The following is a 42,060-nucleotide window of genomic DNA, read 5'->3' as shown; positions in this document are numbered from 1 at the left end:
GCATTGGGCATTGGGCATTGGGCATTGGGCATTGGGCATTGGGCATTGGGCATTGAGCATTGGGCATTGGTTATTCTCGTTGTCCCTGTAAAGTTCTGATCTAAGGAAGCGCATTCTCCATACCCTATTCCCCATGCCCTATTCCCCATTCCCAATACCTTTGAGCAGAAGATTCATTGTGCGGCGCATGTATGCTTCTACTGGCTCAGTTGTGGGTTTGAAGATCAGTGCATAATATAGTGATCCGCTTACAAGGTCGATAATTAAGTCTACATCTGCATTATTGTGAATTTCGCCTCTAGACTTGGCACGCTCAAGTATTTTAGAAAAGGCTTCACGTCTGAGTTTCGTATATTTTGTCCAGTAAACCTCGGCAAATTGAGGATTGCTAGACGCTGTACTAACAATCAGCGCAAGTGTCTGACGACCAAGGGGACTATCTATTTTTTTGGCGGCATTCTTAATCAGGATATCCATGTCTCCCCAAAAGCTGCCGGTATCGGGGATCGCTAAATCATCTCTGAGACTTTCTATCGCGTCTGCAACTAGTTCTTCTTTGGAAGTGTAACGCCGATAAATAGTTGTTTTACCAACTCCAGCACGAGAAGCGATCGCTTCTATACTCATGCTTTCATATCCTACCTCTGCAAGCAAATCCAAAGTTGCTTGCAGAATAGCTTGGTCGGCATGGATGCTGCGTGGGCGTCCAGAGGTGCTGTTGATTTGCTTACTCATAAAATATCATCCCCAAGCAATATCTTCTTGGCCATTTGCTTCTACTTTTGGGCATAGAACATAGCTTTTGGAAAAGGAAATAAGCCTCATAACCCAATTCTCATGCACTAAAACAGCAGCAATGACCATCCATCTTTAGCATAGGTATTTCTGCCGCTTTTCATAGAAAACTCTCTTGACCGTTTTTATATGATACGCTACCGTAGCGTATATATACAATACTTAATTTTAGCTTTGGCATTGCTTGACATCTCCCAAATATTATTTGTGCTAAATAATGGCTACCAACATTAAAGGTTCTAGTTTTGACGAATTTGGTTATGTCCACGGGCCATTGAAGTGGGCGATCGCTTTTACGGCTTCTCTGGGTGCGATACTAGAAGTAATTGATACTAGTATTGTTAACGTTGCCCTGACAGATATACAGGCTAGTTTGGGTGCAACTGTTAGTGAAGTCGGCTGGGTGGTAACTGGATATGCGATCGCAAATGTCGTCTTAATTCCCTTATCTGCATGGCTGGGAGATTACTTTGGACGCAAAACCTACTTTATCTTCTCGTTGATTGGCTTTACCCTGGCCTCGGTTTTATGCGGTTTGGCATTTAATTTGCCGATGCTAGTTTTTTCTCGAATTCTTCAAGGTTTGTGTGGTGGCGGGTTGCTAGCTAAAGCCCAAGCGATTTTGTTCGAGACTTTTCCACCTGCTGAACAGGGTTTAGCACAAGCAGTTTTTGGGGTAGGTGTAATTGCTGGCCCAGCCATCGGCCCGACTTTAGGGGGATTTTTGGTAGATGGTTTGGGCTGGCGGTGGATTTTCTTTGTGAATATTCCCTTCGGGATCGTTGCAGTGGCGATGTCAGTGGTATTTTTGCCCAAAGACAAAGATAAGAGTGAGACACAAAGCCAAGCCGTCGATTGGTTCGGGATTGGGTTTTTAGTTATCGCTATTGGCTGTATGCAAACTTTGTTAGAGGAAGGAGAGAAAGATGACTGGTTTTCCTCCAGTTTTATTACCACATTAGCGATCGCTAGTTTTATCGGCTTGGGATTGTTTATTTGGTACGAATTGCGAATAGCCCATCCTGCTGTGGATTTGAGAGTTTTGCGTCACCGTTCTTTAGCTGCGGGAAGCGTTCTCTCAGCAGTGGTGGGTATGGGGCTTTATGGCACGCTCTTTGCTGTGCCGATATTTGCTCAAAGTGTACTGCACTTTACGGCAACGCAGACAGGACTATTGTTAGCGCCTGGTGCTTTAGCATCTGCGATCGTGATGGTTTTATTAGGTAAACTGTCTAGTAAAATTGATGCCCGATTTTTAATTGCAATGGGCGCTGTGGGATCGTCTGGAGTTATGTTTCAACTCGCAGCAATTACTCCACAAACTGGCATAGATGATTTATTTTGGCCATTGGTATGGCGTGGGGCTTTTACTGTGTTAATGTTTCTGCCTTTGAGTTTGGCAGTTTTAGGCCCGCTACCCAAACAGGATATTTCTGCTGGCTCTGGTTTCTACAACCTCACCCGACAACTGGGTGGTAGCATTGGCATTGCTTTACTCACCACTTTGCTTGACCGACGAGAAGCTTTTCATCGAGCCATCCTGTTAGCAAAACTTAGTCCTTATGACCCAGAGACGAGTCAGCGCCTCGACTTACTCAACGGGGCACTCCAAGGTCAAGGCATGGATGCAACAACATCTCAACAGCAAGCATTAGCTTTATTAAGTCAAATAGTAGATACTCAAGCTGCGGTTTTGTCTTACGCAGATTGCTTTCGAGTGGTAGGGGTAGGGTTTCTTTGCTCGTTACCTCTGTTGTTATTTCTGGGTAAAGGCGGTGCAGGAGCGAAAGCGCCAGTTGGTCACTAGTACGTCGTCAAGCTAGTTTTGAGGGTTTGTAGTAAGCACTTTAGTGCTTGGGAAACTAAGGACTAAAGTCCTTACTACGAACTTCCTTACCCATCAATTTAAACTTGACAGACTACTAGGGGTAAGGTAAATAGCGATCGCATCCCTATTCTAAATTCTCTGACTGCAAAACTGCGTAATAATACGGCTTCAGAATTATTCTCTACCGCAAGTGATAGCAGAAAATTAATACACACTGATTGATCTAAATGAAAAAAGTAAAAGTCCCACTCAGTTTTGAGCGGGACTATATGAAGTCTTATTACTAAAATGAGAAATCTTGATCTTAGAAAAAGTTCATTATTGTAATAACCCCAACGCTGGTTAACATCATTAAAGCGCCCATAATTATAGACTGGCCTAATGGATTGCTGAATTTTGCGTTGTTCATTTAAGTAAAATCCCTTTTATTAATAGTTTCTTAACCATATCAAAATCAGTATAAATATCTATAAAAGTATTATAAAACTTAAATTACCTTAAGATTTCTTAGTAAATAATTCATTTATGCTTATGTAATAATTTTTACTGGGCATTGGGCATTAGGAGTGCTGTTAACGGATAGCTAGGATTTAGCCCGTGCTGAGTGCTGAGTTAGGAGTTAGGGGTTTTGTTTGCCCCCTTGTCTCCCCCACTCCCCATTCTCCATTCTCAAAATGTAGTAATTTCCACACAAAATCATTACCTTATTTCCGAGCGGAATACGCGTCTTAATGAAGTAAGATCGATCTTAATCAAGGTAAAAATATTTTGAATAGAAGATTATCATGACAGTCTCCACGGCATCTAGAAACCAAGCGATCGCTTTTGACTTAGACAAATTAAACGAGCAATTTGAAAGTGCCACACCCAAAGACATACTGGCATGGTCTATAGAGAATATCCCAACGGGACTGGTGCAAACAAGCGCCTTTAACGTGGATGACATGATAATTACCCATATTCTTTACACTGAACTGAAGCATCCGGTTCCTGTGATCTTTCTTGACACCTTGCACCACTTCCCTGAAAGCCTAGAATTGGTAGACAAAGCCATACAAATCTACAACCTGGATTTGCAAACTTTCAAAACTCCAGATGTAGACACCCGCGAAGCCTTTGAAGCCAAATACGGCGATAAACTCTGGGACAAAGATATTGCCAAATTCCACCACATTACAAAAATTGAACCACTACTACGGGGTCTAGACGAACTCAACAGCGTCGCTTGGATTACCGGACGCCGCCGTGACCAAGCAGTAACCCGTGCGAATATGCCCATATTTGAATTTGATGGTAAAGGTCGGCTGAAAGTAAATCCCATAGCTACTTGGACACGTCAAGACAGCTGGGTTTACGTAGCTGAACATGGAGTCATCTACAACCCCCTCCACGACCAAGGTTATCCCAGCATCGGCGACCAACCCATCACCACCAAAGTAGGCGAAGGCGAAGACGAACGCGCCGGACGCTGGCGGGGAAGTGATAAAACAGAATGCGGAATTCATATTTAGTCATTGGTCATTTGTCATTTGTCATTAGTATTAGACAAAGGACAAATGACTAAGAACAAAGGACAAATATGATTAAAATTCTCCATCTCTCCGATATCCACATGGGAAGCGGTTTTTCCCACGGACGAATTAATCCGGCGACGGGAGTAAATACACGATTGGAGGATTTTGTCAATACTCTATCTATATGTATTGACCGAGCGCTGACAGATGTAGTTGATATGGTGATATTTGGTGGCGATGCTTTCCCGGATGCTACACCACCGCCTTATGTACAGCAAGCTTTTGCCAGCCAATTTCGCCGTCTCATGGATGCCAATATTCCCACAGTGCTGTTGGTAGGCAACCACGACCAACACTCCCAAGGACAGGGAGGCGCGAGTTTAAATATTTACCGCACTTTGGGAGTGCCAGGGTTTGTTGTTGGTGATACATTAACTACTCACTGTATCGAAACCCGTAATGGCAAAGTGCAAGTAATTACTCTACCTTGGCTAACTCGTTCGACTTTGATGACTCGCCAAGAGACTGAAGGTTTGTCTTTGGCGGAAGTCAACCAACTATTAACGGAACGTCTGCGAGTTGTTCTAGAAGGGGAAATTCGCCGTCTTGACCCCGATGTGCCAACTATCCTTCTGGCTCACTTAATGTCTGACAATGCTACCTTGGGCGCAGAACGATTTTTGGCAGTTGGTAAAGGCTTTACTCTACCCCTATCTTTGCTGACGCGACCTTGTTTTGATTATGTAGCGTTAGGACACGTCCACCGCCACCAAAATCTGAATAAATCCAACAATCCGCCGGTGATTTATCCAGGGAGTATTGAACGGGTAGATTTTAGTGAAGAAAAAGAAGACAAAGGCTATGTAATGTTGGAACTGGAACGGGGGAAGGTTGAATGGGAATTTTGTCCCTTAACAGTTCGGACTTTCCGCACCATTGAGGTGGATATCTCGAAAGCAGATGATCCGCAGGCGGTGTTAATGAAAGCGATCGCTAAATATAATATTGAAGATGCTGTAGTGCGGCTAATTTACAAACTCCGCTCTGAACAGATGGATTTAATTGACAGTTCCTCTCTACATACTGCTTTAAGTCCCGCTCATACCTATACCATTCAAGCAGAATTAGTGAGTCAATTAGCCAGGCCCCGCATTCCTGAATTGAGTGCAAGTAGCAGCATCGACCCAATGGAAGCGTTAAAAACTTACTTGAACAATCGCGAAGACCTCAAAGACATCGCAACCTCAATGATGGATGCAGCTCAGAAGTTGCTAGCAGATGAAGTGGAAGTTTGGCTGGAAGCAGCAACTAATGAGTAGGATAAAATAATTTGTAATTAATAATTATTATGGAATAACGTAGACGCTTCTCTACCAGACGCTACGCGTAGCTTGCTTCCCGAAGGGTACGGCTTGCCGCAGGCTACCCCAGAGGCGCGGAGGGCACGGAGAAATCAGAGTTTTAGAGGTATTTTGTGTAAGCCCTATTTTCTACTCTCCAAAATCTATGACGCAAACAATCCAAGCAAAGGTCATCGACTTACGCTATTTAATTGATAACTTTGGTATTCAGTTAGTTTTAGATGACTCATTCTTCCACGAATGGCAAGAATATTTACCAGAAATTAATGATTTAGATAAACAACTTTTAGATAAGGTAAAAACGGGTTATTTTAATCTTCTGAATTATCCACCTTTACTAGAAGATGTAGTTAGAATGGCTGTTGTAGACCCATTACTTTTTATTGGGGATTTTTATCTAGCTCCGTTTTATGTAAAATCAGAAGAATCTATAGATATTGCTGTGCCAGATGAAGATGTAATCATCAAAGGTAGAATAGATACCTTAGTTTTGAAAGAGCAATTCTGGGTGATGATTATTGAGTCTAAAAGAGCTTCCTTTTCAGTGGAACAAGGAGTCGCACAAATTCTTGCTTATCTGTTAGGAAATATGTATACCGATAAACCTAGTTTTGGTATGATTGCCACAGGAAGCGAGTTTATTTTCGTCAAATTAGTGAAAGGAAATCCACCGCGTTATGCTTTATCAAAGGGTTTTTTGATGCGAAACCCTGGAAATGAATTGTACGACGTACTACGTATATTGAAATGCCTGACTCAGTTGGTGAGTACTTAATTTTTTTTATTGCTTAATTATATATTCTTATAAAAGGGGCGATGTGCGACACCAGGCGATACGCGTCTACGCTACATCATTTACCATTAAGTAATGAAAAATGTCTGATATTTAAATAGTAGTGATTACAGGAGTAAGCATACAATGAAAATTAGAGGAATCAAACGAGGTCAAACTATTGAATTATTAGAGCAAATTCACAGTATTCCTGATGGGGCAGAAATAATCGTTAATCTAGAACTTGCTTCTACTGAACCTGTTGTAGAAAAACCAGACTTAACAGAGGAAGAAAGGCTAGCAAAATTGAATAAATTATTTGGAGTTTGGCAAGACCAAGCAGAGTTAATAGATATCTTTGCTGAAATAGACCAGCAGCGTCACATTTATGAAGGAAGGGTGATAGACTCAATAGATAAATAGAAGAAAGACTAATGTATCTTCTAGATACTAACATTTGCATTTCATTGCTTAACGGTAATCCCAAAGCAGTAGCTATATTTAATCGCTATTTCACTCAATGCTATCTATCTACAATAGTAGTTTCAGAACTTTACAAAGGTGTTTACTGTTCTAAACAAGTTGAGAAAAATTTAGAAACATTAGCACAACTAACTGAACTATTACCCATTGAGCCATTTGATATAGATGCTGCCAGAGAATTTGGTAAAATCCAAAGTGAATTGAGGCAAATTGGTAGACCAACAGGAGAAGTAGATGCACTAATTGCTGCTGTTGTCCGTTCTCGTAATGATATTTTGGTTACGAACAATATCAAAGATTTTGAAAATATACCTAATTTGCTATTAGAGAATTGGTTAGAGTAGCAAAAAGGCTATATGAGTATTTCTACAAGTAAGCGATCGCCTGATTATATATTCTCACAGGATGCGCGATCGCTCTTTCAATAATGAGAGAATATACCATCTATAAATTTAGGGAAGTTCATGATGAAGCGAGAATTTAATGTAATCATCGAACGAGATGCAGATGGCTACTTTCTTGCTTCTGTCCCAAATCTTCCTGGTTGTCATACGCAAGCTAAAACTTTTAATACTCGTAATAAGCGCGATCGCTAAATATGATATTAAAATTACTGTAGTGCGGCTACTTTGTTTTACAAACAGCTTGACGGCTAAAAAAAGTCGAGTTTTCACTACTGTTTTGTATTACTAATGACATATTTTTTAGCAAATATTATGTATGCATCTGGATTGTTGCGCTTGCCATCAGAAAAACCCGTTTTTTGAAATGCCTTGGTAAATCAGATTTCTTTGCTACTTTTTGATCGCAAAATTGCTCACTAAGTAAAAAAAAATAATCCAGATGATAAATATTATTCTATATACCCTATAATTTTCATAATCACGGTATCCATGTAGAAATACCGTAGATTTAGGGGTGATTCCAATGAGCAAGTCGCAACAACCAACACAATTAAGTAAATTTCTAAGTGAAGGGATACAGGCTTATGTCATAAAAGCTTTGCAGAGTCTACAACTCCGGTATCAACACGCAATTAAAAGTTGGTTGAATGGACGCAGTGTACAAAGCTTTGTGAGTCTGTTTTTAATAAGTATTTTTTTGAGTATAGCAGTTGCCTCCTGTTCGGGAAGCAGTTCAGCTAGCAAAAATGATGTTAATTTAAAACTCGTTTCATTCTCTGTCACCAAAGCCGCTCATGACCAGATAATTCCCAAATTTATCGAAAAGTGGAAGCAGGAACACAACCAAAATGTCACATTTGAGCAAAGTTATGGCGGTTCTGTCGCTCAAGCGGCTGCTGTGATTGACGGTTCGCAAGAAGCAGACATAGTACACTTGGCACTTCCCCTCGATGTTAGCAAAATTCAGCAAGCAGGTTTGATTAAATCAGGTTGGGAAACTAAAGCACCGAGAAGTGGTATTGTGAGTAGATCGGTTGCTGCGATCGTTACTCGCGAAGGCAACCCGAAAGGCATCCAGACTTGGGCTGACTTGGCAAAAGATGGCGTGAAAGTGATTGCCGCTAACCCAAAAACTTCTGGTATTGCTATCTGGGAATTTTTGGCTTTTTGGGGTTCGGTAACTCTAACAGGTGGTGATGAAGCAACAGCGCTAGATTATGTCACCAAAGTTTATAAGAATACCCCGACTCTAACGAAAGATGCCCGTGAGGCTAGCGATTTATTCTTCCAAAAAGGTGAGGGAGATGTCTTAATCAACTACGAAAATGAGGTGATTTTGGCGGGGAAAAATGGGACTAAGCTACCTTATGTTGTCCCCCAAGTAAATATTTCCATTGACAATCCTGTAGCGATAGTTGATAAAAACGTCGATAAACACAGTACAAGAGAAGTTGCACAAGCATTTGTTGATTTTCTTTACTCCACAGAAGCTCAACGGGAATTTGCCAAATTACAATATCGTCCTGTTAACCCTAGCGTTACCCAAGAAGTAGCATCACAATATCCGCCAATTAAAACTTTATTCACATCTCAAGATTTAGGTGGTTGGGATATTATTCAGAGCAAGTTTTTTGGAAATGGGGCAATATTTGACAAAATTCAAGCTGCGAACAAAGCATGATAAAAGAGATATCATGCTGCATTCTCTACATTTTGCAGCTAGCCAAGCATAAGTAATTATCAGCCACTTTATCTCAATGGATAATTTATGAGCTTTTGTAACCGATTTCAAAATAGCTTTTTCTTAACATCTTTAATGCTTCTTGCCAGCAGTATTACTGCTTGTAACAGCGGACAAGAATTGAAAAGTCAAGTAAGTATTGATGGTGCTGCTGTAGGTTTTCCTGTTTCTTTAGCAGTTGCAGAAGAATATAGCAGAAGCAAATCTGAAGCTAAAGTTAGTGTTGCCTCAAGTGGTACTGGAGGTGGTTTCAGTAAATTTTGTAATGGCGATATTGATATAGCTGGTGCTTCTCGTACCATTCGAGATGAAGAAATCAAAAAATGTAAAAGTAAGAATATTGAATTTGTCGAGTTACCTGTAGCTTTAGATGGTATCGCTGTAATTGCTAACCGTAAAAATAACTTCGCCAAATGTCTAACTATTAAGGAACTGGGCAAAATTTGGGGTGCAAAATCAGACGGTAAAATCTTGACTTGGAATCAAGTTAATCCCAAATTCCCTAACGAAAAACTGAAGCTGTATGCTCCAGCTTCTGATACTGGAACCTTTGATTATATGACTCAAGCTGTAACTGGCAAAGCCAAGAATGGCCGTACAGATTACACCCCTAGTCACAATCAAAATCTCCTAGTACAAGGTGTTTCAGGTGATGTATCAGCCTTGGGTTATGTTGGGATATCTTACTACATTCAAAACCAAGATAAACTCAATTTAGTTGCTGTAGAAAGTCCTACGGGAAAGTGTGAAAAGCCAGTTCCTGTAGATAATGTCATCAAAAATATCTACACACCTTTGTCTCGTCCTCTATTTCTCTATGTCAGTAAAAAATCCTTAGATACCAAGCCAGCAGTTAAAGAATTTGTAGATTTTTATCTAGAAAATTCTTGGAAGTGGGTAGATAGTGTTGGTTATGTGGCACTACCTGATGAAGCTTATGTCAAGGTCAAACAAAAATTTGCTACTGGTGAAACAGGGACAAAATTCAAAAAAGCAAAACCAGGTGAACCAATCACAAACTTTATTTAAATAAAGTTCCAGTCATTGTAGTCTGAATGTAGTTAAAAAATAATTGTTTATGCAAAATCTCAATTCTCAAAACGATCCTTATCTACTTTCCAGACAATCATTGGATAAAAATCCATCTGAAGATATCTCTGAAAAGATTGTTGGGGTAATTTTATTCGCTTGTGCTTTAGTTTCGGTTTTAACTACTTTTGGAATTGTCGTAATTATCTTTCAAGAGACATTTGGTTTTTTCCAAGAAGTTTCCTTTGCTCAATTCTTTCTTGATACGAAATGGACGCCTTTATTTGCAGATAGACATTTTGGCGTTTGGCCGTTGATTAATGGCACTTTCTTAACGACAGGTATTGCGATGGCAGTTGCTATTCCTTTGGGGTTATCTTCTGCTATTTATTTAAGTGAGTATGCTCAACCAAAAGTAGCAGCAGTTTTACGTCCAGCAGTGGAACTTTTAGCGGGAATACCAACAGTAGTATATGGTTACTTTGCGCTATTGTTTGTCACACCTTTGCTACGAAATTTTATCCCTCTGGAAATATTCAACGCCTTGAGTGCAGGTTTAATGATGGGAGTAATGATTACTCCTACTGTTGGTTCTATCAGCTTAGATGCTATTAAAGCAGTTCCCCGCTCTTTACGAGAAGGCTCTTATGCTTTAGGTATCACTAAACTGGAAACAATTTTTAAAGTAGTTCTACCAGCCGCGCTTTCTGGAATCATCGCCTCAATTATATTGGGTATTTCTCGCGCTGTGGGTGAAACAATGACTGTTCTCATTGCCGCTGGATTACAGCCAAAGCTGACTGTTAATTTTGCGGAATCAATAGAAACAATGACAGCTTACATGGCACAAATTTCTGGAGGAGATAGTCCGCGTGGTAGTCTAAATTTCAAAACCTTATATGCTGTAGGTGCTGTTCTGTTTCTAATCACCCTAGTTTTGAATATTGTTAGTTACTGGATTGCAAATCGCTTTAAAGAAAAATACGATTAATTAAGTATGGCTACAAGTTATCAACCAAATAGTTCTCTAGATTCTACGGTAGAATTTACCGATAATGTTGACAGTAGGGAGACATTAGGGAAAGTATTTGAAGTAATTTTTTTGTTAGGATTGCTGATTGGTTTATTTATCCTAGCATTGCTACTTTTTGATATTTTGAAAGACGGATTAGGTAGATTTTTGTCACCCGGCTTTCTCACCGAAACTCCTTCTCGTTTTGCTGACCAAGGTGGCATTCGTCCTGCAATTATCAGTAGCGTACTTTTGGGAACTGTTGTGATTTTTGTTACTGTTCCTATTGGTGTCGGAGCAGCTTTATATCTAGAAGAGTATGCACCTAAAGCTTGGTGGACAGCGATTATTGAGATTAATATCAGTAATCTGGCAGGTGTACCTTCTATTGTTTATGGATTGCTGGGTTTAGGAGTTTTCAATTATTTACTTGGGTTTGGCCCCGCTTTGATTTCTGGTGCATTGACTTTATCTTTGTTGTCTTTGCCAGTAATTATTGTCACATCTAGAGAAGCAATTCGCGCCGTCCCAGATTCTCTGAGAAATGCTTCTTATGGATTAGGTGTTACCAAATGGCGAACTATCAGCAGTCATGTCATACCTTATGCTATTCCCGGTATTTTGACAGGGGTGATTATCTCTGTATCTCGTGCCATTGGTGATGCAGCATCTCTAATTGTTGTCGGTGCTGTGGGTTTTCTCACTTTTGACCCCGGTTTGTTCCAGAGATTTATGGCATTACCCATTCAAATTTACAGTTACATCACTCGTCCTGAACCGGGTTTTGCTGGTGCAGCAGCAGCGACAATTATTGCTTTGTTGCTCTTGATTTTAGCTTTAAATGGTGTTGCAATTTATATCCGGCAACGCTTCTCAATACGTTAGATAATTAAATATCTAATTGGATACATTCACAGATTATTTGGAGAACAGCCACATGACTTATAGCAATAGTAGAAGTAAATCAGATAGTGCCACAATTGAACAAGGTAATAGCGTCTTCAATGTTGAAGGTGTGAAGGTCTTCTATGGAGGATTCCTAGCACTTTTAGATGTTTATCTAAAGATTCCTGATAAACAAATTATTGCTTTTATTGGGCCTTCAGGATGCGGTAAAAGTACATTACTGCGTTGCTTCAACCGTATGAATGATTTAATTCCTGGTGCTAAGGTTGAGGGTAGACTGAATTATCGCGATCGCAACATTTACGATCCTAAGATAAATTCTGTAAAATTGCGCCGCCAAGTCGGAATGGTTTTTCAAAGACCGAATCCTTTCCCGAAGTCAATCTACGAAAATATTTCCTTTGGCCCCCGTGCTAATGGTTATAAAGGTAACATCGATGAATTGGTGGAAGATTCTCTCAGACGCGCTGCTATCTGGGATGAAGTGAAAGACAAACTCAAAGAGAAGGGTACTGCATTATCTGGCGGACAACAACAACGGCTTTGCATTGCGCGTGCGATCGCCATGAAGCCAGATGTATTATTAATGGATGAACCATGTTCTGCTCTCGACCCAATTTCTAGCCGCCAAGTAGAAGAACTCTGCTTAGAACTCAAGGAGCAATACACCATTATTATGGTGACACACAATATGCAACAAGCTTCAAGAGTCGCAGATTTCACGGCTTTCTTCAATACAGAAATTGACGAGCATGGCAAACGTCGCGGAAAATTAGTTGAGTTTAATCCGACAGTGCAAATGTTTAGTTCTCCTCAAACCAAAGAAGCTGAGGATTATATCAGTGGACGCTTCGGTTAAAGAGTTTGTCCTAAGTATTTAGGATAATAGATAACCTTGTACAATAAGGTAAAACTTTGTACAGGGTTTTGTTTTGTGATACCAGACTCACTAAAATAGCGGCACTACAGACTCAATCTATAATGCGTAGAAGAGTCACCCTATGCTGCATAACGCTCAAAAAATTTTGTTTGAGTTTTATCTCAACCCGCGATTAGTCTATTTCTCCGACATCCCGTAGCACTGCATCAATAAGGCTAGGTCGGATATAAATTCCATTGGTGCGTAACTGCTCAATATATACTTTAAGCTCAACAATCAAGCCTACTTTTTTCGCCTTACGCAAAATGCCAAGAGTACCTATCCGGCGAATTCCTAAGCGTTCTGCAACCCTTCGTGCTTGAGCATCATCCAAAAGTACTGTACTATCTGGAGTGGATTGAGCCAAGGCTATAGCTTCAGCTTCTCCACGATCAACTAGGATTGATAATGGTTCTAATATCAGGGCTTCAGGGGCTTGAATTTCCAACCAAGTTAACTGACTGACGGCTTGTGCACCAGGTAAACCTACACCTTGGATTGTTACTTCATCCCATACGGCTGTGAGAAGTAATATTCGCTGATAAAATTGGGGTAAAATTTCCAGTTGCGCGATAATTGCCAAGGAAATGAGGGGGCTGCTATCGGCAACGATGACAGAGTTAATCATCGCGCAATTCGTCGGCGATTTGGTCATCATCTAAGTTGATAACAGGGATTTGCAAACGTCCTAGTTCGTACATGAACTGCGGTTTGTTCATGCTGCAAAAGGCGGCGGCTTTACCAAGCGATAGTCTGCGTAGCTCAAATAGTTTGACTGCGAGCAAAAATGTGAGTTCTGCTTCTAAGGCTTGGGGTGATTTACCGGAGGTAATAAGTAAGTCATCGGGATAATGAAGGGATAGGATGTGCATGATTCACTTCTGTGTTCCTGATTCCTAATTCTGTCTTGATTATGGCTTACACCAGTCCAACTAGCATAACGAAGTGATCGCATCCAGTAGTGACTCAACAACAACTCGACGACTGGCTAAATCACGATTAAATCGCTTATCGAAGAATGGTGACTTTGCATTAGCTTAATTCTGGAAAATATGCTGAGGCTTAATAGTACTAAATTGAAGTAATATTTCAGTTTAGTACTTATACTGTGTATTATGTTTAAGCCTCTGTCATTTGCTTTAGTTGCAGCTACCATTCTAGTTGCATCAATCAATAATCCCAGTGCTACCTTAGCTCGAACTTGTGCCTCTAAGTGTGGGTCGCACCCAATTCAGTTTACACCTGGGCAACACATCCGAGTTGAAATTATAAATAGCACACCTAATCTAATAAAAATTCAAAAACCCTCTGGGACTGATGCAATATCCTTGAGTCCAGGGCAGAAATTAAATTTAGAACAAATAGAGGGTACTGAGCCAAATACATCTTTGATATTTTGGAGCGAAAAAGGTTTATCACTACAAGCAATTGTCTCTAAACTTAACTTTGGCACATTGCGGCTAGAACTCCGTCCAACTTGGCGCTCTCCAGGCGATCGCTCTTTGTATATTACGGATGATGGTAGGATAAACGTGTTTTAGATAGCAAATAATGTTATTAGTTATGAGTTAAGAAACAACTTTCAATTCAACACTCATAACTGAAAACTCCTAACTTTTATTGTGCTAGACCGACCTGTATCTGAACTATCAAAGCCTCGCCGACGCTTACCCGATCAACGTTGGCAAATTTATCCACAAAAACCAGAATTTGCCCAAAATCTGGCGGTTTTGACAAATATTTCACCGATTGTCAGCCAGTTGTTGATTAATCGGGGTATGGAAACACCAGAACAGGTACAAGCCTTTTTAGATCCAGAGTCTTTAGTTTTGCCTTCGCCTTTGGAAGATTTCCCAGATTTGGCGATTAGTTTAGAGTTGTTGGAAAATGCGATCGCTTCTCAAACAAAAATTGCTATTTGTGGTGATTATGATGCTGATGGGATGACTAGCACTGCTCTACTTTTGCGTAGTCTCCGCACTTTAGGCGCACAAGTAGATTATGCTATCCCCAGCCGGATGCACGAAGGCTATGGTATTAATAAACGCATAGTTGAAGAATTTCACCGCGAAGGTGTGGGATTAATTCTCACTGTAGATAATGGTATCTCTGCATTTGAACCAGTTGCGAGAGCTAGAGAACTTGGTCTTGCAGTGATTATCACCGATCATCATGATATACCCCAAAAATTACCGCCAGCTAACGCTATCCTCAACCCCAAACTAATAGCTGAATCTTCACCTTATCGGGGTGTTGCTGGTGTTGGTGTTGCCTACATTTTGGCAGTGTCTCTAGCACAACAACTAGGCCAGACTAAGGGCTTGATTCAGCCAATGCTAGCACTGTTTACGCTGGGAACGATCGCAGATTTAGCCCCCTTAACTGGTGTAAATCGCCGTTGGGTAAAACGTGGTTTACAACATTTACCCAAATCCCACTTACCTGGAATACAGGCGTTGATTCAGGTAGGTGGAGTACAGGCGAGAGATGAAGGAGCAGGGGAGCAGGGGAGCAGGGGAGCAGGGGAGCAGGGGAGAAAATCTCCAATCCAAAATCCAAAATCCCTCAAGCCTGAAGATATCGGGTTTCGTCTGGGGCCGCGAATTAATGCTATCGGTAGGATTGGTAATCCCCAGACTGTGATTGAATTGCTGACTACAGATGATATGGGAGTAGCGCTGGAAAGAGCAATGCAGTGCGAACAAATCAACGCTTCTCGCCAGGAAATGTGTCAGCAAATTGAACAAGAAGCGATCGCTTATGTAGAAGCAGAATTTGTTACATCTCTACAACGAGATCGTGTATTAATTGTTGTTCAACCTAATTGGCATCACGGCGTTATTGGCATCGTCGCCTCCCGCTTGGTGGAACGTTACGGTGTTCCCGTGTTTATCGGGACTTATGAAGATGAGGAACATATACGCGGTTCAGCACGCTCAATTCCAGAGTTTCATGTGTTTGAAGCTTTGGAATATTGTCACGATTTACTAGGCAAATTTGGTGGACACAAAGCAGCCGGGGGATTCTCTCTACCAGCAGAGAATTTACAGGTGTTGCGATCGCGTTTGATTGAGTTTGCTAACCAGTGTCTTGAACCCCAACATCTCAAGCCTCTGCTCAAAATTGATGCTGAAGTCAACCTCAATCATCTAAATCAGCAGCTTTATCAACAGCTTAATGCTCTACATCCCTGCGGTATGGACAACCCCGATCCAGTTTTCTGGACACCTAATGTCCAAGTGGTTGAGCAAAAAATTGTTGGGAAGGGTCATATTAAACTCACAATCGCCCAAACTGTCGATAATCAGGAGTATAAAATCAAAGCGATCGCTTGGCGTTGGGGCGACTATTTCCGTTTACCACCGCGAGTAGATGTTGCTTACAAACTGCGAGAAAATTACTTTAACGGTAACACTAGTATCGAACTAGAGTTAATCGGTGTCAGGTTGCCAATTAAGCTTCAACAATTTTTTGCTTCTTCACCTATCCAGTCAAGCACCACCTTTGAGTACAACCAGCGACAATATACTTGTGGTTTCTATAAAAACGGTATTGAAGCAGAATTAAGAATTAAAAATTCTGAAGGCAAAGTCTTAGCCATGCAGCCAGGACATATAATTGGTTTGCTGGGTACTAATCGTCAAAACGCCAAAGAAGTCGATCTCTCTCAACCACAGTATGACAATATTATCCAAGCTGCCCTTCATGCGTTATCAGTATTGAGTGCTGAGTTATGAGTTTTAAATTCCAAAATTTTCTTCTACTCAACACTCAGCACTCAGCACTGTTAAAGGTTGCCGTTGCGAAATGCCAGCACAAAGATTACTGCTGGGCCAGCAATCACAATTAGCGCCACGGACAGCAATTGGAAAATAACTTCCCAATTGATACTGGTAAAAGCGTTAAACAATCCAGATAAAGCATCAAACATTTTTCTTCTTCTCCTCTCAATTGTCTTAAAAAATTCAATAACTTAATTACAAAACCCGCAATCGATCATATCTGGCTATGGCCTGTAAGATTTAATTTACTTAACAAAATTATAAGAAAAGACATAAAAACGTAAAATAGGGGCATTGGGCATTGTCTATTCTCCCTATTCCCTATTCCCCACTCCCTACTCCCCCAATCCAAAATGTCAACTTGGCAATGTGTAAAGCAATGTGGAGCCTGCTGTAATCTCGACCCAGCAGAGCGTCCAGACTTAGAAGAGTATCTCTCACCACCAGAACTAGAACTCTACCTCAGCATGGTAGGCGAAGGGGGATGGTGCGTTAATTTCGACCATACCACGCGAGAATGTCGCATCTACTCCAATCGCCCTCGCTTCTGCCGTGTGGAATCAGAAGTGTTTCAAGATATGTATGGGGTTGAACCAGAAGAAGTCAACGATTTTGCTATTGACTGCTGTCGCCAGCAAATAGAAGGAGTTTATGGCGATCGCAGTTTAGAAATATTACGCTTTGACAAAGCTGTTGGCCTTTGACACCCAACCCTCCTTTTTTTGTGTGAGGTTGCAATTTATGACAAAAATCTGAGAAAATGATAGAAATATGAAAAGACTCTAGCAACCAAAACTACTGCTTGTGAAACTTGACTCTGTACCTTTGGAGATTTCTGGCATATCTCACACTGAGATCGAGCTAGAACTGAAAGATAGCAATGATATTAACTTAGCTCCCGCGATCGTTCCGTCAGTTCAGCCTGTAATTGCCGATAGTCCTCAAAAGCAGCAATCAGTGCTAGTAGTTTTTGGTACGACTTTTGTAACCATTTTTCTAGCAGAAATTGGAGATAAAACTCAGCTATCCACTCTGTTAATGAGCGCACAATCTCATTCGCCGTGGGTGGTATTTATCGGATCTGCGGCGGCCCTAATAACCACCAGCTTATTAGGTGTACTTTTAGGTAGTTGGATAGCCAACCGACTCAGCCCAAAAACTGTAGAAAAATCAGCCGGCGTAATGTTGTTGGTAATTTCCCTAATGCTATTTTGGGATGTATTTAATAGTCATTAGTCATTAGTCATTAGAAAAATTCCCCACTGCCCCTTAATTATATGGATTGGCATCTTTTAGGACTGAGCTTTATTACGGTTTTTTTATCAGAATTGGGTGACAAAAGTCAGCTAGCGGCGATCGCACTTTCAGGGCGTTCTAATTCTCCACGTGCAGTATTTTTTGGTGCAGCAGGCGCATTGCTGTTAACAAGCCTGTTGGGATCGTTAGCAGGGGGTGCAGTAGCGGAATTGTTACCTACACGTGTGTTAAAAGCGATCGCGGCTGTAGGATTTGCCATTCTTGCTGCACGCCTGCTGTTATTTAACAATGAACCATCGGCAGATTCTGAGCAAACACCTTAGAGAAGAATTCAGAATTCAGAATCCAGAAATCAGAATTATCCTTCGTCGGCTATTAAAGTTTTTAACCAGTATCACTTAGTTAATTCGACCCTTTAACAAGCTCAGGGCATCGCAAGCTCAGTAACCACCGGACTCGAATTAATACTGAATTCTGACTCCTAAGTTCTAAATTATCATTTACAAAAGTTCCCAGGCAGTTCCTTTGTAGCCGTATTGAAAAATTTCTGGATGCAAAATTTCAGCCAAAATTTCTAGAGAATCTACCAGTCGCGGCCCTGGACGATTGAAGTAAGAATTGCCATCAGTAATGTAGACTCTACCAGCTGCGGTAGCGTGTAGTTTTTCCCACTCTGGACGTTGAGTTAATAAATTGGCTTCTTTGCGAGTACGATTTAAATCAAAGCCACAAGGCATAAAAACAATTACATCAGGATTAGTTGTTACTAGTGTTTCCCACGGCAAGATCGGAGAAGGCTGACCTGTAGCGCAAAATAGAGACTGTCCTCCTGCTAAGTTAACTAATTCAGGAATCCAATTAGCGGCGACCATCAAAGGATCAGTCCACTCGATACAGGCGACGGTAGGCAGTTCATCTAAAGAAAGTCCTTGGATTTTTTGCTGACAGATTTTGACGCGAGCTTCTAAATTTTCTAAGACTTTTACCGAGTCTACACCAAAGATATTGCCGACTCGCTCAATGTCAGCCCAAACATCCGGGAGAATATTGGGTTGTAAAGAAATAATCTGAGGTTTACTGTCAATCAGTGTAGCAACTGCCTTTTCAACATCGTGTAAGCTAACAGCACAAACATCGCACTGGTCTTGAGTGAGAATATGAGTAGGCTGCAATTGCTCTAAAACATCTGTTTTGATTTCATAAATACTAAGAGCAGATTGCAATAAATTGTTCACTTCGTCGTGAATTTGGCTGCTGGAGGCATCACTGTTTAAACGTGCTTGGGTACAAATGGGGCGATTGAGGATTTCTGGAGGGTAATCGCATTCGTGCGATCGCCCCACAATAGCATTAACCAACCCTAGTGCCGCTAAAATCTCTGTTCCACCGGGGATCAGGGAAACAATTCTTACATCACTATCTGTCATCGCTCCACCTCCGTAAAAGCTGCCATTACCTTAAGTTTGGCAGAATTTGAGCCATTAGGTATCTTTCTCTAGGAGAATCAAGAGTATTTTGCTAGTCAGTACTCAGCAAGAAATTCTACTGGGGATTGGGTATTGAGAAGAATCTTTACCACTCCCCAGTTTCAAATTAAAAATACTATACTACTTATACTACTTGATAGTAGAATTACTTAATAGTGAAATTACTTCAAATGCTAATTATCCCCTGGCAAAAATTAATAGTATGAAGTAACAGAATTAATCAGCAAAATCTAGCTTATAACTAATTAGCCAGAATTATAAAATTTAATTAGAAAAATTATACTTTCCGGTTATGAAAAACCAGATCAAGTAATTGTAGTTATACAAAGATAGTTCTACTTTTTCCGTAGAATTGCAAGTCCAAATTATTTCTTCTTGAGGGCAACTAATGCAGGTGGTGTCAGCTAGAAATATTACAGACCACAACCAGGCCCAAGAGGCTTTACGAATCAGAGAAAATAGTCGGCGAAAACAAAGCCAGACGCTGGTGCAACTAGCAAGAAGCAAGACATTTCAGCAAGGTAATCTCAATGCCGTGTTGAGGGAAATCACAGAAACCGCTGCTCAGACGCTGTTAGTAGAGCGAGTGGGAGTATGGTTATATAATGAAGAACGTTCAAAAATTGAATGCGTTAATTTGTATGATGTCAGAACTAAGGAGCATACTTTTGGTAACTCGCTTTTAAAAACAAATTTTCCTGCTTATTTCCAAGCTTTAGAAGAGGAGCGTACTATTGCCGCAGATGATGCCAGAAACGATCCCAGAACCCAAGAATTATCACAGTCTTATCTTTCAGTTTTGGGCATCACATCTATACTAGATGCACCAATTTGGCTAGAGGGTCATTTGGTAGGCGTAGTGTGTCACGAACACATAGGCGAAGGTCGCCAATGGACTTTAGAAGAAGAGAGTTTTGCTGGCTCAATTGCAGATTTTATAACGCTGGCTATAGAAGCGAACGAGCGAAACGTCGTACAGGAAGCACTGCGACAGAGTGAGGCGCAATTTCGGGCGATTTTTGAGCGTTCCTCTATCGGCATTGGCCTGATAGATATGAAAGGGCAGATAGTCGATACTAATCTGGCACTGTGCGAGATTTTAGGATATAGCCGAGAAGAGTTATACAGCAAGCGCTTTACAGATTACATTTCCATAGAAAGGGAGGATTTAAAACTTTACAAACGACTAATGTCAGGAATTAGAACAGACTTAAAGAGAACTTCGAGGGATGTTTTACAACCCTCCACCCATCAGAAACAGCTTGTTGAAAGACATCGTATTGAGATAGAAAGACGCTGCCAGCATCAAAGTGGTAGCTTAGTTTGGACTCATATCTCTGTTTCTGTTATACCAGGCAGCAATGGTGAACCTGAGTTTTTTCTAGCGATGATTGAGGATATTACTGAACGTAAGCAAACAGAGTTGAAACTACGCGCCTCTCAAGAAGCAGCAGAAGCTGCCAGTCGAGCAAAAAGTGAATTTTTAGCAACCATGAGCCATGAGTTGCGGACACCTCTCAATGCGATTATGGGTTTGTCACAGTTACTGCAACAAGAAATAGTTGGCTCTCTCAATGAAAAACAGAACGAATATGTAAGTTCTATATATAGTAGTGGTGAACATCTGCTGGCAGTAATTAACGATATCCTTGACTTATCTAAGGTAGAAGCTGGTAAAGAGGAACTGTTACTATCATCTTTGTCAGTGGCAGATATATGTAATTATGCCATCTGGACAGTGCGCGATCGCGCCTCAGAAAAGGGATTGCAACTCACACATGAAATTGACCGAGAAGCTGATATTTGTATTGCTGATGAGCGGCGCATCAAGCAAATGCTACTCAACTTGCTCACCAATGCCATTAAATTTACCCCAGCAGGTGAAGTATCGCTGGTAGTCAAAAAAGTGCCACAAGGGATAACGTTTACAGTTTCAGATACTGGCATTGGTATAGACTCAAGTCAGTTTCAATTTCTATTTGAACCGTTTAAGCAGCTTGACAGTCGATTAAATCGGCAGTATGAAGGCACTGGTTTGGGTTTAGCCTTGACGCGGAAATTAGCGCGTTTACATGGTGGAGATGTGACCTTTACATCAACTGTAGGAAAGGGCAGTCAGTTCACTCTGTTTCTACCAAATCCAGAGCATTCGGGAAATGAGGAAGATGAGACAAATGAGATAGACGAGACAGAAGAGGAAGCAAATTTTACCTCGTCCTCATCTTCTTCAAACATCCCCACAAATCAAACTATTTTGCTTGTAGAAGAAGATGAAAACATAGCAACAGTGTTGCAAGATTATCTCCACACAATTGGCTACAAAGTTAAGTGGATAGATAATGGTAACGATTTTTTGAAACAGGTACAAAGCTTCCAACCAGATTTAGTTTTTTTTGATTCCCAGTTAGTAAAGGATGTTCATATCTGGAATTTGCTGAATATCCTTAGAAAAGCGCCTTATCGCCAACATTTGCCGATTGTAATGATGACCTTTAGCGAACCTTTAGAGGAGGAAATTGCCATGATGCCAGGTAGTGTTAATGACTACCTTGTAAAGCCAGTTCGGATAGTCCAGCTAGAGTCAATCCTAATGAAATATTTTAGTTAATTGCTCATAAAAATACATTTTTATGAAAAAATATACATAGACAATATTTTTACTTTAACTGTGAAAATCTTTTTCTCATTTTCACATGGAGAATATTGGCTTCTTCAAATATTTCTCCTTCCTCTACAAAATCGAGTTTTTTGTATAAATCTTTTACATATTCTTGAGCATGAATCACTACTTCTGGAATATTTTGGTTAGCTATCACCTGTAGGGCATTTTCCATAATTTTCTTACCAATACCTTGCCCTCTAACTGTCGATAAAACAGCTAACCTTTCTATTTTGGCAGTTTTATCATCTAAATATCTGATTCTGGCAGTACCCACAACTTCCACATTTAAATAGGCAATTAGATGATCGGATATTTCATCTTTGCCATCAAATTCTAAAGTGGGATCTACCCCTTGTTCTTCTTGAAAAACTGATTTTCTAATTGCTTTAATTGCCGGAAAATCTTTAGGTAATTCAGCAACTTTTATAACTAAATTACTCATGAAACTCTCTCTGAGGTTACTACCTATTGTAGTTTAACGTGAGTTTGATGCACCTTTCCCTGCTTTGAACGAAAGTGCAAGCCTGTCCCTCTCGTAGTCGGAGCTACAGTGTATACACAAGTCCTTCTGACCCCCTCTAACTCCCCCTTGGTAAGCAGGGCTGTTTCATTACCTAAGTTTGATCAACTTACACTTGAGCAGGTAATATCTATCTCTTCTTATAACTTTATTCTCGAAGCTCTTTTCTATGCAGCTTCACATTAAATTGGTATTAGAAGGGTGAGGTTTGAAACCCAAATTTTCTATAACCAACTTTTTCCCCGACTTTTGCAACCTATCACATAAAACTGCCGACTTCAGCCGACTGACAAAAGCAAGTGCGATCGCTTAGGCTATTGGGCATAGAGATAAAAACTTAAGTATAAAAATATGCTTAACACCCTCAGCCCAATCACAGAAGACTTAGCAGGTAAAAGCTATCCTAGCCCTCATTATTTACAAACACAGCGCCGCATTCGTTCACTCATAGACAGATATATTGCAGTCGAAAAACTACACGATCGCTTACAAGATTTACCGATACAGTTTGCCAATCCCCAACCCCGTCCTTGGAAACTCATCGACTGGCAAACAATTAACCGCAATCAAATTATCGGCTTAGACGCAGAGGTATTTTTATCTATATTGATAGGTGCGATGCATACAGAAGCCCCCATTCGCGGCTATACCCAAACCAGTCGCCAGTATTTGGAAAAATTGCATCCTCAAATGGCTCGGTTTGTTGGTGGAACTGTCCGTGAAGATGGCGAACTGCTGGAACTTGGTTTGTGGGAAAAGGAAGAACGTCAGCACACACCTGCATTAATCAAAGTCTACACCCAATTAACAGGCGAGAAAATTACCCCAAAACTTCGGACTGTTAGAAGCTATCTTCCCACAGATGACGCTTACGAAGACTTATATCGCCACGGCTTACATCGCATTGCCACAGAATACGGTGCTACCTGTCTTTATATTTGGTTGATGGCTCATACTACTGGCGCACTCCAGGATGTTCTAGAGGAATTAGCACAGGATGAAATCAATCACATGACCAAATTCTGGGGGTTTGGAGTCTGGGCTTTCCCTGATACTGGATTGATGCGAATTGGACGCACGCTAATCAAAACGCGATCGCAAAACTATCAGCGTAACAACCTCATGCGTACTCTCCGCCGCATGATGGGTACCCTCAACTGGAATGCTTGGTCATTAACCAACAAAGCAACTCTCCTCTTCACCTTCACCTATACAATGCGTCGTTTGTGGAGTTGGAACAATAGCCTCACACCAGACTATCTACAAGATTTATTTGAAACTACTCATCAGTAAAAACGAAGGACAAATGACAAATGACCAATAACAAATCAAAATTACCCACAGATTTAAACCCTCAAAAAATCCCCCAACATATTGCCGTTATCATGGATGGTAACGGCCGATGGGCAACCAGTCGAGGATTACCGCGCATTGCTGGACATCGCCAAGGAGCAAGTACGCTCAAAGAACTATTGCGTTGCTGCAAAGATTGGGGAGTCAAAGCATTGACAGCCTATGCTTTCTCAACAGAAAATTGGCAGCGTCCCATTGAAGAAGTGGATTTTCTGATGCATTTGTTTGAGCGATTACTACACCGCGAGTTGGCTCAAATGCATCAAGAAGGTGTACGAATCTCCTTTATTGGAGATTTATCGGCTTTACCCAAGTCTCTACAGATGGAAATGGAACGTTCAATGGCGGAGACGTTGAACAATCAAGCAATCCACTTTACTGTTGCAGTCAATTATGGTAGCCGCAACGAAATTACCAGAGTTTGTCGTCAAGTAGCTCAACTCGTGGAACAAGGCGAACTCAGCGCGGAACAAGTGAATGAAGGTCTTGTAGAACAATACCTCTACACAGCAGATACTCCAGAACCCGATTTGCTGATTCGTACCAGCGGTGAGATGCGATTGAGCAATTTTCTCTTATGGCAAATGGCCTATACAGAGATGTATTTTACGGATATTCTTTGGCCAGATTTTAATAGAGAAGCATTTTATCAGGCTTTGTTGAGCTACCAAAATCGCGATCGCCGTTTTGGTCAAGTTAAAGTTTCAATTTCAGCATAGTGTACCAAACACCAGACATCGCCTCAAAATTAAACCGCACAGTTGTTGCCATGAGCGATAAAGTAAAAGCACCCATATTACCACGATGGTATATGAGCGCTCACAAATAAAACATTATTGAGGATAATCTATCTGCTATGACAGACCGAAGTAACTATAAGAATAGCAGGCACTGGGTAAATAAACTGCAAGGGTAGTTACAAATGTTTTGTTAAAAATATTACTTACCGTCAATATGATGCTTGATTTAGGCAAAATCCAATTGATTGCGAAATCATATTCTCCCCAAGAACTCTTCGCTGCTTTGGTTTGGCAGCGTCGGTTCAATGAGTTTGATGGGGAAGAGGTAATTACTGACCTTTCCAACCACAGAAATTTATGGTCAAGCTTTCTGTTCACAAAACCAATCTTTGCACCAGATGAAAACGGTTTAAGCTTTGGTGGTATGGTCGATACCCTACTTGCAATGGCAAACTATCGTCCCATGCCTGAAACCAGCATCATCCATTTCATTGCTTATCCTGCCGATACGTTATACATCCTTACAGAGAACCAAGACATAAAAGTGTCTGAGCTTTTAGACTTGGGCAAAAAATGGCGAGCTGATTCAGTAGAGGTAAGTGATGGCTCGAATGAAGACTACGGTTTGCGGCTTAAGCGTCGGCTGAGAACTAGATTGGAAGGGGGGCTATGGGGTGAAGATGTTCACCAGGATTGTGATGCGGCCATTGTTACCTATTGGTGGGATTAAATTCTTGAAAGTTCTTTCCACCGTTTTCCTCCTGATCTTACCTACACCCAAATCGATGAGCGATCGCAGTCTCTTAATTTTTTTGAATAAATTATTCTTTGGTAGGTATTGAGCCAAAGATTTCGGCTCAATACCTATATTCTTTATCACAAAATCAGACTTATTTAATTATTATTTTGTCAATATAGCAATCCAATTTTAGATTTGAACAGAGAAAATTTGGAAGTCTTATGAATCAGGCATCCTACAGAGCTTACTGTTCAAAAACCATTCACTCTTTGCTATCGTAACTATAAAAACTATCAATATATTTTTTTGTTAATTCTTTCCAAAAATAGTATTTACTATAATTTAATACTTGCGATATAAGCTGATGTTCTGGTAAGTCAATTCAGAAAAAATTCTGATATCCAAAATTTAAAGTTAACAAGACTTTCTTGCTAAATTTACTTTAAATTTACTTATCAATCAATTTTAAAATCGCAATTAATTTTTCCACTATCTTATCGGTGTTGGGAGTTATGATGGCAAAATATCTACTAGCTTCTGCTAGTGGGATGGGGTTTTTATGTTTAATTGCCGGGTTATCACCTGTGCAAGCCCTTCCTAGTTTAGAAATTGCAGATAAAAACGTAGCTGTTAATGAAGATAATGGCAGATATCAAAAAAATGATTCTCATCAAAGCAATTTAGCAAATAATATCTCCAGTCAATTGCTGATAGCTAATGATAGTCAAAAAAAATTATCCTCAATCAATCAACAGCAAAAAAATCAAGATTTAGGAGTAGATTCTGCTGTTAACTTTTGGCAGCCAATTACAGCAAAATCTGCAAGTTCATCTCTATCCTCAGACAAACTTGCACAAGTAACATCCGTATCCCAATTGTCTGATGTACAACCGAATGATTGGGCTTTTCAGGCACTCCAATCTTTAGTTGAGCGCTATGGTTGTATCGCAGGTTATCCCAATCAAACCTATCGTGGTAATCGGGCGATGACTCGCTATGAATTTGCTGCTGGCTTAAATGCTTGTTTAGACCGAATCAACGAACTGATTGCGACTGCAACTGGTGATTTGGTCAAGAAAGAAGATTTAGCCACGTTGCAGAAACTACAAGAACAATTTGCGGCGGAATTGGCAACATTGCGAGGTCGAGTAGATGCTGTAGAAGCTCGCACAGCAGAACTAGAAGCAAATCAGTTTTCTACTACAACTAAACTTAATGGAGAGGTAATTATTGCTGGTGTTGGTGCTAGCGGTGGCGCTCCTAATGACAGTGACCCGAACATCATCCTAGTCAATAGAGTGCGATTAAATCTCACCACTAGCTTTACTGGTAAAGATTCATTAATTACTGGATTACAAGCTTATAACTTTTTGGGTGGAGCCGATGGACAAGGTAGCTTACAACAAAGTTTAGGATTAGCTTCGCCGCTTTTAAGTGCAAGTAGCGCTCGTACCAGTTTTGAGCCGCAATTTCCGGGGTTAAATGTCAATACTTTGTCGAGTGTTGGCGCAAACAGTGTTCAGCTTTACAAATTGCTGTATATCTTTCCCGTTGCTAATAAATTAACCTTGTTTGCGGGAACTGCGGCGGAAACATCAGATGCTTTCCCAGCAATTACGCCTTTTTATGGTGAAGGACAAGAGTCAATTTCTCGTTTTGCCGGCTTGAATCCTGTGGTACGGATTTCTGGTGGGACTTCGGGTACTGGTTTAGCATCGGCGGCGGGATTTATTTTTAATATTTCGCCAAATTTGGATTTAAGAGCTTTATATGGCAATCCAAATGCCAATTTAACCCAAAAATCTGCTACTGAGGCAGTACCAGGAGTTTCTACTACACCTTTGGGAGCAGGTTTATTTAGTGGTAGTAGTGTTATCGCCACACAGTTAACCTTCAAGCCAAGTCCCGCTCTGGATATTGGTTTAAACTATGCCCACAGTTATCATGAAATCAATATTTTGGGTACAGGATTAATTAGTGGTGATATCGGTGCTTTAGCAGGGGTTGCAGTTGGAACACCGGTCACACTCAACTCTGTTGGGGGTACGCTAACATGGCGATTGTCTCCCAAGATAGCCTTATCTGGCTACGGTGCAGCACTATTTGTTGATGCTGCTTCAAATAGCGTGAATGCTTCCACCACCTTTACAAGTTGGATGGCGGGAGTTCACTTCAGAGATTTATTCAAGCCAGGTAACACTGCCGGGATTCTTTTTGGTCAGCCGCTTTTCCGTACTGATACTGGTGGTTCTGCTCAACTTACCCCCACAGGCGACAATCGGGTGACTCCTTACCATTTAGAAGCCTATTACCGCCTTCAAGTTACCGATAATATCAGCATTACCCCTGGTGCGTTTGTTCTCTTTAATCCAGAAGGTAACAGCAACAATGACACTACAACAGTAGGTGTACTTCGGACTACTTTTACCTTTTAAGAGATTGGGAGTAGGGAGTCAAAATCCCCCAAGAAATTGGGGGATACAGATAACCTAATTATTTCTTTTGCCTGATTTACCAGTTTGATTTGAAAGTTGGTGCTTTTGTATAACTCGCTCAATCTGGCAAGTCACCGCATCTATTCTATGTTTAACCTTATCAAAATCAATATTTACCCAAATATAGGCTTTATCAGGTCTTTGATGCTTATGATTCATATATTGTTTTACTTGTCAATAGATTTTGTTATATCTATACAATATAGTCTTCTTAATTTCTAAACTACTTTCTCTAGATATATAAGTAAATATGCTTAACATTTACTTAAGGTTTTATGAATCAAAAGCCCTCACCCTAGATCCCTCTTCCAAGCTTGGGAAAGGGACTTTGAAATTAGCTCTATTGAAAGAGACGCGATATTTCGCGCCTCTAAGAACTAAAATCAAAATTCTAAGTGTTAGCTTAAATCTTTGTTTGTAGATATTGCACCAACTGCGGTGCTTGCATCACTCCCTCTATCCGCTCCACAGGCTTACCCTGCTTAAACAGTACTAAGGTTGGGAGAGAAGCAATTTTATACTCAGTAGCCAAATCTGTGTATTTTTCTGTGTCGATTTTGACAATCCTTAAGCGATCCTTTAGTTGGGCATTGACTTGCTCTAAAATTGGCACCATCATTTGACAGGGGCCACACCAGTCAGCATAAAAATCTACTAATACAGGTACATCAGAAGCAGACAGCATCTCTTCAAAGCTGTTGAATTGCTTTTTAGTTGCCATGTGACACACACCGATTTTCAATTGTTTGTTTCAATAGTAATTCTTAGAAAATAAAATAGGTATAGGTTCATGGGTTTTTGTTGGGAAAAGATTAAATTAGTTAATATAGAACGATTTAATAGCCCAAAATATTAAATTTTTATAATAAAATACGTATTTTTTTTAGGTTGTGCATCTGCATTAGATATGTATTTAAACCTATCCTGATCAACCAAATAATTATAAAGGCGTTCACGAGAGTTATATCTACGAAGGTATAGCTGCAACACTTTCTAGTCTATCCAGCCAGGTGAATATATTACTTCAGGTTATTCATCCATTCACAGATAAATAACTATAGATATTTGATTATAGTAAAACATTAATTCTTGTTATTCGAGTTATATAGCAATCCTATTTGATTTGTGAGAATTGCAACCCACAGATCCCTGACTTTTATCAAGTCAAGGATCTTATTTCTGCGCGTTTGATTCAGGATAGCTATATCTAGCTAAATACGACGTATAACTTTATCTATTAGTTATTTAATTTGGAGCATGACAGCAAGATTGTCATCCTGCAAGAGTGAGATTTTACTCAGACAATATTCAGATGTTCCCGAAATCACCATAAGATAATTAGCGCGGTATTTCTAAGATTGAGGAACATTAAATGACACTATTACAAGATAAAGTCGCAATTGTCACAGGTGCATCCAGAGGAATTGGCCGAGCGATCGCAATTGAATTAGCCTCACAAGGAGCGATCGCAGTTGTCAATTATGCCAATTCTAGTGCTGCGGCTGAGGCAGTTGTAACAGAAATTACAGCAGCAGGAGGTCAGGCGATCGCTATCCAAGCAGACGTTTCTAAAAGCGCTCAAGTAGACGCACTAGTTAAGTCCGTCATGGAAAAGTTTAGCCGTGTGGATATCTTAGTCAACAATGCAGGTATTACCCGCGACAATCTGCTTTTGCGTTTGAAGACAGAGGATTGGCAAGCTGTGATAGACCTGAATCTAACTGGTGTTTTCTTATGTACACGCGCAATCAGTAAAATCATGCTGAAGCAGCGATCGGGGCGGATTATCAACATTACCTCCGTTGCAGGGCTAATGGGCAACCCAGGTCAGTCAAACTACAGCGCCGCCAAAGCAGGTGTAATCGGTTTCACCAAAAGCGTTGCCAAAGAACTCGCTACTCGCGGCATCACCGTTAACGCCGTCGCCCCTGGATTCATCAGCACTGACATGACCAGCGATCTTAACAACCCCGAAGATATTCTGAAATACATCCCACTCGGTCGCTTCGGTCAGCCGGAAGAAGTCGCTGGGATGGTGCGCTTCCTCGCTGCCGATCCCGCCGCCGCCTACGTCACTGGACAAGTTTTTAATGTCGATGGCGGTATGGTAATGGCGTAAATATAGCGGTTCTCACTTGGGTGCAGTACAGTTTTAACCTCACTTCCATTCCTCTCTCCTACAAGGCTACGGTATACACACAAGTCTGAAATAGCTGATTAACCAAGGTTTTACCCTACCCTAACCCTCCCCGTATGTATTGGCTACGGTGTACACACAAGTCTGAAATAGCTGATTAACCAGCGTTTTACCCCACCCTAACCCTCCCCTTATAAAGGGGAGGGAACAAAATTTCTGATTTCCCCCAATGCATCGCTACGGTGTACACACAAGTGCTATCTGCAAGGGTTTCAGGCGTTATAGACCCCTTAAATTGTCATTACGAGCGCAGTGATAACGGAGCGAAGTAATCACATTACCCCGTGGTGAAGGCGATGCGATCGAGCTTAACTCACCCGACAAACAGCTAGTTTAGCACTAAACCACCAACTACAAACTTATGAAATTGAAATCAAATTCGACAACCTAATATGAAGACAGACTCCATTTTTTATCGTTTATTTCAAACTTTTCCCAGTGCTTTTTTTTAATTAATTAATCTGCAAGCATCAGAAGCAAATGCATATAATTTCGCTTCAGTAGAATTAAAGCAAACAGCATTTCGCATTGATGGAGTCTTTCTTCCTGTTGCTGATACTAGTAGTCAGCCGATTTATTTTGTGGAGGTTCAATTTCAAAAAGATAACGAATTTTACGCTCGTTTATTTTCAGAAATATTTCTGTATTTACGACTTTACGCACCAACTACAGATTGGCGAGCAGTAGTTATATTCCCTCGCCACAGCCTTGAACCAACCCAAGTCCAACCTTATCGAGTCTTACTCGAAAGCCAATTGGTAACGAGGCTATATCTAAACGAGCTTGGAGAAGTAACTGAATATTCCTTGGGAGTTGGTATTCTCAAATTAGTAGTTGTAAATAAAAAACAAACTCCCATATTAGTCAAAAATTTGATTACAAAGACACGTTCGGAATTGAGCGATAAAGCACTTCAACAAAAAGTGCTAGATTTAATAGAAACAATTGTAGTTTACAAACTACCGCGTATCAGTCGTCAGGAGTTGATAAAAATGTTTGGACTCGGTGATTTTGATATCAAAACTACTAGACTTTATGAGGAACTCAAGCAGGAAACAACTCTAGAGTTAGTCATGCGCCAGTTGCGACGACGCATTGGTAATTTGAGTCCGCAATTGTCAGAGCGCATCAGTCAGTTATCTATTGAACAGCTTGAAAATCTAGCCGAAGCACTGTTAGATTTTTCCACAGAAGGAGATTTAGTTGTTTGGCTGCAAGACAATTTAACTCAAACTTGAATTTTTTGTGGACAGAATAAACCATAGTAGGGCTAGCATTGCAATGCTCACCCTACCAGTAACTAAGGCTGTTGGCGTATCCTTTGCCAGACTGTAAAGCCCAAAAGCAGGATAATGCTACTGGCGGTTGTCAGCATCACAGCCAAACTCATACCTTGTATTCTCATCGCCAGCAAGTTGAAAACTAAGGTAATTGACCAAAGGGTAAACGCAGCATTGCGCTGGGAGAGTCCCCAAGCAAGTAAGCGGTGGTGCAGGTGGTCTTTGCCAGGAGTACTGAGAGGGTTATTTCCTGCTAGTAGCCGCCGCACAAATACTTGAGTGGTGTCTAGCACCGGTAACAACAGAAATAAAACCGTAGGAATTAGCGCATAAACTGTGTTTTGTTGCAGTTTGCCTAAAATACTAGTTGCTGCCAGGACATAGCCGAAAAAGTATGCTCCGGCATCACCCATAATAATTCGTGACGGATGGAAATTATGGCGCAAAAATCCTAGTGCAGCACCTCCCAAAGCTGCAAGTACTAAGATTGCCGCGGCACGATTGTTAAATTGAGCTGCAACGCCCAACAAACTCATGGCGGTAATAAAGCTGATTCCTCCTGCCAAGCCATCCATACCATCCATCAAGTTGATGGCGTTGGTAATCCCTACTACCCATAGTACTGTTAGCAACATGGACAGAAGTGAGTCGATGGGAGTGCCAAACAGGACTTTGACACTGATGCCATTAGCTACCAATAATAGTGCCGTGACAATTTGCGCCCACAATCGCACTGAGGGCGGTAAGCCAAACTGATCGTCAATAAAGCCGACAAGGACTAATATCGAACCCCCCAACAGAATAGTGAGCACCTGAGCCAATACGTTTTGGAGTTCGATCGGTCGTAAAAGGCTAGCTAGTACCAGCGCGGCAATCACGCCCGCGTAGATAGCCAGCCCCCCTGCATTGGGTAAAGGTTCTCGGTTGAGTCGCCGTGCATTGGGTTGGTCAGCCCAACCTACCCGCAAGGCGAATTTGCGTACTGTCGGAATTAAACGCCAAGTTACAACCCAAGCCAAGAGGAACGTAAATACTACTGCCAACCAGCCGGTGCCGCTAGGGTCGGCAATACCAAGGTACTTAAGGGAGTTGTCTAGATTCATCTCCCAATTCAAGCATTACTGCCAGTATCTAATATGAGCATCACCTGTATATTAATCAATTTTTTTTATTTCCATTTGTAACTTGAGTAGCTTGAGAGATTAGCACTCTGGCGCTGTGAGTGCTAAATTGTCTAATGGAAGCGCTGGAGAAATGAAACATGGCGAAAATTATTGCATTTGACGAGGAATCTCGGAGAGCTCTAGAAAGGGGTGTTAACGCCCTTGCCGATGCTGTAAAAATCACCTTGGGGCCTAAAGGTCGCAATGTCCTTTTAGAGAAAAAATTTGGCGCACCTCAAATTGTCAACGATGGTATCACTGTTGCCAAGGAAATTGAATTAGAAGATCCTTTGGAAAATACTGGTGCAAGACTCATCCAGGAAGTGGCCTCAAAAACTAAAGATGTCGCTGGAGATGGTACAACCACCGCCACAGTTTTAGCACAAGCCTTAATTCGAGAAGGTTTGAAGAACGTCGCGGCAGGTAGTAACCCTGTTAGCTTGAGACGCGGGATCGACAAAACTATTGAGGCATTGGTACTGGAAATTGCCAAAATAGCCAAGCCAGTAGAAGGAAGTGCGATCGCTCAAGTTGCCACTGTTTCTGCTGGTAACGATGAAGAAGTTGGCCAAATGTTAGCTCAAGCAATGGAAAAAGTCACCAAAGATGGTGTAATTACCGTTGAAGAATCTAAATCTCTAACCACCGAACTAGAAGTAGTCGAGGGGATGCAGATTGACAGGGGTTATATTTCTCCCTACTTCGTCACCAACAACGAACGGCAAATCGTCGAATTTGAAAACGCCCGGATCTTAGTGACAGATAAAAAAATCAGCAGCATCCAAGATTTAGTGCCGATTTTGGAAAAAGTTGCCCGTTCTGGTCAGCCGTTGCTAATTATTGCTGAAGATGTCGAAGGTGATGCTTTGGCAACTTTGGTTGTGAACAAAGCGCGGGGTGTACTGGCCGTGGCTGCAATTAAAGCGCCTGGGTTTGGCGATCGCCGCAAAGCTTTGTTAGAAGATATTGCGATTCTCACCGATGGACAGTTGATTTCGGAAGAAATCGGCTTAAGCTTGGATACCGCTGCTCTAGAAGCGCTGGGAACTGCCCGCAAAATCACCATTGACAAAGAAAGCACCACAATTGTCGCTGGCAGTGTCACCAAGCCAGAGGTACAAAAGCGGATTGGTCAAATTCGCAGACAGTTGGAAGAAACTGATTCTGAATACGATCAAGAAAAACTGCAAGAACGCATCGCCAAGCTCGCTGGTGGTGTGGCAGTAATTAAAGTGGGTGCGGCAACCGAAACCGAACTCAAAGACCGTAAACTGCGGATTGAAGACGCGCTGAACGCTACTAAAGCTGCTGTAGAAGAAGGTATTGTTCCTGGTGGTGGGACAACCTTGATTCACTTAGCTAAGGCGGTAGAAGCGATTAAAAAGACCTTACAAAATGATGAAGAAAGAATTGGGGCTGATATTGTCGAACGAGCGCTAGAAGCCCCCTTGCGCCAAATAGCAGACAACGCCGGTGCTGAAGGTTCTGTAATTGTCTCGAAAGTCCGGGATAGCGACTTCAACATTGGCTACAACGCTGCTACTGGCGAATTTGAAGACTTGATTGCTGCTGGTATTATCGACCCTGCCAAAGTTGTGCGTTCAGCTTTGCAAAACGCTGGTTCCATTGCTGGTTTGGTCTTAACCACCGAAGCGATCGTTGTTGAAAAGCCAGAGAAGAAATCCGCTGCTCCTGCTCCTGATATGGGTGGCATGGGCGGTATGGGTGGCATGGGCGGCATGGGTGGCATGGGCGGTATGGGTGGCATGGGTATGTTCTAATTTCTGCTGACCCAGATAAATATTTTTTAAACAGTTTGTCTTGCCAAGGCAAACTGTTTTTTTGTAGCATTGCTGATTCAGAGGCAATATGTTATACCAATTCGTAATTCGTCAGATTAAATCTGGGTGAGAACCAAATTAGCAACCTAAATAATTGCTTATAGAAATTACTGTCTTTATATTAATTTTTGTAAAATAACGTGTAAGTTATCCTTATGTCCTTTGTTATTTACTAATAACAAATGACCAATGACCAATGACAAATGACTATTAGGTAATATTGCATGGCACGAAAAATACGTCGCCTTCCTAAAATACTCACCAAGCTGTATGAAGACGAGTTCCATCACCAACCAGGGACTATACCTGGAACTATTTTTATTGATGCAGATGCTCCACCACCAATAATTTTTTTGATTGACTATAACCAAACCAATTTTATCCGCGAACAAATAGAAACTCCAGAGGAGTGTGTCTCTTATCTAGAATCGGAATCAGTTTCTTGGGTAGACGTACAAGGTTTAGGTAGTCAAGATATATTACAACGATTGGGTAACGTTTTTAAGTTACATGCTCTAGTTTTAGAAGATATAGTCAATGTGCCGGAGCGTCCCAAAACAGAAGATTATGAAGATCAATTACTTTTCATTGCCCGAATGGTAGTACCAAAGGAAAGAACATGTGGTTTTTATAGCGAGCAAGTGAGTTTAATATTAGGAAAAAATTATTTACTGACAGTACAAGAAGAACCAGAACATGATTGCTTTGAAGCAGTGCGATCGCGAATTGAAAAAAATAAAGGTATCATCCGTAAACAAGGAGCAGATTATTTAGCCTATGCTCTGTTAGATGCAATTATTGATGGCTTTTTCCCCGTACTGGAGCTTTATGGTGAGCGAATCGAAGAGTTAGAGGAAGAAGTAATAGTTAAACCTACTCCCCAAACACTACAAAACATTTATCAAATTAGGCGAGAATTACTGCAACTACGTCGTGCTATCTGGCCCCAGCGAGATGCAATTAATTCTTTGATTCGAGATGGTAGTGAATTGATTGGTGAAGAAGTGCGAATCTACTTGCGAGATTGTTATGACCATACAGTGCAAGTGATGGATATGGTAGAAACTTACCGAGAACTATCATCTGGATTAATGGATGTGTACCTTTCGGCGGTGAGTAATAAAATGAATGAAATCATGAAGGTACTAACGGTAGTTTCAACAATTTTTATTCCCCTGACTTTTGTGGCCGGAATATATGGTATGAATTTCAATACTGAGAAATCACCATATAATATGCCTGAGTTGAATTGGTATTGGGGTTATCCACTTTGCTGGGCAGTGATGTTAGCGATCGCATTTAGTTTGCTATTCTTTTTTTGGCGAAGAGGCTGGCTGCAAAATTCTGTAGAAATCAAGCGCAATTAAAAATTGTAGATGAGCGATGAGTCAAATATATATTCATTAGCACCGGGAGTTAAGATTTTTGAGTTATGAGGAGTAACGACCAGAATTTAGTAGTTTTGACGATTTATATTATCGGTGTTTCATACGTTTTCAACCGCATGATTGAATCCATCGATGATCAAGTTAAATTTGAGTTTAAAAAAGGAACCGTTGACGAACAACTCAAAGAACAAAATCTCGATGATAAAATTGGAATTTCCTTTAAACTCAAATCCTCATACCCAATTGACGATTTGAAAGATTTAGGAATTAGCATTGAAAATAAATCCGATCAGGTTGCTATATACGTTGACTGGGACAACAGTTCTTTAGTAGTTGAACATAGCAAGCAATCGCGCCGCGTAATTCGGAAATCACCAGACTTAACCCGCGACTTAGCTGTACCCCAAAGTCCTAGCCTGATTGCTCCCAAGAAAACCCTTTCTGAAACAGTAACAGCAGAAGATGTTTTTGAGCGCGATCAAGTAGCTGGAACCTATTTAGCAAAAAAACCACTAATTGATATCAATGGGCTAAAAAAAGGGCAAAAAAAGTTGTACAACGACTTTCTTAACAGAAGAAAAGAGTTGGACTTTTCCCTGCAACTAGTGCTGAGGATATCTGAAGTGCGTTTAGGTCTAGCCCCAGGTCGTGATTTTCCTCCCATTAGTATTATCAATTGTCCTTTCACAGTCAGGAAACTACCTTGGACTTACGCTCTACCTTGGAATAAAAAAAAGTAATAGCATGTCAACATACTACGTCATCCAAGATTACACTGGAACTAAGGAGAGAGTAGGCGCAGGCGGTTGCAGATCAGTCATAGTTACTGGTTTGAGGAAAGTCCGGACTCCCGAAAGACCAAACTTGCTGGATAACGTCCAGTGCGAGCGATCGTGAGGATAGTGCCACAGAAAGATACCGCCAGATCAATTAAAAATTAAAAATTAAAAATGTAAAATGAACAATTTTTAATTTTTAATTTTACATTTTTAATTGATCTGGTAAGGGTGCAAAGGTGCGGTAAGAGCGCACCAGCAGTATCGAGAGGTGCTGGCTCGGTAAACCCCGGTTGGGAGCAAGGCGATAGGGACTACGGTTGGTCTTTTACCAGTTCCGCTCAATGAGAGCCGCTTGAGGCGTTTGGTAACAAGCGTCCCAGATAGATAACTGCCCTCGCAAGAGAACAGAACCCGGCTTATGTCCTGCTCTCTCCCCTTTAATGGAGTATGAACCTTTCATGGTTTGTACTCTATTATTTTTTGTACGGGTTTTGTGCGTAAGCGTACCCTTCGGGAAGCAAGCTACGCGTAGCGTCTCGTAGAGAAGCTCGTCGTAGACATCGCTAATTCATCATCTAAAGCATTTAAAGCATTTAAAGCATTCCCAGGATCTCTAATGCTGTATCCAAATGCCATTTAACCCGATAGAGTCCAAACAGTTTCTCTTGACTGTATCGTGCTGGATACTCTAGTTTCCTCCCTTCCATCGTCACCTTGAGCAATGCTGACTGCTCTGGTGTCGGTGTTCCCATAGCCTCTAGTGTCGCTTCTAACGCTTCGACTTGAGAAAGCATAGGAGACTTCAATCCTTTATTCTCTGACACTTGCTTGCAGGCTATAACAGGGAAGGTCAGGAGTGCATTAATGTATGATGCCTTATCAGCAGGGTTTCCTATTGCTTGGATGCCGTACTGTATCAGACATAAATCACGTAACGCTCTCAAGCTTTTAACTTCTAATTCTGTGCGCGTAAACATAAAATAGAGTTACCTCTTGTAAAAGTGGAAATCGGTGGGCAACAAGTTTCTCAGGCTAAAATGCCCATCGATTTAACATTCTCCACTGATATACACGTGGAGAATAAATTTATTTGTATTTCTATACAATGTCTAAAAATAAAGGTAATCCAGATAACTTAAAGCCATTCACCACGGACAGAGAGCGACCACTAACTGAATATCTACATTTGCGTGTCACTAAAGAAATGAAGGAAGAAGTGAAAGCTAAAGACGATCCTCCTGAATTTTGCCGTCAAGCTATCCAAGAAAAGCTAGATAGAGAGAAGTAGCAAAAAGTTGTTAGAGTAATAGTCCAAGAGATTTAGATATATAAGTATAGATAGCTCCCCCTGCCCCCCGCCCCTCTGCCCCCTTCCCCTTATCATGCAATGCCCCTTGCCTATCCACGCCGTCAACGGCAACTCGAAAGTTTAGTCCAAAAATTAGGTTTGTCGCTAGAAGCACCTATAAAGTGGGAATTGCTAGATTTAGCGCTCACTCATCCCACTGTCTCTGATTCGGCAAATTACGAACAGCTAGAGTTTGTTGGCGATGCAGTGGTGCGGCTGGTGTCGGCTGTTGTGTTATGGGAAAATTATCCCGATTGTCCAGTAGGGGATTTTGCGGCAATTCGTTCGGTGTTGGTGAGCGATCGCATCCTCGCCCAATTGGCCAGAGTTTATGGTTTGGAGTTATACTTACTAGTCGCTGGTAGTGCTACCGCCGATAAAGTTGGTCTAGAATCACGACTGGCAGATGCTTTTGAAGCAGTTCTGGGTGCGCTTTACTTAAGTACTCAAAATCTGGAATTGATTCGCTCTTGGCTAGATCCCCACTTCCACCAACTAGCAACAGAAATTCGCCTCGATCCTGCCAGACTTAATTACAAAGCTGCTCTCCAAGAATGGACTCAGGCGCAATTTAAAGTTTTACCAGAATATCGGGTTGTGGAAGTCACTCAACCACATCGCAATCAAGAACGTTTCATGGCTGAAGTGTGGCTGCACGGAAACAAACTCGGAGAAGGTAAGGGGCGATCGATCAAAACTGCTGAACAAGCCGCAGCTAAAGTAGCTTTTTTAGCAATTCCTAATCCGCAAATACCCTGAGCTTAAAAGAAGGGCGATTAGTCGATAATCAGTTGATTGTCAGTGGTCATTTGTTCCTCATCCTTTGTATACAAATAACTAATGACAAATGACAAATGACAAACGACAAATGACTAATAACTAATGACAAATCAAATTAAAATTGCTGTCATCGGAGTTGGACGTTGGGGAGTGCATCTGCTGCGGAATTTTTTAGCGCATCCCCAAGTAAATGTAGTTGCTGTAGTAGACCCACATCCAGAACGATTAGCGGCGGTCAAGCAGCAGTTTGACTTAGACGAAAATGTAGTATTAACAACTCAATGGCAGGATTTAAAGACAGTGCCAGGGTTGACAGGAGTGGCGATCGCAACTCCTGCTACCACCCACTATGCTTTAATTAAAGATGCTCTCCAACAGGGATACCATGTTTTGGCAGAAAAACCCCTAACTCTCAATCCAGTAGAATGCCGGGAACTTTGCCATTTAGCAGAACAGCATCATTTAATACTAACGGTTGACCATACTTATTTATTTCATCCAGCGGTTGAGCAAGGAAAAACTGTAGTACAAGCGGGTAAATTAGGTGATTTACGCTATGGCTACGCCACCCGCACCCATTTAGGACCTGTCCGGCAAGATGTTGATGCACTGTGGGACTTAGCCATTCATGATATTGCAATCTTTAACGCTTGGCTGGGTCAAATTCCTGTACAAGTACAAGCAACGGGTACGGTGTGGCTACAGGGAGCAGGGGAGCATAGGAGCAGGGGAGCAGAGGTGAGTCCATATACAGATTCTGTGCCTCAAGGTTTGGCTGATTTAGTATGGCTAACACTGACATACCCAGATGGCTTTCAAGCTTATATTCACTTGTGTTGGCTCAATCCTGATAAGCAGCGACGGCTGGGAATTGTAGGCAGCCTTGGCAGCTTGATTTTTGATGAAATGTCAATATCATCACCCCTAACCCTGCTACATGGTGAGTTTGAACAGAAAGGCAATCAATTTATTCCTGTTAATCAAAAGCAGGTAGTGCTGGAATTAGAGCCAGGAGAACCATTGGGGCGGGTTTGCACCTCCTTTGTTGGCTCTATTCTCAACAATACTCCCTCAGAGATTTCGTCTGGCTGGGTTGGCACTGAGTTAGTAGAAATTCTTACTGCTCTAACATTATCTCTTAGCCAAGGCGGTAAACCTGTTTTTTTGAGCGATCGCATCGTCAAGGATCAAAAGCAATAACTCTTCAGGAGTGCTGATAAATATGGACTTTTGACTAAATTACGTCTTGAAAGTCCCATTTGCACAAACTTCTGCTTTTGGAAGACTTACCAAGATAGTTTGCAGGGGCGAAAGACGAATCTCGCAAGTCTCATTTCCAAATAGCAACTGGGATTTCGGAAACTTTTCTTTGTCTACCTCTACTTTCACAGACTTGTTGATCCCCAAAGAAGAACTTCCCCCAGACTCCTGTAGGCTGGGGTAGCGGCTTGCCTTTACTGGCTCATTCCCAGAGGAAAATCCCAAATCCCCGACATTTGCTTCTTTATTTGGAACAGCTAACAGCGAGATATCAATCAAAGGTAAGGTAATTTTCAGTGTCGTACCTTGATGAAGTCCCGCACTCTCAAGAGTAATACTGCCTCCCATGAGTTCGATTAAGTTTCGTGAAATCGCTAGTCCCAGTCCAGTACCTTCAAACTGACGTGTCGTAGTGCCATTCACCATTACAAAGGGGCGAAATAGTTTGTGCTGTTGAGTCGGATCGATACCTATACCTGTATCTTTGACAGCTACTACCACCTGAGATTTACCATTACTAGATTGAATTTCTGTTGCAATGGTGATGCTGCCTGTGTCGGTGAATTTGGTGGCGTTGCCGATAACATTAATCAGCACTTGCTTCAGTTTTCCCGCGTCTGCCTTAATTGGTATCACTTTGGAAGCTAACTCACATTTCAATTGCAAGCCCTTTTGTTGGACATTAACTGATTGTAAATTAATCACTTCTAACAATAGTTGTCGGAGATCAATAGGCGTGGAAATAACTGAAAGCTTACCTGCTTCGATTTTAGAAATGTCGAGTAAATCATTAATAATACCTAACAAGTGAATCGTAGTTTCATCAGCACGTTTGAGAAACTCCATTTCTTCTTCCCGGTCATCACATAAGCCTTCTTCAACCAGGCGAATGCAGTTAATAATAATATTTAATGGGTTTCTCAATTCATGGGAAGTCGTAGCCAAAAACTGACTTTTAATCTGGTTAGCGCTTTTTGCTTCTTTCCAAGCTATTTCCAGTTCTTCTGAACCAGCTTTCAGACGTTCTACCATTTGGTCTAATGCTTGGGCCAGTTGATTGAATTCCCGAATTTGAAAATTGTGCGGAACTGGTTGTGCAGCATGGTGAGAGTGAATATTGAGAGCATAGTCTCGCAATTCTTCTACAGGACGAGCCAAGTAAGGAGCTAAATATAGGGATGCTAACAAACTTGCGCCAATCAAACCAACTGTCAGAACGATAAGAATTAATTTGATTTCCTCTAAACCAAACAGCGCATTCTCGACACTACTAACAGCTAAAACTATCCATTTTTGCTGCTGCTGTTGAGTAAGTGGATTGGCAATAACTGTATAGCCAGCGACTAATTCTTCTCCCTGTCTAAAAGACAAACTTATCGAATCGTTTTTTCCCGTAATTGCATTTTTAATTATGCTCTTGATTTGGGAAGCATGAGGGTGCTGATTGATATTAGTTCCCACCCAGTCTGTGAATGGGTGTGCCAAAATTGTGCCATCTTCAGCAATCACTACCATAGCGCCCGTGAGCGATCCCGGCGGATTTCTGGTTTGTTGGTACAATGCAGACTGAATACTTAAGCTGTAAACTGAATTTCTTCGGCTATCGGAAACTGGTGCAGATAAAACTATTTGCAGTTGATTTTGTGCATTTCTTTTTCCAGTCGTTCCTGCCTTTGGTGGGAAGATTGCTTTGACATCAATTCCATCACTAGGCAAAGGTAATCTTAATTCTCCAATTTCTCGATCCCCGCAGCTACTGGCAATTATCTTGTGGTTTAGGAGATTTGTTAGTTGGATGCACTCAATACTGGCTGGAAGTTGTTGCCTTAACTGCGTGAGAATTTCTTGCTCTTGTATAGGCGAACCCGACGGAATAACCGTCGTTTTGCTTACACTCTGTAAATTAGCTTTTAAGATTGCGATCGCATCTCCAATTCTCTCCCCTTTGCTGATGGCGCTTTCCGTTAAATTTTGCCGTGCAGTTCTCAATATACTAGTACGTGCCTTATTCAAGGCAACAATTTCGCCTACAAGTAAAACTGGAACAAACAGCAGCAATATTCTCGTTACTAAAATTCGACGAAAGGAAGATTGGCGGGAATTAGTCATCAAGTGTCTCACTTTGCACCTGCAATCTACAACACCAAAGATATGCAATTAAATCAGCTAGATGAGACATTTTATTAAATTATCAGAATTTTATTTTCAATGTTTAAAAATAACAA

Annotated in this window: 41 protein-coding genes and 1 other RNA gene; 31 read left to right on the top strand and 11 right to left on the bottom strand. The window is 41.2% G+C overall.

Annotated features, from left to right (window positions below):
• Positions 1–138 precede the first annotated feature (138 nt).
• Positions 139–735, bottom strand: a complete 597-nt coding sequence (locus HWQ42_RS31110; RefSeq protein ID WP_292818846.1) for a TetR/AcrR family transcriptional regulator — start codon at positions 733–735, stop codon at positions 139–141.
• A 277-nt stretch (positions 736–1,012) separates the two neighbouring features.
• Here HWQ42_RS31110 and HWQ42_RS31105 point away from each other — a divergent pair, with 277 nt between their 5' ends.
• The 12 genes from HWQ42_RS31105 (at position 1,013) to pstB (ending at position 12,704) form a co-directional block, all read left to right on the top strand.
• Entirely contained in the window at positions 1,013–2,602 is a 1,590-nt protein-coding gene (locus tag HWQ42_RS31105) for a DHA2 family efflux MFS transporter permease subunit (protein WP_292818843.1), read from the top strand.
• An 806-nt stretch (positions 2,603–3,408) separates the two neighbouring features.
• Positions 3,409–4,134, top strand: coding sequence for a phosphoadenosine phosphosulfate reductase (gene cysH / locus HWQ42_RS31100; protein WP_292728759.1), 726 nt, complete (start codon positions 3,409–3,411; stop codon positions 4,132–4,134).
• A 68-nt stretch (positions 4,135–4,202) separates the two neighbouring features.
• Positions 4,203–5,456 (top strand): exonuclease SbcCD subunit D, encoded by a 1,254-nt coding sequence (sbcD, locus tag HWQ42_RS31095; RefSeq protein ID WP_292728762.1) that lies wholly within the window; start codon positions 4,203–4,205, stop codon positions 5,454–5,456.
• 187 nt (positions 5,457–5,643) lie between these two features.
• The gene (locus HWQ42_RS31090) at positions 5,644–6,273 is read left to right on the top strand and encodes a restriction endonuclease subunit R (protein WP_292818840.1); all 630 of its coding nucleotides are present in this window, start codon (positions 5,644–5,646) and stop codon (positions 6,271–6,273) included.
• A 144-nt stretch (positions 6,274–6,417) separates the two neighbouring features.
• On the top strand, positions 6,418–6,693 hold the full coding sequence (locus HWQ42_RS31085) for a hypothetical protein (protein WP_292818837.1): 276 nt from the start codon (positions 6,418–6,420) through the stop codon (positions 6,691–6,693).
• Between the two features lie 11 nt (positions 6,694–6,704).
• Positions 6,705–7,097 (top strand): type II toxin-antitoxin system VapC family toxin, encoded by a 393-nt coding sequence (locus HWQ42_RS31080; protein ID WP_292818834.1) that lies wholly within the window; start codon positions 6,705–6,707, stop codon positions 7,095–7,097.
• A gap of 120 nt (positions 7,098–7,217) precedes the next feature.
• Positions 7,218–7,349 carry a type II toxin-antitoxin system HicB family antitoxin gene (locus tag HWQ42_RS31075; protein WP_292818831.1) on the top strand — a complete coding sequence of 44 codons (132 nt, stop codon included), beginning with the start codon at positions 7,218–7,220 and terminating at the stop codon, positions 7,347–7,349.
• Positions 7,350–7,680: 331 nt separating this feature from the next.
• Complete coding sequence (locus HWQ42_RS31070; RefSeq protein WP_292818828.1) at positions 7,681–8,838, top strand: sulfate ABC transporter substrate-binding protein; 1,158 nt, start codon at positions 7,681–7,683, stop codon at positions 8,836–8,838.
• 87 nt (positions 8,839–8,925) lie between these two features.
• Positions 8,926–9,927 carry a PstS family phosphate ABC transporter substrate-binding protein gene (locus HWQ42_RS31065; RefSeq protein WP_292818825.1) on the top strand — a complete coding sequence of 334 codons (1,002 nt, stop codon included), beginning with the start codon at positions 8,926–8,928 and terminating at the stop codon, positions 9,925–9,927.
• A gap of 49 nt (positions 9,928–9,976) precedes the next feature.
• On the top strand, positions 9,977–10,918 hold the full coding sequence (pstC, locus tag HWQ42_RS31060) for a phosphate ABC transporter permease subunit PstC (RefSeq protein ID WP_292818823.1): 942 nt from the start codon (positions 9,977–9,979) through the stop codon (positions 10,916–10,918).
• 6 nt (positions 10,919–10,924) lie between these two features.
• Positions 10,925–11,824: a phosphate ABC transporter permease PstA gene (gene pstA / locus HWQ42_RS31055; RefSeq protein ID WP_292818819.1), complete on the top strand. Its 900-nt coding sequence runs from the start codon at positions 10,925–10,927 to the stop codon at positions 11,822–11,824.
• 52 nt (positions 11,825–11,876) lie between these two features.
• A complete protein-coding gene (gene pstB / locus HWQ42_RS31050; protein ID WP_292818817.1) occupies positions 11,877–12,704 on the top strand; it encodes a phosphate ABC transporter ATP-binding protein PstB in 828 nt (275 codons plus the stop codon).
• Positions 12,705–12,897: 193 nt separating this feature from the next.
• Here the strand turns inward: pstB and HWQ42_RS31045 are convergent, their stop codons facing one another.
• Positions 12,898–13,392: a DUF3368 domain-containing protein gene (locus HWQ42_RS31045; protein ID WP_292818815.1), complete on the bottom strand. Its 495-nt coding sequence runs from the start codon at positions 13,390–13,392 to the stop codon at positions 12,898–12,900.
• On the bottom strand, positions 13,385–13,636 hold the full coding sequence (locus HWQ42_RS31040; RefSeq protein ID WP_073645131.1) for a UPF0175 family protein: 252 nt from the start codon (positions 13,634–13,636) through the stop codon (positions 13,385–13,387). Before HWQ42_RS31040 ends, HWQ42_RS31045 begins: the two co-directional genes overlap by 8 nt.
• Before the next feature lie 243 nt (positions 13,637–13,879).
• On the opposite strand from HWQ42_RS31040, the gene HWQ42_RS31035 reads away from it, so the two are divergent.
• Both HWQ42_RS31035 and HWQ42_RS31030 read left to right on the top strand, forming a co-directional pair.
• A complete protein-coding gene (locus HWQ42_RS31035; protein ID WP_292818813.1) occupies positions 13,880–14,305 on the top strand; it encodes a hypothetical protein in 426 nt (141 codons plus the stop codon).
• Positions 14,306–14,386: 81 nt separating this feature from the next.
• A complete protein-coding gene (locus HWQ42_RS31030; protein ID WP_292818811.1) occupies positions 14,387–16,501 on the top strand; it encodes a DHH family phosphoesterase in 2,115 nt (704 codons plus the stop codon).
• Positions 16,502–16,551: 50 nt separating this feature from the next.
• Here the strand turns inward: HWQ42_RS31030 and HWQ42_RS31025 are convergent, their stop codons facing one another.
• Positions 16,552–16,695, bottom strand: coding sequence for a photosystem II reaction center protein Ycf12 (locus HWQ42_RS31025; RefSeq protein WP_190240852.1), 144 nt, complete (start codon positions 16,693–16,695; stop codon positions 16,552–16,554).
• A 204-nt stretch (positions 16,696–16,899) separates the two neighbouring features.
• On the opposite strand from HWQ42_RS31025, the gene HWQ42_RS31020 reads away from it, so the two are divergent.
• From HWQ42_RS31020 to HWQ42_RS31010, 3 genes are all read left to right on the top strand, one after another.
• Positions 16,900–17,250 (top strand): YkgJ family cysteine cluster protein, encoded by a 351-nt coding sequence (locus HWQ42_RS31020; RefSeq protein WP_292728780.1) that lies wholly within the window; start codon positions 16,900–16,902, stop codon positions 17,248–17,250.
• 100 nt (positions 17,251–17,350) lie between these two features.
• Positions 17,351–17,782: a TMEM165/GDT1 family protein gene (locus HWQ42_RS31015; protein WP_292818809.1), complete on the top strand. Its 432-nt coding sequence runs from the start codon at positions 17,351–17,353 to the stop codon at positions 17,780–17,782.
• A 41-nt stretch (positions 17,783–17,823) separates the two neighbouring features.
• Positions 17,824–18,126, top strand: coding sequence for a TMEM165/GDT1 family protein (locus HWQ42_RS31010; protein WP_099100177.1), 303 nt, complete (start codon positions 17,824–17,826; stop codon positions 18,124–18,126).
• A gap of 177 nt (positions 18,127–18,303) precedes the next feature.
• Here the strand turns inward: HWQ42_RS31010 and HWQ42_RS31005 are convergent, their stop codons facing one another.
• On the bottom strand, positions 18,304–19,230 hold the full coding sequence (locus tag HWQ42_RS31005) for a cobalamin-binding protein (RefSeq protein ID WP_292737763.1): 927 nt from the start codon (positions 19,228–19,230) through the stop codon (positions 18,304–18,306).
• Positions 19,231–19,678: 448 nt separating this feature from the next.
• Here HWQ42_RS31005 and HWQ42_RS31000 point away from each other — a divergent pair, with 448 nt between their 5' ends.
• Positions 19,679–21,898 (top strand): ATP-binding protein, encoded by a 2,220-nt coding sequence (locus HWQ42_RS31000; RefSeq protein ID WP_292818808.1) that lies wholly within the window; start codon positions 19,679–19,681, stop codon positions 21,896–21,898.
• 49 nt (positions 21,899–21,947) lie between these two features.
• On the opposite strand, the gene HWQ42_RS30995 is transcribed toward HWQ42_RS31000, so the two are convergent.
• Complete coding sequence (locus tag HWQ42_RS30995; protein WP_292818802.1) at positions 21,948–22,394, bottom strand: GNAT family N-acetyltransferase; 447 nt, start codon at positions 22,392–22,394, stop codon at positions 21,948–21,950.
• 429 nt (positions 22,395–22,823) lie between these two features.
• Here HWQ42_RS30995 and HWQ42_RS30990 point away from each other — a divergent pair, with 429 nt between their 5' ends.
• From HWQ42_RS30990 to HWQ42_RS30975, 4 genes are all read left to right on the top strand, one after another.
• A complete protein-coding gene (locus HWQ42_RS30990) occupies positions 22,824–23,765 on the top strand; it encodes a ferritin-like domain-containing protein (protein ID WP_292818799.1) in 942 nt (313 codons plus the stop codon).
• Between the two features lie 20 nt (positions 23,766–23,785).
• Entirely contained in the window at positions 23,786–24,544 is a 759-nt protein-coding gene (locus HWQ42_RS30985) for an isoprenyl transferase (protein ID WP_292818796.1), read from the top strand.
• A gap of 262 nt (positions 24,545–24,806) precedes the next feature.
• A complete protein-coding gene (locus tag HWQ42_RS30980; protein WP_292818793.1) occupies positions 24,807–25,295 on the top strand; it encodes a hypothetical protein in 489 nt (162 codons plus the stop codon).
• Positions 25,296–25,819: 524 nt separating this feature from the next.
• Positions 25,820–27,739, top strand: coding sequence for an iron uptake porin (locus HWQ42_RS30975; RefSeq protein ID WP_292818867.1), 1,920 nt, complete (start codon positions 25,820–25,822; stop codon positions 27,737–27,739).
• Positions 27,740–27,793: 54 nt separating this feature from the next.
• On the opposite strand, the gene HWQ42_RS30970 is transcribed toward HWQ42_RS30975, so the two are convergent.
• Together HWQ42_RS30970 and trxA are read right to left on the bottom strand one after the other, a co-directional pair.
• Positions 27,794–27,958, bottom strand: coding sequence for a hypothetical protein (locus tag HWQ42_RS30970; protein ID WP_292818790.1), 165 nt, complete (start codon positions 27,956–27,958; stop codon positions 27,794–27,796).
• A 244-nt stretch (positions 27,959–28,202) separates the two neighbouring features.
• Positions 28,203–28,520, bottom strand: a complete 318-nt coding sequence (trxA, locus tag HWQ42_RS30965) for a thioredoxin (RefSeq protein WP_292818787.1) — start codon at positions 28,518–28,520, stop codon at positions 28,203–28,205.
• 651 nt (positions 28,521–29,171) lie between these two features.
• Here trxA and fabG point away from each other — a divergent pair.
• Positions 29,172–29,918: a 3-oxoacyl-[acyl-carrier-protein] reductase gene (gene fabG / locus HWQ42_RS30960; RefSeq protein ID WP_292818784.1), complete on the top strand. Its 747-nt coding sequence runs from the start codon at positions 29,172–29,174 to the stop codon at positions 29,916–29,918.
• A 533-nt stretch (positions 29,919–30,451) separates the two neighbouring features.
• Complete coding sequence (locus HWQ42_RS30955) at positions 30,452–31,234, top strand: Rpn family recombination-promoting nuclease/putative transposase (RefSeq protein ID WP_334812046.1); 783 nt, start codon at positions 30,452–30,454, stop codon at positions 31,232–31,234.
• Positions 31,235–31,296: 62 nt separating this feature from the next.
• On the opposite strand, the gene HWQ42_RS30950 is transcribed toward HWQ42_RS30955, so the two are convergent.
• Complete coding sequence (locus HWQ42_RS30950; RefSeq protein ID WP_292818781.1) at positions 31,297–32,379, bottom strand: MraY family glycosyltransferase; 1,083 nt, start codon at positions 32,377–32,379, stop codon at positions 31,297–31,299.
• A 158-nt stretch (positions 32,380–32,537) separates the two neighbouring features.
• On the opposite strand from HWQ42_RS30950, the gene groL reads away from it, so the two are divergent.
• From groL to rnpB, 4 genes are all read left to right on the top strand, one after another.
• Positions 32,538–34,220: a chaperonin GroEL gene (gene groL / locus HWQ42_RS30945; RefSeq protein WP_292737787.1), complete on the top strand. Its 1,683-nt coding sequence runs from the start codon at positions 32,538–32,540 to the stop codon at positions 34,218–34,220.
• A 284-nt stretch (positions 34,221–34,504) separates the two neighbouring features.
• A complete protein-coding gene (gene corA, locus HWQ42_RS30940; RefSeq protein ID WP_292818779.1) occupies positions 34,505–35,647 on the top strand; it encodes a magnesium/cobalt transporter CorA in 1,143 nt (380 codons plus the stop codon).
• Between the two features lie 65 nt (positions 35,648–35,712).
• Positions 35,713–36,408 carry a hypothetical protein gene (locus HWQ42_RS30935; RefSeq protein ID WP_292737791.1) on the top strand — a complete coding sequence of 232 codons (696 nt, stop codon included), beginning with the start codon at positions 35,713–35,715 and terminating at the stop codon, positions 36,406–36,408.
• Between the two features lie 48 nt (positions 36,409–36,456).
• An RNA gene (gene rnpB, locus HWQ42_RS30930) (RNase P RNA component class A) lies at positions 36,457–36,882 on the top strand.
• Positions 36,883–37,040: 158 nt separating this feature from the next.
• On the opposite strand, the gene HWQ42_RS30925 is transcribed toward rnpB, so the two are convergent.
• Positions 37,041–37,424 carry a hypothetical protein gene (locus tag HWQ42_RS30925; RefSeq protein ID WP_292781207.1) on the bottom strand — a complete coding sequence of 128 codons (384 nt, stop codon included), beginning with the start codon at positions 37,422–37,424 and terminating at the stop codon, positions 37,041–37,043.
• Positions 37,425–37,552: 128 nt separating this feature from the next.
• Between HWQ42_RS30925 and HWQ42_RS30920 the strand changes: the two genes are divergently transcribed.
• From HWQ42_RS30920 to HWQ42_RS30910, 3 genes are all read left to right on the top strand, one after another.
• Complete coding sequence (locus HWQ42_RS30920; protein WP_099104126.1) at positions 37,553–37,735, top strand: hypothetical protein; 183 nt, start codon at positions 37,553–37,555, stop codon at positions 37,733–37,735.
• 99 nt (positions 37,736–37,834) lie between these two features.
• Positions 37,835–38,554 (top strand): ribonuclease III, encoded by a 720-nt coding sequence (gene rnc / locus HWQ42_RS30915; RefSeq protein ID WP_292818777.1) that lies wholly within the window; start codon positions 37,835–37,837, stop codon positions 38,552–38,554.
• A 123-nt stretch (positions 38,555–38,677) separates the two neighbouring features.
• The gene (locus tag HWQ42_RS30910) at positions 38,678–39,775 is read left to right on the top strand and encodes a Gfo/Idh/MocA family oxidoreductase (RefSeq protein ID WP_292818774.1); all 1,098 of its coding nucleotides are present in this window, start codon (positions 38,678–38,680) and stop codon (positions 39,773–39,775) included.
• A 39-nt stretch (positions 39,776–39,814) separates the two neighbouring features.
• Here HWQ42_RS30910 and HWQ42_RS30905 read toward each other — a convergent pair whose 3' ends face one another.
• Complete coding sequence (locus HWQ42_RS30905; protein WP_292818771.1) at positions 39,815–41,944, bottom strand: ATP-binding protein; 2,130 nt, start codon at positions 41,942–41,944, stop codon at positions 39,815–39,817.
• Positions 41,945–42,060: the final 116 nt, after the last annotated feature.

The sequence above is a fragment of the Nostoc sp. JL23 genome (assembly GCF_017115065.1).
GTDB lineage: Bacteria > Cyanobacteriota > Cyanobacteriia > Cyanobacteriales > Nostocaceae > Nostoc > Nostoc punctiforme_A.
The sequence above is the reverse complement of the archived record's forward strand: the minus strand, read 5'-3'. Positions and strand labels throughout refer to the sequence as shown.

What these genes read in the sequence shown, in the direction of transcription:
- cysH (WP_292728759.1), top strand. Translation starts at nt 3,409, where the DNA reads ATGACAGTCTCCACGGCATCTAGAAACCAAGCGATCGCTTTTGACTTA.
- HWQ42_RS31005 (WP_292737763.1), bottom strand. Translation starts at nt 19,230, where the DNA reads ATGACAGATAGTGATGTAAGAATTGTTTCCCTGATCCCCGGTGGAACA.
- HWQ42_RS30920 (WP_099104126.1), top strand. Translation starts at nt 37,553, where the DNA reads ATGTCTAAAAATAAAGGTAATCCAGATAACTTAAAGCCATTCACCACG.
- HWQ42_RS30970 (WP_292818790.1), bottom strand. Translation starts at nt 27,958, where the DNA reads ATGAATCATAAGCATCAAAGACCTGATAAAGCCTATATTTGGGTAAAT.
- pstC (WP_292818823.1), top strand. Translation starts at nt 9,977, where the DNA reads ATGCAAAATCTCAATTCTCAAAACGATCCTTATCTACTTTCCAGACAA.
- HWQ42_RS31105 (WP_292818843.1), top strand. Translation starts at nt 1,013, where the DNA reads ATGGCTACCAACATTAAAGGTTCTAGTTTTGACGAATTTGGTTATGTC.
- HWQ42_RS31110 (WP_292818846.1), bottom strand. Translation starts at nt 735, where the DNA reads ATGAGTAAGCAAATCAACAGCACCTCTGGACGCCCACGCAGCATCCAT.
- pstA (WP_292818819.1), top strand. Translation starts at nt 10,925, where the DNA reads ATGGCTACAAGTTATCAACCAAATAGTTCTCTAGATTCTACGGTAGAA.
- pstB (WP_292818817.1), top strand. Translation starts at nt 11,877, where the DNA reads ATGACTTATAGCAATAGTAGAAGTAAATCAGATAGTGCCACAATTGAA.
- HWQ42_RS30905 (WP_292818771.1), bottom strand. Translation starts at nt 41,944, where the DNA reads ATGACTAATTCCCGCCAATCTTCCTTTCGTCGAATTTTAGTAACGAGA.
- HWQ42_RS30985 (WP_292818796.1), top strand. Translation starts at nt 23,786, where the DNA reads ATGACCAATAACAAATCAAAATTACCCACAGATTTAAACCCTCAAAAA.
- HWQ42_RS30910 (WP_292818774.1), top strand. Translation starts at nt 38,678, where the DNA reads ATGACAAATCAAATTAAAATTGCTGTCATCGGAGTTGGACGTTGGGGA.
- rnc (WP_292818777.1), top strand. Translation starts at nt 37,835, where the DNA reads ATGCCCCTTGCCTATCCACGCCGTCAACGGCAACTCGAAAGTTTAGTC.
- trxA (WP_292818787.1), bottom strand. Translation starts at nt 28,520, where the DNA reads ATGGCAACTAAAAAGCAATTCAACAGCTTTGAAGAGATGCTGTCTGCT.
- HWQ42_RS31040 (WP_073645131.1), bottom strand. Translation starts at nt 13,636, where the DNA reads ATGCACATCCTATCCCTTCATTATCCCGATGACTTACTTATTACCTCC.
- HWQ42_RS31045 (WP_292818815.1), bottom strand. Translation starts at nt 13,392, where the DNA reads ATGATTAACTCTGTCATCGTTGCCGATAGCAGCCCCCTCATTTCCTTG.
- HWQ42_RS31070 (WP_292818828.1), top strand. Translation starts at nt 7,681, where the DNA reads ATGAGCAAGTCGCAACAACCAACACAATTAAGTAAATTTCTAAGTGAA.
- groL (WP_292737787.1), top strand. Translation starts at nt 32,538, where the DNA reads ATGGCGAAAATTATTGCATTTGACGAGGAATCTCGGAGAGCTCTAGAA.
- fabG (WP_292818784.1), top strand. Translation starts at nt 29,172, where the DNA reads ATGACACTATTACAAGATAAAGTCGCAATTGTCACAGGTGCATCCAGA.
- HWQ42_RS30950 (WP_292818781.1), bottom strand. Translation starts at nt 32,379, where the DNA reads ATGAATCTAGACAACTCCCTTAAGTACCTTGGTATTGCCGACCCTAGC.
- HWQ42_RS30935 (WP_292737791.1), top strand. Translation starts at nt 35,713, where the DNA reads ATGAGGAGTAACGACCAGAATTTAGTAGTTTTGACGATTTATATTATC.
- corA (WP_292818779.1), top strand. Translation starts at nt 34,505, where the DNA reads ATGGCACGAAAAATACGTCGCCTTCCTAAAATACTCACCAAGCTGTAT.
- sbcD (WP_292728762.1), top strand. Translation starts at nt 4,203, where the DNA reads ATGATTAAAATTCTCCATCTCTCCGATATCCACATGGGAAGCGGTTTT.
- HWQ42_RS31010 (WP_099100177.1), top strand. Translation starts at nt 17,824, where the DNA reads ATGGATTGGCATCTTTTAGGACTGAGCTTTATTACGGTTTTTTTATCA.
- HWQ42_RS31085 (WP_292818837.1), top strand. Translation starts at nt 6,418, where the DNA reads ATGAAAATTAGAGGAATCAAACGAGGTCAAACTATTGAATTATTAGAG.
- HWQ42_RS31075 (WP_292818831.1), top strand. Translation starts at nt 7,218, where the DNA reads ATGATGAAGCGAGAATTTAATGTAATCATCGAACGAGATGCAGATGGC.
- HWQ42_RS31020 (WP_292728780.1), top strand. Translation starts at nt 16,900, where the DNA reads ATGTCAACTTGGCAATGTGTAAAGCAATGTGGAGCCTGCTGTAATCTC.
- HWQ42_RS31090 (WP_292818840.1), top strand. Translation starts at nt 5,644, where the DNA reads ATGACGCAAACAATCCAAGCAAAGGTCATCGACTTACGCTATTTAATT.
- HWQ42_RS30995 (WP_292818802.1), bottom strand. Translation starts at nt 22,394, where the DNA reads ATGAGTAATTTAGTTATAAAAGTTGCTGAATTACCTAAAGATTTTCCG.
- HWQ42_RS30990 (WP_292818799.1), top strand. Translation starts at nt 22,824, where the DNA reads ATGCTTAACACCCTCAGCCCAATCACAGAAGACTTAGCAGGTAAAAGC.
- HWQ42_RS31025 (WP_190240852.1), bottom strand. Translation starts at nt 16,695, where the DNA reads ATGTTTGATGCTTTATCTGGATTGTTTAACGCTTTTACCAGTATCAAT.
- HWQ42_RS31080 (WP_292818834.1), top strand. Translation starts at nt 6,705, where the DNA reads ATGTATCTTCTAGATACTAACATTTGCATTTCATTGCTTAACGGTAAT.
- HWQ42_RS31000 (WP_292818808.1), top strand. Translation starts at nt 19,679, where the DNA reads ATGCAGGTGGTGTCAGCTAGAAATATTACAGACCACAACCAGGCCCAA.
- HWQ42_RS31065 (WP_292818825.1), top strand. Translation starts at nt 8,926, where the DNA reads ATGAGCTTTTGTAACCGATTTCAAAATAGCTTTTTCTTAACATCTTTA.
- HWQ42_RS31035 (WP_292818813.1), top strand. Translation starts at nt 13,880, where the DNA reads ATGTTTAAGCCTCTGTCATTTGCTTTAGTTGCAGCTACCATTCTAGTT.
- HWQ42_RS30975 (WP_292818867.1), top strand. Translation starts at nt 25,820, where the DNA reads ATGGCAAAATATCTACTAGCTTCTGCTAGTGGGATGGGGTTTTTATGT.
- HWQ42_RS30925 (WP_292781207.1), bottom strand. Translation starts at nt 37,424, where the DNA reads ATGTTTACGCGCACAGAATTAGAAGTTAAAAGCTTGAGAGCGTTACGT.